The following is a 55,836-nucleotide window of genomic DNA, read 5'->3' as shown; positions in this document are numbered from 1 at the left end:
ATCAACATCAAAATACATCCCGACGTCGCCTTGATCACCCCAGATGTCCGTCGTCGTGTACCGCACATTGCCCAACTTCACGGGATTGTTATTGACAGTGGTGGGATAGCTTGCTATCCACTGGAGCGCGTCTCCATCAGGCTTGTACACGACGTAATGGCCAGCCGAGAAGAATGTCTGTACGTCACTAGTGAAGGTGAGCGCCTCTTCTCCATCGTCGTTCTCCTGCTGGTGAAAGGTCCCGAGAATCTTCGTTTGTACGCCGGAGTACTGCATCTCACGACGGGTGAGCACGTCAACGAAATCCTCCGGCGAAGGCGTTCCGCTCTCGTCACCAGTGATCGCCTCTCGCATCGCATCGAACCGGTTCGTTCGAAGACGTCCTTGCTCGGGGATGTCCGCAGGCTCTGTCACTCGCAGGAGGAGTGCGTGTGTGGACTCCGTCTCTGAAGGCTCCGGTTTACTGAACTCGGTCGGCTCTTCCGGCAGACGGTTCGTATTGTGAACGTCCTCTTCTGAGACGATCTCCTCGCCCTCTAGTAACGGGCGAGCAATTAGTAACGTATGCTTCGGAAGGCCACCGGCATCCTGAGTCCATTTATCGTTCGTCAATATATCGCATGTTTCGTACCCAGTTGAGAACACACCCCCGACGTGGTCGGCATCTTCTAGCAATTTATCGATAGACATCTCTGTCTGGGGGGGAAGGTCAACTCCGTCACCAGAGTTCATTAGTTTCGAGAAAACAGTCTGCCTACTAAATACTTCTTACTGAGTAATAGAAAAGGGTCCAGTAGGAATTATCCTTGGCCGAATCTTTCAGGTCCAAGGTAGTTCAACTTCTCCGGGAGATGGCAAGGGTTCCTCGTGGGGGGACAAGATGAGACAGCGATCCAGCTTACTCATAGCCTTCTCTTCCTTCGCGTCACTGCTGTATTCGTACTTGAGTTGGTTTGCCATCGCGTAGTTACGGGTGTCAAGATCGTACTCATCATTCAGAATCTGTCGAGGAATCAGATCCGTACAGTCCCTAGCCACTTTGGCGAACATTTTGGCGGTGTTAATGTACTCTACGTGGTTGGCCATCCGCTTCCGAACGTCGCCAACGACGATGACGGCGTATCCATTATCGGAAATCACCCGTTCAATCTCTCTAAGAGTGTCCTCAACGAAATCTTTGTACCTCGACTCACTCTCTGTGATAGTCAGCTCATCTCGTTCGGATTCGCGATCAGCATCCAACCACCACAGTCGAAGCCAATTGTTCCACGAATAATCAAGCACACGCATGTATGGAGGCGATGTCAGCAATAGATCAACACTATCGTCAGGGAACGGCACATTGCCCGAGTCAGCTTGCTCAATTCGTGCTAACGCATCATCAGGAAATGAATCAAGCTCTTCGCTGACAAGTTCTTGTTTCGACGTCGCGGACTCCCAAATGTGTTTTTCAGGAGTTTCGAGATTGTGTTCTTTTTTGTAATCTTTGACGTAATCAACAGAGCCAGAGAATGTGTCGCGAGTCGAAAGCGAGAGGAACATTTCTGAGGGCCCGTGTAACACACCGGCTATAATAGCTTTCAGGTATGTCGCCTCACGGGAATTGTCTCCTCGAAGAACCTCTCGGACAGCAAGAAGCTGCTTGAGTGTGTAGTCTGAGAAGAACGTTTTCGGGTCCTCATCATCAAGGAGTTGTATTGGGCCATCAATCTCTGAAGCCGCCTTTAGCACGTCGAGAAGGTACTTTTCAAATTCAGCAGTCTCCATTGGATGGCACTTAGCTTGTGAGAGAACCGTCGCGTACTCGAAGGCGTCACTTCCCCAGCCAACACGACCTTGGAGGACAGCCTCGAGTGGAGTTGTTCCGCCGCCAGCGAAAGGATCATAAACGGTGTCCCGCGGCTCCGAGAACCGTTCAATGAAGTAATGTGCTAACGACGGAGGGAAACCACCGATGTACGGCGCTATCGTGTGGAGGGGATTTCCCCATCCTCGGGGCGCGCTCCGCCATGAGGTCGGTAGATCTGAGACATTTCGAGATGGAACGTAGATACCGGCTTCCCACGTGTAGGGCCACTCGTCGTCGTGGCGATCGACAGCGCCAACATTTTTCAATTGTGTCAAGCGACGCCACGCTGTCGTTTTTGAACAGTCAACTTCCTCAGCCACTTCTTGAGTAGTGAGAAAGTCATCACCACTTCTGAGAGCATCCATGAATGCCTCGTTGTCGTACTGTAGGTTCCCATGATTGTCTGGCGTCGTTCGTTGTAGACTCATGATCGGCCGAAGGCGTCCATATTGTTGCTGATACTTCTCTGGACCAAAGAAAAAAACGTTCCTCTTGCTGGGCAGAAACACTCTTTCTGGTCCGACATAATTGAGTATCCGGCCGAAATTCTCGCGGAGAACCCCAACTTATCGACGATCCCTCGGTCAGAGAGTTCGGATAGCTGATTCGTGACCTGCTGTCGAGAACGAGCAATGTGTTCTCCGATCACCGCAGGCGTATTTCGCATCATACGTCGGCGTCTTCCAAGTCGTCGGCATCAATCTCCCCAGCGAGGTAGGCTCGACCGAGATTAGTCGTCTCATAGTAGCCATCGCTGTCTTTCTGTAAAAGTCCCTTCTCAGCTAGCTTTGGCAATCGCCCGCGGACAGTCGAATACCCGACATCGTGACCGTGTCGGTTCAGGTTTCGGTATAGCGGCTTTGGAGCGAGCTCTAGATCGTGGTCATTGAGGAATTCCAAGATGACCAGATCAGTCATCGTCATCCACTCCGGAGTCGGCCGCATTTGCCCGACATCGGGCAAGGCCGTTGTTAGTTTTGTAGGGTGTGATCCTTTTGTATCTTATATGGGCCATAAGTTAGCTCATATAGGCTAATCTTTAATACCCCCGAACCCACACCCTATGCTCACGGACCCACTCGGCCGTCGTCGACGACGCGCCGTGCCTGAAAAGGACGCGGGCCGCGCTGCTGGAACAGCCGGCCCGTGTGGGGTTCCGTGCCTCAGCACGAAACCCATGTACGCCGACACCACGCGGGGGCTTGAAACTCCCGTCCGAGACGCGGCACCGACTCTGACTGACGAGTACCCGGAAGCGCTCGCGACGCTGGTTCGCGCCGACCGCGCGAGCCACGACGTCGCGCAGACGACGCTCCACGAGTTCCGCGGCGAAGTCGATCTGTACCCCGACCGATGAGCCACGGGCTGACCGCCCCATCCCGAACACCATCCGGAACGAGCGAAACCCGGACACGGGAGCGGGGACGCGACCCACCGGAACCGTTCGGAACCGGCCGGGGCAGGCTAAACCGGGCGTCGGAGCGAGTCCGACGTATGCCGACGCACGACGCCGCGACGAGTACCGCGCGACGACCGACCGACGCGACTGACGACACCATCATGAGCGACGCATCCACGCGGCCGACGGACGAGGCGCACGACGACGTGACCACCTGGTACGACCTCCTCGGGTTCCAGCGCGACCTCCTCCTAGTCGCCGCCGAGGTCGAGGGCGACGAGCTCCCGAAGGGCCTCGCGCTGAAACGCCGGCTCGAAGCTCGGTACTCCGACCCGATCAACCACGGTCGCCTGTACACCAACCTGAGCGACCTCGAAGACGAGGGCTTGATCGAGTCGGAGGAGATCGACGGGCGCACCAACGCCTACCGAGTCACCGACCGCGCCCGCGAGCTGCTCGCCGAGCGCCGGGACGCGATCGACGACGCCCTCGCGGGAGGTGAGGACGCGTGAATCTCGACTGGCCGACCGGCTGGGATCGGACACCGCCCACTGACCGGACGAAGAACCGGAGCTTCGAGGCGACGCTCGGCGCGACGACGAAGGCCCTCGCGACCGAGCTCGACCGGATGGACGTCGACGGCTGGCGGGCGTCCATCGCGAACGCACACACGAAGTCGAACGGCCTCCCGCTCGCGAACGCGAACCCGGACGACCCGGGCTTCGTCCTCCGCTGGCGCGAAGACGACCAGGAGTACGCCGTAGCCTGCGACTCCTCCCCCCGACTCCGCGACAACGTCCGAACGGTATACAAGTGGATCCACGAGACCCGGATGCGGGGGAACCGCCCCGTCCGAACCGGGGACTCGGAGTTCGCCGCGGCCCGTCTCCCTCCGGGAGACGACGACGAGGACGCGGTCGTCGCCGGATCTGCCACGAGCAAGCCAGCCCACGAGGTCCTCGGGGTGGACGCGTACGCCTCCGAGGCCGAGGTGATCGGGGCCTACCACGAGCGCGTCAAGGAGGCGCACCCGGACCACGGCGGGTCGGAGGCGGAGCTGCTGCGCGTCCGCGACGCGAAAGAGGAGATGCTCGGAGGTGACCGATGAGTCCGACCGTCGAGGTCGAAGTCCGCCGGAACCGCCACGGCTCCGTGCTCGCGTACGCCGACCGCGACCGCGCGGCGCGCCTTCTCGACGACCACCGGGGCGTGATCCAGTCGCTCTACGACCTCGTCGATCGCCGGCACGGGGCGGACGGCGATGTCGTCGCCCGGCTCTCAGTCCGCGAGGACGCCCGCGTCGTCGAGGACCTCGACCTCCGGGATCGGTTCCGACGCGACCTCGACGCCGACCGCGCGATCTCACTCGTCGAGGACCTCCGGTACCACGCCGGCGAACACGAGCTCGTCACCGACGGCGGCGCTGATCGAGACGGTGGCGGTGAAGACGAGAACGGGGCAGATTGTCACGCCGACGAGGGGGAGGAGGGCATGGAGTTGCCTCTGACATGGTGTACTACGTACACCATATTGGATCAAGTGCCAGATCCGGAAAAATACTCCGGGAAATTCGGCCGGATCCTCGGCTATAATCATCGCAGTAGCACCGAAACTGACCTCGCTCGCGTCGCCGAGCCCCTCAAACTCCGGAACGCGCTCCTCGTCCAGTTGGTTCGGGACCGGCGGCGGGACGCGGCGCGAAACAATCTGAACCCGGACCGCAATGCCCTGTCGGACCGCGCGACGGCGACCGACGTCGTCGACGTCTACGGCGACCTCTACGGGGGCGACGTCACCGGATGGCCGTTCGATGCGGTGAGCGAGCGGACGGACGACATGGGGGACCAACTGTGAGCGAGGACCTCGACCCCATCACGCCGAGCGCGGCGCTCGACTACTACCTCGACGACCGTCGCGGCGAGCTCGCCGGCGCGACCCTCCGCGACCACGAGTACCGGATCGGGACGTTCGTCGACTGGCTGGAGGACCGGAAGAACGTCCGGAACATGAACGAGGTCGACGTCCGGATGGTCCACGAGTGGCGCGTCTGGAAGCGCGAGGACAACGGCGACCACGACCCCTGTAACATGATGACGATGCAGGGGCAGGTCTCGACCGTCAAGCAGTTCCTCTACCGGGTGGCCGACATCCGCGGCGTCCCGCAGACCCTCCCGGACCGCATCCGGGTGCCGTCGCCCTCGAAGGACCAGCAGTCGAACGACACGATCCTCTCTTCGGAGCGCACGAGGGCAATCCTCGACTACCTCTCGAAGTACGAGTACGCGAGCCGCCACCACGTCACGCTGCTGCTGATGTGGCGCGTCCCGGCGCGTCGCGGCGGGGTCCGTGCCCTCGACCTCGGCGACTGGGACTCAGAGGACCGCGCGCTTGAGTTCCGGCACCGCCCGCCGTTCACGCCGCTGAAGAACGGCGAAACGAGCGAGCGCGACGTCATCCTGAAGCCGCCGGTCGCGGAGGTCGTCGACGACTACGTGAACGGCCCACGGCTGGACAAGGTCGACCGGGTCGGCCGGAACCCGCTCGTGACGACGAATCAGGGCCGGCCGGGCGTCTCGACACTCCAGTCGTGGATCTACCGGGTGACGCGTCCCTGTGTGATCGACGAGGGATGCCCGCACGGCCGCGAGATAGACGATTGCGAGGCGACCGAGGGGAAGCTAGCCAGCAAGTGTCCGTCGTCGCGTGCGCCCCACCACGTCCGCACAGGGAGTGTCACGGCGCACCGGAACGCGGGCACGCCTCGCCCGGTGATCAGCGATCGCGGTGACGCCTCGGAGGACGTACTGGAGAAGCACTACGACAAGGCCGGTAACCGGGAGCGAGCCCGCCGCCGGCAGGAGCACATTCCGGAGGACATCTGATGTACGACAATACTCAAGTGACGGCAGAATCGGTAGACGGAACGGCCAAGCCCGTGTTGGCCCACCTACAACGCGCACGGTCTTTGGCCGTGTGGGATTGGTGGGCTGGGACTCCCCAGCCACCCAATTTCGGTCTTCTACTACCGGAGAGTTGATACTGCGTCGCCGTTCAGATTGCCTCGGTGTAAGACACGCGAACCGGTCCATGCCACGTCGTTTCGGCATAATTGAACAAATACTACCAAAGCAATTTACACCCAGTTCGCCGTCACCCGCGGTATGGATCCCTTCGACAACGGGGGTAGCTGTACGAACGGGCACTACTTCGCGTCGCCGAAGCAGGCCGGCGACGGGACCTATTATTGCCCCAAGTGCAACGTCAAGAGCGTCTCGCCGGGCACGGACGGGATTCAGGACGGCGGGCGCTGCCGGAAGGGCCACCACTTCGTCGAGCCGACACAGTTGGGCGGCGGCGCGTTCGCCTGCCCGGCCTGCGAGTCGACCGACATCGAACCGGCGGCGGACGCGTTCGACGACGGCGGCGGCTGCGAGAACGGCCACGAGTTCCGCGTCGCCGACCGAACCGACGCGGGCGTGTACCGCTGTCGGGAGTGCGGCACGCTCGACGTCGAGCCGAACTAACCGCCGAGGGGCGGGCGGCGACCCCGGCCCCCACTACGTTTAACCGGTCCGGGCGAGTCCGTTCGATCGTACATGAAGAAACTGATCAACGATCCGGACGACGTGGTCGACGAGATGCTCGACGGGATGACCGCGGCGCATCCCGACCGACTGCGCCGACTCCCGGACACCCAAGTACTGGTCCGCGACGACGGCCCGGTGGAGGGGAAGGTGGGGATCGTCACCGGCGGGGGGAGCGGTCACGAGCCGACCCACGCGGGGTACATCGGCGACGGGATGCTCGACGGGGCGGCCGCGGGCGACGTGTTCTCCTCGCCGACCGCCGACGAGTTCGAGGAACTGATCGGGGCCTGCGACGCGGGCGACGGCGTCCTCGCGGTGATCAAAAACTACGAGGGCGACGTGATGAACTTCGAGACCGCCATCGAACTCGCGGAGATGGAGGGCGTCGAGGTCGCAAGCGTCGTGGTGGACGACGACGTGGCCGTCGAGGACTCGCTGTACACCTCCGGCCGCCGGGGCGTCTGCGGGACGATCCTCGTCCACAAGGCCGCGGGCGCGAAGGCCGCGCAGGGGGCCGACCTCGACGAGGTCACACGCGTCGCCGAGAAGGTGGTCGACAACGTCGGCACGATGGGCACCGCGCTCACCTCCTGTGTCACCCCGGAGAAGGGCGAGCCGACCTTCGATCTGGGCGACGACGAGATCGAACTCGGCATCGGTATCCACGGCGAGCCGGGCACGGAGCGCACCGAGACGATGCCCGCCGACGCGATCACCGAGGAGTTGACCGACGCGGTCCTCGACGACCTCGACCTCGACGAGGGCCAAGAGGTGCTCACGATCGTCAACGGGATGGGCGGGACGCCGCAGATGGAGCTGTTCGTGGTCAACCGGCGGCTTCAGGAGCTGCTCGACGAGCGCGGTCTGGAGACCTACGACGCGTGGGTCGGCGACTACATGACCTCGCTGGACATGGCGGGCGCGTCGATCACGGTGTGCGCGGTCGACGACGAACTGAAGGAGCTGTTCGACGCGCCGGCGGACACACCGGCGCTGACGACGAGATGACCGACGACGGGGCAGCGGTCGTCGAGGCGGTCGAGGCGGTCGCGGAGCGCATCGAAGCGGAGCGCGACCACCTGACGCAGTTGGACTCCGCCATCGGCGACGCGGACCACGGCGGGAACATGGCGCGCGGCTGGGCCGAGGCGGCCGACGCCGCGCGCGACCTCGACGATCCGGACGCGGAGACCGTCGCGAGGACGGTCGGCAAGACGCTGATGGCCGAGGTCGGCGGGGCCTCGGGGCCGCTGTTCGGCGGGTCGCTCGTGTTCGCGGCGGGCGAGCTCGGCGGCGGGATCACCCCCGAGACCACGGTGGCGTTCGCGGAGACGTACCTCGAGAAGGTCGAGGACAGGGGCGACGCGCGCGTCGGCGACCAGACGATGGTGGACGCGCTGACGCCCGCGGTCCACACGTTCAAGAAGTCGATCGAGGTCGACGACCTCGATCCGATCGAGGCGCTCGCGAAGGCGGTCGACGCCGCCGAGCGCGGGGTCGCGTTCACCGTCCCGATCCGGGCGCGGAAGGGGCGGGCCTCCTACCTCGGCTGGCGGTCGGTCGGCCATCAGGACCCGGGGGCGACGAGTACGCTGATCATCCTCGAAGAGCTGCTCGCGGTCGCCGCTGAGCGGCTCGACGTCGACGTGCCGGAGACCGACGCCGGCTCGCCGACGATCCCGGACGACGACCCCGACGACGTCGACCCGGAGGACGACTGATGGTCGGGATCGTCGTCGTCTCCCACAGCGAGCGGGCCGCCGAGGGGATCGCGGAGATCGCCGCCGAGATGGCCGGCGACACCCGCATCGAACCGGTCGGCGGCGACGGGAAGGGCGGGATCGGCACTGTCCCAGACGCGATCGAAGCGGCGATCGACGCCGCAGCCGGGATAGACGCGGAAGACGGGAGCGACGCCGGCGACGAGAACGGGGGAGATCCCGACGGCTCTGACCCGGTCGTCGTCCTCGTCGACCTCGGCAGCGCGGTGATGAACGCGGACATCGCCGTCGAACTGAGCGACGCGGAGGCCGTGATCGCGGACGCGCCCGTCCTCGAAGGCGCGGTCAACGCGGCGGTCGCGGCCACCGACCCCTCGGCCACGGTCGAGTCCGTCCGCGAGCAGGCGGAGGCGGCCCGCGACATCGAGAAGCTGTAGGCCGGAATCGACGTTTTTCGTCTCAGTCTACACCGCCCGGTCGTCGAGTCCCAGCACGTCCAGCACCTCGCGGCGCGTCTCGCAGGCGAGCGCGTCGGACGCGAGCGACGCCGCGGCGTCGGCGTCGGTCTCGCGGACCCGCCGTTTCACGTCCGGGACCGTCACCGCGCTCATGCTGAGTTCGTCGAAGCCGAGCCCGACGAGCAGCTCCGTCAGCGCCGGGTCCCCGGCCATCTCGCCGCATATCCCCACCCACGGGTCGGTCTCTTCAACGGCCGCAGCCGAGGTCGCGGCCGCGAGCGCGCGCAACACCGCCGGGTGGAGCGGGTCGTGGTACTCCGCGACGGCGTCGTTCCCGCGGTCGGCCGCCATCACGTACTGCGCGAGGTCGTTGGTCCCGACGCTCAGGAAGTCGAGCCGCTCGGCCAGGGCGTCCGCGACGAACGCCGCGGCCGGCGTCTCGATCATCGCTCCCAACTCGGGGACCGCGTGGTCGACGCCCTCCTCGGCGAGGTCGGCCGCGATCGACTCGACCGTCGCGATCGCGCGCTCGACCTCCTCGACGCGCGTGACGAGGGGGAACATCACCGCCAGCCCGTCGCCGTGTTCGGTCGCGGCCGCGCGGAGCAGCGCCCGGAGCTGCGTCTCGAAGAGGTCCGCGTGCTCGCCGAGCGACAGCCGGATCCCGCGCCGCCCGAGGAACGGGTTCTCCTCGTCGGGGAGATCGAGGTACGGGACCGGCTTGTCGCCGCCCACGTCGAGGGTCCGCACGACGACGCGGTCGTCGGGGAACGCCGACAGCGCCGCCGTAATCGCCTCGTACTGCTCGTCCTCGGTCGGCGGGGCCTCGCGGTCGATGAAGAGGAACTCGGTCCGGAACAGTCCGATCCCGTCCGCGCCGCGCTCGGCGGCCGGGGCCAGTTCGGTCTCTCCGCCGACGTTGGCCGCGACCTCGACCGGCCGGCCGTCGGTCGTCTCGACGCGGTCGGCGATCACGTCCGGTCCCGACGCCCGCGCCGCGGCGCGGCGTTCCTCGTCGGGGTCGACGACGACCCGCCCGGCGTCGCCGTCGACGAGGACCGTCTCCCCGTCCGCGACCGACTCCAGTTCCGTGCCGACGCCGACGACGGCGGGGATCGCGAGCGACCGCGCGATGATCGCGGCGTGGGAGGTACGTCCCCCTTCGACCGTCGCGATCCCGGCGACTGCGTCGGGATCGAGCGCGGCGGTGTCGCTCGGTGTGAGCCGCTCCGCGAGCAGGATCGTTCCCGCCGGGAGCGCGGCGAGGTCGGCGACGGACCCTCCGTCCCCTTCGACGTCGAGAAGCGCGCGGAGCAGGCGGTCCCGCACGTCGCGGAGGTCGTCCGCGCGCTCGGCCATCCGGCCCTCCATGCCCTCGAACTGCTCGACCGCCTCGTCGAACCGGTCCGCGACGGCGTGGACCGCGGGCGTCCCGTCGCCGATCGCGGCCTCGACGTCCTCGATCATCGTCGGGTCGTCGAGGAAGCTCTCGTGGGCCTCGAACACCGCGGCCTCCTCCTCGCCGACGCGCTCGGCCGTCCGGTCGCGGGCGTCGCGCAGGGCCGACCGGACCGCGTCCCGGGCCGCGTCGTACCGATCCAGTTCCGCGTCGACGTCGACGGAGTCCGGATCGGGGCGCTCCGGGAGCGTCAGGTCGGCGTCCGGTCGGTACCAGCGCGCCGTACCGACGCCGGACCGCGGCGTGCTTCCGACGCCGTCGAGCCTCCTCACGGGGCGTCCTCCGCGTCGCCGTCGGTCGCAGTGCCCTCCCCGGCGTCCTCCTCCACCGGACTCGTGAGCAGGTCGCAGACCGCGTCCAGCGCCGCCCCGGCGTCCGGGCCCTCGGCGACCACGCGGACCGACTCGCCGTGTTCGACGTTCAGCCCGCTCACCGAGAGCATGCTGTCGGCGCGGACGAGTCCGCCGTCGCCGTCGGCGGCGCGTCCGATCGACACGTCGGCGTCGAATCGGTTCGCCGTCTGTACCAGCTTCGAGGCGGGTCGCGCGTGGAGTCCGGCCTCGGGTTCGACCGTCACGGTTCGTTCCATGGCGTGGCGTTGGATCCCGACCGGTAATAGCTGATCGGAGTCGCGGATCGCTCGCGTGGTCGGTACAGCGGAGAGATACGTGATCCGCCGTGCGGTGGCGCGTGCCTCCGAACGGTCGCCCGTGGCGACCGCGAGGAGCACCGCGCGAGGTCGACGGCGGCGAAGCCGCGAGCCGCGAGCGAGCAGGACCGTCTTCCGGTGGTGCGGGGCTGTGCGGGGCGGGATTCGAAGGGGCAGTCGGGAGGGCGAACCCCGGCGACGTAAGCACCGCAGTGAGTGAACGAAGTGAACGAACGAGGAGCGCAACGAGCCGCGGGAGCCCTCCCGGCTGGGGCTTCGGTGGACGTGTCCGAAGCAGCAACTGCGTCGTATCGAGTGGCTGGCGCTTCGACGGTCTCGGCCACAGCGCCGGCTTCGTCGTAGCGAGCGACGCGGGATCGTTGACATCCTCCAATTCAGCCGCCGAAATCGACGCCAACAGCAGCACTAAGGTGACTCCGGCGGAACGGCCGTATCGAATGGAGCTCTCGGAGTCCTCGGCGCGTCCCCGTGCGGCGGGATGACCGACTCGCCGAATCCGGCAATCCGAGCGGCCTTCGAGGCGTTTGTCACCGACCTTCACGACGAGGTCGGCCCGCAGGCGTTCGAAGCGATCCTCACCGGCGAACGATCCCTCGACGATTTTGATCTCGGATGCGAACCGGAGACGTTCACCGAGGAGACGCTCGTGCGCCCGATGCTCGAAGCGGCCGACCTCCGGTTCAGCGATCCGTCGAAGGACTGGGCGGGACCGAGCGTGACGGCTCCGGACTTCCGGATCACGAACACCGACGCGCCGGTTGTCGGTGAAACGAGACCGGTAGGCGAGATAGCCGAGGCGAGCGAGGACATCGAGGGGTCGATCGGCCCGTTCAGAGACGAAGACTACGGCGTCGCCACGGACGGGGTCATCTGGCGGCTACACAGGGCCGAAGCGCGGGGGGACACCACCCGGTTTCCGGTCGTCGCCGCGATAGACACCCGGCAAGCGCTACTGGCCGCGGCCGTCGGCTCGGGGTTCCTCGACGAGGTGGTTCTTCCCGCGGACGTCGACGCGAGCGGGGCGGAGGCCGACGGCGACGCCGTCCGCGACGCGCTGGAGGAGGTTAGGCTGGCGGCGTCCGGCTCCGGAGACGCGGCGGCCGCGCGCGACCGCCTCCCGAGCCCTCGACGCGAGCCGGACTGGACGGCCGCCGGATTCGGCGCGCAGTTCGGGCGCGCGAACCTCGACCGGCGTCTGCGGCAGGCTCGCCGAGAGCGACGGGAGCGGCGGCGACGAAACGTCGAGGAGTTCTACGACCGGTACGTCGAGGTGCTGTTCGGCGAGGGGACGGAACACTCGTTCGAGACGAACCTCCTCGCGTCGGTCTCGCCGCCGGACGAGTCGACCCCGGAGTCCGAACGGCGGCGGTTCGCGCTCGCGCTCGTCAATCGACTGCTCTTCCTCAGAGTCCTCGAAGAGCGGGAAGTCGACGGGATCGAACGCGGCTTTCTGGCCGCCCGAGTCGAGCGGTACGAGGCGTCGGACCCGCCGGGGAGCCTGTATGAGTCCGAGATCCGACCGCTGTTCGCCGACCTGTTGAACACGCCGAAACGGGAGCGACCACCGGACCTCCGAGATCCGGACTCGCGGCGCGATCGGGTCCCGTGTCTCAACGACGGGCTGTTCCGGTCCGCCGTTCCGAACGAGGCGGCGTACGACGTCGAAGACGGAATCTTGAAGCGGATCATCTCGGAGCTTATCGAGGGTATCGCAGAAGGAGGGAGCCCACAGACGACGAACGAGACCCTCGATCCGTCGGTCATCGGCACCGTCTTCGAGAAGGTGATCAACCACCTCGGCGCGAAGCCCGACGTGGGGCTACAGAAGAAGGAACTCGGAGCCATATACACGCCGCCGGACGTCACGGAACGGATAACGGAGCGCACCGTCGAACCGGCGATCGAGGCGGCCGTCGTCGACGCCCTCCTCGATCGGTTCGACGACGCGGACGAGCGGGCGGTCGTTCGGAGCCGCTTGGACCGTCTGAACCTGGGAGGGATACTCGACCACTTCGCGGCGCGGGAGCGACTCGTCCTTCGGCGGGACGAGGGGTCCGTAGAGGTCGCGGTCCCGTTCGACGAACCGAACGTGATCGCGGCGGCACTGAAGCGCGTCACGGACCTCCGGGTTGTCGACCCCGCCTGCGGCTCCGGCCACTTCCTCACGGCGGCCGTGGACCGGTTACACCGCGCACAGATCAAGCTGCTCACCGGCCTCAACGACGGTGACGAGCCGTCCGCAGGGCGACGGTACGAGGCGAAACGGGAACTCGCGCTGACCGGCGTCTTCGGCGTCGACGTTCACGAGGCCGCAACCGAGATCGCCCGCCTCCGCGTGTGGCTCAAAGTAATCGAGGACAACGGGTGGGAAGAGTCGTACGCGCAGCTCCCGAACGTCGACGCGAACGTCGTCCGCGGGAACGCGCTGGTCGGGTTCCCCGTCACCGGCGACACGAGCCGAACCGAGGTCTGGAACGACGACATCGCAGAACTCGAGGAACGGCGACTGGCGTACAAGTTCGACGCCGACGTCGACGCCGACACTCGCGACGAGATCAGCGACCTGTTAGCCGAGGAGATCCGGCCGGAACTCGACGAGAAGTACGTCTCGCTGCTGTCCGAGACGACGCTGGACGAAGACGTCGAGAGCCGCGAGGAGCTCCGTCGGCTCGTCGAGTCGATACCGGACTCCGAGAACGTGTCTCCGAGCGTTCAACACGTTAAGGCGAGACCGGCCGGGGGTGGTGAGTTCTCGGACAGGCAGCAGTCGACCCTCGAAGCCGCCGGCTTCGACGTATTCCACACCGGGACCACGGCGAACTTGGACGTGGGCGAGCGCGAGCGAGTACTCAAAACGCAGTCCGACGAGGCGTCGGAACGACTCGTTCGAGACCTCGAAGCCGTCCTCGAAGAGAGGATAGTCTTCACGCGGGTCGAGCGACAGCCGCTTCCGCTGGATTTACCCGAGATCAAAGGCCGACCGTTCCACTGGATCGCCGAGTTTCCGGAGGCAGTCGCGGAGACCGACTCGGGGTACGCGCTCGATTTCGATGTCGTCCTCGGGAACCCCCCATACGGGGACCTGCTGACCGACGGCGAGAAGCGCCTCCTGACGTCGATGGAGACGGGCGTCGGCTACGAGGAACTTCGGAGGGGCGAGATATCGGGGAACTTCATCGAACGCCAACTCCACCTCCTGTCCCCGGACGGCTTCTTCGGGAACGTCGTGACCGTCGGCGTGCTGTCGAGCAGCGAGCGAGGGGCCGAACACGACCTCATCGTGGGCGGGTTCGAATCCGCCGAGATATCCTCGTTCGCCCGACGCCCGTCACAGGTGTTCGACCGCTCGGGGAGCCGCGTCGAGATCAATCCGACGATCATCACCGGGCGGCCGGCCGGCGCGAGCGACCGGGACGCGGAGCGCTCGGAGGGGTCTCCCGGATCCATCCGGTCGAGCGACTTCCTCAGGTTCACCGACGAGTCGCGCGAGGCGACGATCGAGTCACACGATCTGAGCCCGGCGGCCGACTTGGTCCTCCGCGATCGGATCGGAGGCGATCCGGGGAGCGAGTTCGACGTGTTTCCGAAGGTGGGCGGCGAGACGAAACGCGGCGTCCTCGAAGCGCTCTCCGACGCGCCGAGGACGCTCGGCGACTGGGAGGTCGACGAGTCGCCGCACCGCGTCCGTCACCGCCGCTCGTTCAACTACTGGCTGGTGGCGACCAGGGGCGGCGACGACCTGAACAACATGAAAGAGTACTGCTTCCCGACCGAGACGGCGCGCGACTTCGCGTATCTGGCGGCGAACAGCTCGCTGCTGTACGGCTACCACATGACCTACGGGAACATGCAGGACTTCGGGAAGGGTCGGTTCCGGCGGTTCCCGGTCCCGGCGCGGTCAGCGGTCGCCCCTTGGCGGCCGCTGATTCGGCACTACGCCGACCTCCTCGAAGCGGGACTGAGCCGGCACGTCGAGTCGAGCGGAGACATCGACTATCGGGGAGAACGCGGCGTGAAAGCAGTCGTCGACGAGGTCGAGTTCCTTCTCGGCTCGATATACGGACTGAGTCCAGAACAGGTCCGGTACCTCCAGACGTACGACAGCGAGTTCGCCCGGCACGGTCCGGACGAGTACGAGCCAGTACCGGACGCGGTTGCGGAGGCCGGAGGGAACGATCCGGTTCCGACAGTCGGGTTCGATCCCGAGACGGAGCGCGACGGCGACGGGACCGCGCCGTTTTAGCCGGTCAGGGCGCGGCCTGGTTCGTCGAGACCAGTTCGATCACGTCGCGATGACTGAGTTCGCGGTCGGTCCCGACCTGTCGGCCGCTCCGGCAGTCGGTGCCGTGGAGGAGCCCCTCGCCGATGTCCGAGTGGATGTGGTACGCGAAGTCCTCGGTGGTCGACCCCTCGGGGAGGATGAAGCAGTCGCGGAAGACGCCCTTCTCGTCTTTACTCCCGTTCGCGGATCCGGGGAAGACGGCGATACAACCCAGCACGTCGAAGACGGCGGCTTCGAGCGCGCCCTGAACGCCCGTCCCCTCGTACTCGGAGACGAACTCGCCGATCCGGTCGAGCCCCGCCTCCTGCTCACCGGAGACGTCGCCGACGACCTCGAAGTCGCTCGCGCCGGGCGTGTAGTCGACGACGCCGGCGTCGTCGGCGTTCTTCAGGGCCTTCTCGGCGTGAGCGCTCGCGGGGACGAACGAGAGGTGGTCGTAGTCGGGGTCCGTCGTAATCGTCTCCCAGTTGGCCTGTGCCTCCGGCGTGTCCATCTTGTTGGCGGCGATCACCATCGGCTTTGTGCGCTTCCGGATCTCGCGGGCCAGTTCGATCCGGTCCGTCTCGTCCCACGTCTCCGGGTCGAGTTCGAGGTCCTGCGCGAGGATGGTGCGTTTCATCCGGTCTTTGTCGGTCCCGAACGCGGACATCTGGTCGGCAAGCTCCGCCTCGATGGCGGCGTCAGCGCCGTGATACCGCGTCTCGAACTTCTCTAAGCCCTTCTCCAACACGTCGAGGTACCACGCGTCGAGCTCCTCCTCCAAGAAGTCGATGTCCTCGCGCGGGTCGTGGCCCTCGGTCGCCTCGCCCTCGATGTCGGTCTTCCCGGAGAAGTCGACGACGTGGATCAACACGTCGGTCTCGTTGAGGTCGGTGAGGAACTGGTTACCGAGTCCGCGCCCCTCGTGCGCGCCCGGGACCAGCCCCGCCACGTCGACGAGTTTCACGGGCACGAAGCGGGTCCCCTCGCGGCAGACGCCGACGCTCGGCGTACAGGTCTCGTCGAACTCGGGAGCGGCGCAGTCGACGCGGACGTACGCCTCGCCGACGGTCGGGTCGATCGTAGTGAACGGGTACGCGCCCTCGGGTACGTCGTTCATGGTCGCGGCGTTGAAGAACGTCGACTTCCCCACGGAGGGCTTGCCGACGAGTCCGATCCGGTAACTCATTACCCGTACTGGGCGACGCGGCGGCAAAAGCGATGCGAGACGCGCCGTGGCGTGGGTGTCGGTGACGAACGGCGGCGCGTCGAGAACGATTCCCGGCTCGGTCAGGCGTCGCCGTCGGATTGGCCGGGCTCGCCGACCGCCTCGATCGGGAGGACGTTCTGGAGCGCCGCGAACGCGTCGGCCGCGCTCTCGAAGGTCTCTTGATCGACGTCCGCGAGCAGGTCACCCAAGTCGCCCTCGCCGTCGGCGAAAAGCACCGTCGTGCCCGCGAACGATTCGGCGAGGGGCTCGCGGTCGGCGGGGTACGCGTGGTCTTCGAGCGCCGATTCGACTCGGGACAGATGGATTTCCTCGGGCATACCTCCATCATCGGCGGGACGGATGATAAACGCGTGCCTTGGCGCGCCGGCTTGCGCGACGACGTTAGCGCCGCGCACGCAGTAGGAGCGGAAGCGTTCTCGGACGATCGCGAAGAACCGGCAAGAACCGCAAAGGGTTATCAGTCGTCGGATATATGGTACACGTGAACATGCCCCTATACAACCGAATTCTGGTTCCGACCGACGGCTCCTCGGAGGGAGAGCTGGCGGTGTGCCACGCGCTCGACCTCGCCGCGGTCCACGGGGCGACCGTCCGGGCGATATACGTGGTCGACACCGCGCGGTACGCCGGGATGCCGATGGAGACGACGTGGGAGGGCGTCGGCGACCTCCTGTACGACGACGGCGAGGCGGCGCTCTCGACGGTGCGAGAGCTGGCCGCCGACCGCGACGTCGACGTCGAGACAGCCGTCGTCGAGGGATCGCCCAGCCGCGAGATAATCACGCACGCCGAGGAGACGGGCTGCGATCTGGTCGTGATGGGGACCCACGGCCGCGGCGGCATCGACCGACTGCTCCTCGGTAGCGTCGCGGAGAAGGTCGTCCGCGGCTCGTCGGTCCCGGTGTTGACGGTCCGGATCGGCGACGACGACGCGGTCGCGGCCGAGTCGGCAGCGGAGTCGGAGGGGTCCAGAACCGAGACCGGCTCCGAAGCGGAACCGGAAGCGGGGCCGGGAACGGAGACGGGGACCCGATCGACGCTCGACGCGACCGAGACGGGCTGATCGCGTATCGTCCAACGGGAGCCGATCCGCGCGCCGCAGTCGACCCCCGCTCCGCCTCACTCCGCGTCGCGCAGGTGTTCGCAGTCGCCCGCGTGGACGCGTCGCCGGCCCTCGTCGGTCTCGACCACGAGCGCACCCGGCTCCGCGACGTCGACCGCGGTCCCCTCCACGGAGCCGTCCGCGGTGTCGACGCGGACGCGTCGGCCGAGCGTGCTCGCCCGCTCGCGCCACGCGGGAAGGATCCGGTCGAGCGCCTCGGGCGAGGCCGTCAGCTCCGCGAAGCGTTCGAGGAGCGTCGCGGCGAACCGGCGGCGGTCGACCGGACCGTCGCGCTCGGCCGACAGCGACGTCGCGCCCTCGGGCAGCGTCTCGGGGTCGATGTCGGCGTTGACGCCGACGCCGACGACGAGCCAGCCGACGCGGTCGGCCTCCCCTTCCATCTCCGTGAGGATTCCCGCCAGCTTGCGCCCGCCGCGGCCGGCGGCGTCGTCACGCTCCGAATCGTCCGCGTCGCCGCCGACGAGCACGTCGTTGGGCCACTTGATCGTCGCGTCCACGCCGGCCTCGCGGGCGGCGTCGGTCGTCGCCACCGCGGCCGCGAGAGTGAAAAGCGGCGCGCGCGCCGTCGGCACGTCGGGGCGCGTCAGGACCGACAGCCAGACGCCGCCGCTCGGTGCCACCCACTCGCGGTCGAGACGACCCCGACCTCCAGTCTGTTCGTCGGCCACTACGGCGACGTCGGTCGCGCCGTCCGCCGCCAGCTCGCGCGCCCGCTCGTTCGTCGACGCGATCCGGTCGTGGTACTCCACCGAGAATGGGGCGTCGAGGCCGAAGGCGACCCCCGGCCCGGAGTAGCCCGGATCGTCGGGGGGGACGTACCCGTTCGGCGTCGATTCGACCGCGAACCCCTCCTCGCGAAGCCCCTCGACGGCCTTCCAGACGGCCGCCCGCGAGACGCCGAGCGACTCCGCGAGGGCCGGCCCGGAGACGGGACCGTCGTCGGCCGCGAGGGCGTCGAGCAGCGCGCGCCGCGTGTCCATACCGTCCGTTGCGACGCCCGCGCCGAAAGCCGTTCCGGGTCCCGGACGCTTTGTGTCCGGCGCGCGAAGGGCCGGCGATGACCGAAGGCGACGCCACCGGTGGGAAGGACGACGGGCTGGTCCCCCTCGTCGTCGTCGTCGACGGCGACGACCGGGTCGAACTCGACGTCGAACCGGGGCGGAACCTCAGACGAGTCCTGCTCGACGCCGGGCTGTCGCCGTACGCGCCCGCGACACGCCGACTGAACTGCGGCGGGCGAGGGCTGTGTGCCACCTGCGGGGTCCGCGTCCGAGAGGGGCCGCCGACCGACCACTGGCACGACCGGCTCGCCGACCGGTTCGGCTATCCGCGGCTCTCCTGTCAGATCGCGGTCGACCGGCCGATGACGGTCGCGCTCGTCGCCAAGCGCGTGTGGGGCGGGCGGCGGTCGAGCTCGGAGGAGGATGCGGAGACGGCGGACACAGCGAACGCAAACGCGGAGTCGGCGAACCGCGAGTAAGCGCCGAGACGATCCGAATCGGACACCTCGTTTCCGGTGAAACGGCGACCGGTACCGCGTCACACGCCACCGCGCGACGACGGACGGCACAAAAGCCAAGTCCGCGGGGCCGAACGCTCCGGTATGCAACCCTCCAAGGAGCGCGAGTCGTCCGATGGCGACCCGATGGACGACCTCGACGACCTCCTCGACGACGATCTCGCGGACAGCGAGGGGGACTCAGCCGCCGAACCGGACGGCCCCGCGACCGCCGAACCGAGCGGGACGAACGCCGAGCGGAGCGCGGGGGCCGCCGGGGACACCGGCAGGGTCGGCGTCTCCGGCCGGTGGTTCTCCGGGAAGGCTTTCGCGCTCGCACTGCTTGCGGTCGCGGTCGGCGTCTTCGCCGGGAGCCTGATCCCGCTCATCGGCGGGACGATCGGGACCGCGGGCGGCGTGTTCGTCGCCGCGTTCCTGTTCGGCCTCGTCGCGTCGACGCGCCGGTACGCGGAGACCGGAGTCGCGGGGGCCGCGGCGGGGGCGGTGAGCGCGGTGACGAGCGTCCTCGGCGTCGGCTTCCTCCCGATCGGGATCGACTACCTCTCGCAGTGGGGGCTCCCGCTCGTCGCCGTCGGCGGGGGCGTCGGCCTGCTGTTGGCGCTGCTCGGACACTACTTCGGCCGCGACCTACGCGCGGGGCTGAGTCAGGACATCGAGGGCTAAGCGAAGCCTCGCGGACGGCGGCGCTGTCCTTCTGCGAATTGCTACCCCGACAGCCGATCGAGACCGACGTAGTCGGCGATCTCTCGCCGTTCCAAGACGAGGAAGCCGGCGAGGATCGCGACGAACCCGATCAGCGCTTCGGCGTCGACGAGGTGGCCCAACAGGACCCAGCTGCCGATCGCCGCGACGACCGGCTCCGCGTAGCCGACGAGGTGGAGCTGCGACGGGCCGACGGCGTCGAGCAGCGCGAAGTACAGGAGGAACGCGACGACGCCGGACAGCAGCGTCAGGTACGCGAGCGACGCGATCGATGTCTGGTTCCAGACGATCGCGGCCGGGGACTCGCCGATCGCGACGGCGACGACGAGCAGCTGGCCGGCCCCGATCACCATCGCCCACCCCTGAAGCGCGGCGATGGGGAGGTCGGTTCGAAGCGGGCGCAACAGCACCGCGCCGAGCGAGAAGGCGGTCGCTCCCGCGAACGCGAGCGCGACGCCGACGACGGCCGCGCTGCCGAGTCCGGCCGCGGCCGGGTCGGCGACGACGGCCACGCCGACGATCCCGAGCGCGAACCCGCCGATCTCGACGGGACCGAGCCGCTCGTTCGGGAGGAGCGCGGCCGCGAAGACCGCCGTCAACACCGGCGAGAGGCTCACGACGACCGCGGCGACCGCGCCGGAGATCCGGATCTCGCCGAGGTAGAGGAACCCGTGGTACGCCGCGATCACGAACGTGCCCGCGACGGCGACGCCAAGCCACTCGTCGCGGCCCCGCGGGAGCCACCGGTCCGCGGCGACCGCGGCGTAGCCCAACACGACCGCGCCGGCGACGACGTACCTGACGCCCGCGAAAAGCAGCGGCGGGAAGTAGTGGAGGCCGGCCTCGATTGCGACGAAGGACGTGCCCCACAGCGTCGCGAGGAGGAGGAACGCGCCGACGATCGATTCGGGAGTAGAGAGGAGCTTTCCGAGCTTCATTAGTTGTCCGTTCGAAATACACGGTGATAGTTAAACTATTCTCCCATATCTGCTAAATACTGAAATTAACAATCAGACATACGAATTAGATCCAAATTCGGTTCCGTGATGACGCCGGATCTTGGAGTCAAGTTCAACCCTGTCGGTCGACATATACAACCGATCGGGGTCCGATCGCGGGGTATGGACGAGCGCGACGTGCGACTGTTGAAGGCCATCGCCGATCTGGGGACGGGAAGCCCGGAACGGCTCCACGAGGAGACACAGATTCCGGTGTCGACGATCCACTACCGGCTGAACAACCTGCGGGAGGACGGCGTCATCCAGAACGACCTGTACGACTTCGACCACGAGGCGCTCGGGCTCGGCGTCACCGTCATCGTCGAGGTGCTCGCGAGCTACGAGGGCCCCTACGAGGAGTTCGCCGACGAACTGCTCGCGGTCGAGGGCGTCACGGAGGCGTTCTTCACGATGGGCGAGACGGACTTCGTCGTCCTCGCGCGGCTCTCCTCGTCGGACACCGTCGAGCGCCTCATCAGCGACTTCGAGGCGATCCCGGAGGTCGAGCGCACGAACTCGACGTTCACCATCGCCACGCTGCGCGACGAGTCTCGCGCGCCCGCCACCTACGACCTCGACACGCTGATCGAAGAACTGACGGACTGAGACCGATCGGCGACGGACCGGTCAGCGCGTCTCGTCTTCGAGACCGGTAATCCGTCGGGCCTCCCCGCGGTCGGGGTAGCCGACCGGCGGCTCGAAGCGTCGCCGGAGACGGTCGGTGACGGTGGCGCTGAGGTAGGCGAACACCGCCATCATCGGGAGATACCCGAGCATGTCGCCCATGGAGTAGACCGCGGTGGCGAACAGCAGGTCGGGGTCGGTGCCGGGCGTCGGGACGCCGCCGATCCGGTAGACGAACACGAACGCGTACAGCGGGACCGCCACGAGCGTCACGCCGAGGATGGCGTTGTTCGCGCTCGCGTCGTAGAACCCGCCGAGCGCCGTCGCGACCCCGCCGGCGACGATGGCGGCGGGGAGCATCCACGCGGGGCGGTCCACCACGAACAGCACGGTCGCACACAGGAGGATCGTCGTTGCGGTGACCGCCGCAACCGTTCCGCGGTCGAAGTCGAACCCCGGATCGAACGGCTCTCTCATGAGGACCAGTCCCGCGTCCGGAACCAAAAAATGTCTGGCGAAGAAGGTGTTTCGACGAGCGGGACCCGGGTCACTCGGCCAGCGGGTTCCCGACCGACCGCTCGACGTACAGAAGCGCCACGAGCCCGAGGATGATGATCGTGTACGACACCGCGGCGAACAGCGCGCCCTCGGCCGACGAGTACTCCGTCGTCCGATAGATGATCACCTTCCGGACCATCGCGATGACGCCGGTGTAGATCACCAGACGGACGATCCGCCGGGTGTCGCTCTGTTCGATGTAGGCGACGACTGTCTCGTACACCTCGACGATGATCAGGAGGAGGAGTCCGGTCTCGATGAACCCGATGACCGTGTTCGGGTCGGTGATCGCGCCGGTGGGAACGGACTCGGCGATCTGGATCGCGAGGTCGATGACGCCGATCCCGAACAGGAGCGCGAAAAGCGCCGCCGCGGCCAGCTCGACGCCGTGGATGAATCGGTTCGTCGCGTCGGAGACGCGGTCGCCGCGCGTCTTCGCGACTGACGGGTTGGGCGTCCGGTCCGGCGAGGACGGGTCGTCCGACGGGTCGGCCGGGGGCGAGTCTGCCATCTGGTGTCCCTCGGTGTGAAAGAGGATCTCCCGACACGTAAAAAGCGGGCCTGACCGACGCAGAACGCGCTACGACCGCTTGCCGATCTCCTCGCGTAACACGTCGGAAACGACCTCGCCGTCGGCCTTGCCACGAAGCGCTCCCATCGCCTCACCCATCAGTCCGGAGAAGGCAGCCATCCCCTCGGCGTTGATCTGGTCGGCGTTGCGCTCGACGACCTCCACGACCGCCTCGCGGACTTCCTCCTCGCTCACGCCCGAGAGGCCGGCCTCCTCGACGGCCTCGGCGGCGGACAGTGACGGGTTCTCGGCGAGCGTCGCGAGCACCTCGGGGACGCCCTCCTTCGCGAGGTCGCCGCCCTCGACGAGGTCGAAGAGGTCGAGGAAGTGCTCGTCGGTGAGGCGTTCGACGGCCGCACCGTCGCGGCGGATCTCCGTCGTCGTCGATTCGAGTGTCGACGCCGCGAAGGTCGGGTCGACGCCGCGCCCGACCGCCCGCTCGAACAGCGGGAACCGCTGGCCGAAGGCGACCTGCTCGGCGAGTCCGGCGTCGAGACCGAACTCGTCGCCGTACCGTTCGGTCTTCTCGTCGAGCAGTTCGGGCGTCTCGACGTCCGAGGGGTCAGGCTCGACCGGCGGCACGTCCGTCTCTGGGTACATCCGCGCGGCCCCCGGCAGCGGGCGGAGGTAGCGGGTGGTACCGTCGTCGTTCGCGCCGCGCGTCTCCTCGGGGATCCCCTCGATGGCGGTCTCGGCGCGCTCGGCGGCGGCCTCGATCGCGAGGTCGGCGGTCTCCGGGTCGGCCGCGACGATGGCGACCGCGTCTCCCTCGCCCGCGCCGACCGCGTCGCGGAGGGCGTCGACCTCCGCCTCGGTGACGCCGTACGCCGGCAGCTCGTCGGTGTGGAAGATGCCGCCCGCGCCGTGACGCTTCGCGTGGTCGGACAGCTCCGTGCCGAGCCGGCGGTCATCCTGGATCTCGCGGCCGACGAGACCGTCGAAGCCGAACAGGGGGACCGCGGTCACCTTTCCGCCCGAGTCGAGCGCGCCGCGGATCACTCCCGATTCGGTGTCGGCGAAGGTGTCGGTCACGTCCGAGACCTCGCCCACGCTCGCGTCGCGCTCGCGGAGCTCGTCGCGGATGTCGAGCAGTTCGGCCTGTCGGCCGACCTCGCCGCGGACGATGTCCTCGATTCCCTGAAGATCCTGAACGCCTTTCACCTCAACCCGCGCGCCGTCGGCGATGGAGACGTTCACGTCCTGCCGGATCGTGCCCAGCCCGCGCTTGACCGCGCCCGTCGAGCGGAGCAGCATCCCGATGCGCTCGGCCGCCTGCCGGGCCCCTTCGGGGCTGCGGATGTCCGGTCCCGTCCCGATCTCGACGAGGGGGACGCCGAGGCGATCCAGCGAGTAGACGACGCCGTCGTCGGTCTCCTCGACGCGCTTGGCCGACTCCTCTTCGAGCATGAGGTCGACGACCGACACCGAGCCCGACTCCGTCTCGATCGCGCCGTCCTGTCCGAGCAGGATCGAGCGCTGGAAGCCGGAGGTGTTCGAGCCGTCGATCACGAGCTTCCGCATGACGTGCGCCTGATCGACGACCGAGAGGTCGAGCAGGTCGGCGATCTGGAGCGCCACGGCGAGCGCCTCGTCGTCGACGCGCCGGGGCGGCTCGTCGTCCTCCTCGACGAGGCAGGTCGTGTCGTACGCGAGGTAGGTGAACTCGCGGTCGACGCGGCTCTCCTCCATCGCCGCGTCGTCGAGTTCGCCCAGCTCACTCTTCGTCGGGTGGAGCCGCCGGGTGATCGAACGGTCGGACTCCTCGGGGTCGCGCTCGACGGTCGGGGAGTCGCAGAACAGCTTCGTCTCCGTGTCGAGCTGCTGGTGGATCTCCAGACCGGCGACGAGCCCCAGTTCCTCGTAGTCGTACTCGGGGGTCGCGTCCGTACTCATTACGCCTCACTCCGACGCGGCGCGACTAAAAGGGTGGCAGTTCGCGCGAACGCTGATCGAGCGTGGAAACGAAAAGTAGAAACGGACACCGGCGGCGGAGCGCCTGTACGACCGAGGCGGTGGCGCGTGCCTGCGAGCGGCCGCCCTCGGCGGCCGCGAGTCAGCGCCGCGCGAGGGAGTCGCTGGCGGTTGGAGCGAAGCGAAAACCGCCAGCGACGAGGCTGGGGAGGCGTGAGGTGCGGTCGCTGTGCGGGGCGGGGCTCGAAGGGGCAGTCGCGAGGGCGAAGCCCGCCGCAGTAAGCACCGCAGCGAGTGAGCGAAAGCGAACGAGCGAGGAGCACAGCAAGGCGCGCGAGCCGTCGCGACTGGGGCTTCGGGGATCTCGGTCACGGAGCTACTCCCGTCGAAACCGATCGTGTACTACCGAGCGACTGGGGCTTCGGTAGTCGCAGTCGCGAAATCGCCGGTAGTGAAATTGATCGCGTACTACCGAGCGGCAGAGCTTTGAACGTACTCACCGCCTCAAAAATCGATACAGCGTAACCACTCGTCGCGTAGCGGTCGAAAGGAATTGTGTGTGGGTGCTGTCGTAGAGACAACACCGTGCATCGGTGGGGGTGTGCCCCGAGCGATGCGTGGGACCGGATTTGAACCGGCGGACCTCTACAGGACAGCGCCCTCAACGCTGCGCCGTTGGCCTGGCTTGGCTACCCACGCTCGCGGTCTTTTTCGCAACTCCACGTACCCTTCCCCCGATTAAAAGCCCTTCCATTCGAGAGTACCGTGGCGAGGTTTCGCAGGCCGGCGTGCGGCGCGCCGCCGCCGCGACTCGGCGACCACGACCGGCACGCGTCGGGCGCAACCGGCACGCGTTTGGGGGTCGCGTCCCACCGCACGGACATGTCCGATTGGGCCCGCGAGAACGTCACCGTCCTGACCGCCGCCGCCTCCGCCGTCGCGCTCGCGCTCGTCTTCGGCGCGGTCGGCGGGGTCGTCCCGAGTTCGACGCTACCGCGCGCGAGCGACGCCGTCCTCGCCGCGATCCCGCACTTCAACGCCGCCGTCTCCGCGACCGCCATCGCCACCATCCTGCTCGGCTGGCGGGCTATCTCCCGCGGGAACGTGAAGCGGCACCGGAACTTCATGGTGACCTCGTTCGCGCTCTTTACGGCCTTCCTCGGCGCGTACCTCTACCGGCTGATCCACGTCGGCACCACGGAGTTCCCCGGGCCGGAGGCGGTCTACACGTACCTCTATCTCCCGTTCCTCGCGATCCATATCCTGCTCGCGATCGTCTGTATCCCGTTCGTCTTCCACGCGCTCTTCCTCGCCGCGACCCGACCGTTCGAGGACCTCTACCACACGCGGCACTCGCAGGTCGGGTTCGTCGGCGCGGTCCTCTGGCTGGTCTCGTTCGCGATGGGAATCGGCGTGTACCTGCTGCTGTACCATCTCTACTGAGCGGCGCGACTCGGAACGGTCACCGCGAACGCGCGGACTACACACGAGCGAACCGACCGCACAGGTCGAAGAAGAGTCGCTCCGTCCGAACCGTCCGGACGACGGCCGACGGGCCTACGCGTTCCCTTCGGCCTTCCGGTGCGCGGCGTAGAACAGCGGGACGAGCAGCGCGCCGGCGAAGCCGAAGGCGAGCGCCAGACTCCCGATGTCGCTCGCGGAGAGACCGCTACCGCCGCCGGAACCGCCACCGTTTCCGCCGATGAGGTCGTCGTCGACCGCCCCGACCGCGACCGCGCCCTTCATGCCGACGGCCTGATGCGGCGAACACGCGTAACGGAACACGTCGCCCTCGCCCGCGTCCTCGAAGGTGTACTCGAAGGTCGTTCCCTCGTCCGGGACCGGCTCCCCGCTGGAGAAGACGTCGTTCTCTTCGACGACGTTGTGACCGCCGCCCTGTCCGGTCCACTCCCAGATCACGGTCGTCCCCGGGTCGACCAAGATCGCGGGCGGGTCGAACAGCAGGCCGTTCTCGCCCGCACCGACCGAGACGGTGACCTCGCTCTGTCCGCGGAGGTCGCGGGTCCCCTCGTAGTTGCCGACGTTCTCGAACCAGTCGCCGTACCCGGCTGCGCCGCTCCCCTCGCCGGACCCGCCGTCGCCGCCCGTCTGCGGGTCGACGAGGTCGTCGTCGACGGAGCCGACCGCGACGGACCCCTTCATGCCGGCCGCCTCGTGCGGCGTACAGGAGTAGTTGAACACGTCGCCATCCTCGGCGTCGTCGAACGTGTACTCGAAGGTGGTCCCCTCCTCGGCGACCGTCTCGCCGCTGTCGAACGTCCCGTCGGTGGCGACGACGTTGTGGGCCCCGCCCTGTCCGGTCCACTCCCACACGACCGTCGTCCCGGGGTCGACCAGGATCGCGGCCGGGCCGAACTTGAGGCCGTCCACCGCGCCGACCTCGACGGTGACCTCCTCCTGTCCGGTGTAGTCGTGCGTCCCGTCGTAGTTGCTGACACCCTCTAACCACCCGTCGTACTGGGCGGCCGCGCTCCCGCTTCCGGCCGCGACTCCCGCGGCGACCGCCGCCCCGGCGGCTCCGGCACGGAAGAACCCGCGACGGCTCATCGACCCGGCGTCGTCGCCCTCGGCGGCAGCGTCGGCGTTCGATCTCATACCCCCACGTCTGACCGTGAGCGTATTTAAGCCCCCGATACGTCCCGGGCGATCGGATCCCGACCGAATATGTTCGGGAGAGCGTCGGCCGCCGTGTTCGGTCGTCCGGTCAGTCGTCCGCCGGCGGCGCGTCCGGAGTCGGCGCGTCGACGTCGCGGTCGGTCGCCTCGCCCTCGACGTCGAACGGGTACTCGCCGGTGACGCAGCCGAGACAGAGGTCCGCGCGGCTCTCGCCGAGCGCCTCCGCGACCGCGTCGACGGAGAGGTACGACAGCGAGTCCGCGCCGACTTCCTCGCGGATCTCCTCGGTCGAGGCGTCGGCGGCGATCAGCTCGTCGCGCGTCGCCATGTCGATGCCGAAGTAGCAGGGCGCGAGGATGGGCGGCGCGCCGATCCGGAGGTGGACCTCCTCCGCACCCGCCTCGCGGACCAGCTCCACGAGCTGCGTCGAGGTCGTCCCGCGGACGATGGAGTCGTCGATGACCGTGACCGACTTCCCCTCGACCGTCGACCGGATCGGGTTGAGCTTCAGCCGGACCGCGCGCTCGCGCTCGTCTTGGGTCGGCATGATGAACGTCCGGCCGACGTACCGGTTTTTCATCAGCCCCTCCGCGAACTCCACGCCGTCGTCGTCCGACTCCCGCGGCTCGCCGTCGGGCGTCGTCTCGCCCGCGGCGTCGGCGTAGCCGGAGGCGAACGCCCGCCCGGAGTCGGGCACGGGCATCACCACGTCCGACTCGACGCCGGACTCCTCCCAGAGCTTCCGACCGAGGTTGCGGCGCACCTCGTACACGAGGCTCTCGTCGATGACGGAGTCGGGCCGGGCGAAGTAGACGTGTTCGAAGAAGCAGTGGGCGGTCGCGTCGCGCTCGACCAGCTGATACGTGTCGTAGCCGGTTCCGTCGGGGTCCAAGACGACGAGTTCGCCGGGTCGTACGTCGCGGATCAGCTCGCCGTCGAGCGTGTCGATGGCGGCCGACTCGCTGGCGAGGACGTAGCCGCCGTCGATCTTCCCGAGACACAGCGGGCGGTTGCCGAGCGGGTCGCGGACGCCCAACACGGTGTCGTCGTGGGTGATCGCGAGCGAGTAGGAGCCGTGGATGCGGTTCATCGTGTGTTTGACGGCGCGCACGAGGTCCTCTTCGAGGAGGTTGCGCGCGAGGTCGTGGGCGATCACCTCGGTGTCGCCGTCGGAGGTGAAGGCGTGGCCGGCCGCCGCCAGCTCCTCGCGCACCTCGTCGGCGTTGACGAGGTTCCCGTTGTGCGAGAGCCCGAGCGAGCCGGACTTAAACGAGACCGAGAACGGCTGCGCGCAGCTCTTGTCGAGGCTGCCGGCGGTCGGGTAGCGGACGTGACCGATGCCGGTGCCGCCCGACAGCGATTCGAGGTCCCCCTTCTCGAACGCGTCGCCGACGAGGCCCCGCTCGACGTGGCTGTGCTGTTGGAACCCGTCGTGCGTGACGATCCCCGCGGACTCCTGCCCGCGGTGTTGGAGCGCGTACAGCGCGTAGTACAGCGGGCGCGCGGCCTCCCGGTCTTCGAGCGAGACGCCGACGACGCCGCACTTCTCTCGCGGTTCGTCGCCGCCGTAGTCCCCACCGGCGTTCATGTACGCGTCGGGAAGACCGCTGTCGATAAAAATCCTCGTGTTCGTGGCGTATCCCTCTCCTTCTCGACGATAAATATGCGCGATTATGTATAATATTTCGGTCGAGCGCTGCGGTCGTCACTCCGCGGAATTGCCCCCGACGTACTCGTCGAGACGCGCGAAGTAGTCCTCGCGCGGCACCTGATACGCCGCCCGGTAGTCCACGTCGCCGGCGGCGAACCGCTCCGCGACGTCGACCGCTCCGCCCTCGCCCGCCTCGCGGCTCTCGTACGTCTCCGAGACGGCCTCGATCTCCGGCTCCAAGAAGAGGACGACGTGCCACTCCTCCGTCGCGTACTGGCCCGATCCGGGTCGGGCGTTGCGCGCGCCGTTCGTCAGGTAGACGGTCGGGAGACACTCGTCCGGGAGGTCGCCGCCGCCGAAGACGTCGGGCCGGTAGACGAGGATGGCGCGGCCGCTCGGCTCCTCGTTCCACACGCGCCAGCCCTCCGGCAGCGATTCGAAGGTCATGGACGCTCTCCGTCGCGGAGGCTTGAAAGGATCGCGCTCGGGGAGCGGCTGGTCGACGGCGACTCCTCAGTCGACGATGTCCGACCCGCCCGGCGGGAGGAACTCCTGTAGCTGGTCCGCGCTCGCCACCTTCCGCACGAACGACTGGTCGGCGAATCGCTCTTTCAGGTTCCGGTAGGCCATCATCGCGGCGTCGTTTTGCGCGTACATCCCCGGCTCGAAGGTGACGTGCGCGGCCGCGCGGTCGACGATGGCCGACGGCGGGCCGCCGATGGCCCTCGTGATCGGCTCGCACTGGACGCCGACGGCGATCCGGCAGGGCACGTCCTCGAAGTACGTGCGGTCGCCGCGGATCACGAAGCTCCCCTTCTCGATGTACTCGCCGCTCTCGGGCGTCTTCGACACCTGATCGGGTTCGACCATGTACGCGTCGCCCGCGCCGCGGCCGTCCTTCCAGTCCGACGAGTAGGAGACGGCGAACTGCGCGGCCTCCCGCAGCGTCTCCTCGGAGAAGTCGACCGGCTCGGCCGACTCGGAGGGACCGGAGGCCTTCAGGATCGTCACCGGTCCGCCGTGCGCCTGCGTGTGGAAGAACCGGTCGTGTTTGCTCATGTACTTTTTCACCAGCTCCTCGTTCTGGTCGGCGTTGCGGCCGCCGATGACGAGGTAGCCCGTCGAGGTGTGGAACCACCGGAAGCGGTCGTACCAGTCGTCGGGGCTCCGGATCGGGATCGAGGCGCGCGAGAGCCAGTCGGTCTCGTACTCCTCGTCGTCCTCGTCGCCCTCACTGTCATCTCCGCCGCTCCCGTCGTCGGCCGCCTCCTTGGCCTCCCACTCGGCCTTGCGCTCCTTGACCGCCTCCAGCTCCTCGCGGGTCGACTCGATCGCCGCCATCGCGCCCTCTTTCTTCTCCTCGACGCGTTTCGCCTCCCGATAGAGGCGGTCGGCGTTGACCTCTACGCCCTCGCTCGCGTCGAGTTCGACGCGGACGGAATCGCCGTCCTCGTCGGCGGTATCGTCGTCGACCTCTCGGGCGAGTTCGACCGTCACCGTCCCCTCGCCGCCGTCCACGTCGACGACCGCCTCCGCGGCCGGAATGCCGCGCTCCGCGCCGGCGTCGAGCGTCTCGGCGATTTCGTCCCACGGGACCTCGTTCTCGCGGGCCTCCCGCACCGTCGAGATCACCTCGTCGACGAGGTCGTAGTTCGCGTACAGCAGTTCCGCGCGCTCGCGCTCCGCCTGTGCCTGCTCTTCGAACCCCTCGATCGCCCCCTGTTGCTGTTCGATGATCCGCTCCTGTTTGGCGATCTCCTCTTCGAACTCCGGGCGGGAGGCGCTCGCGTCCGCGGGCGACTCGCCGTCGGCGGTGTCCTCGCTGCCGAGCCGGTGGAAGTACTCGTCGACCGCGGCGTTGAAGGAGTCGAACCCGACGCTCGGGAGGTCCTCGTGTTCCGCGAGCGGGAAGGGCGTCACGTCGACGACGCGGGGATCGGCGTCTCCGTCTCCGTTTCCGTCGCCGTCGGCGTTCCCGTCACCGTCGATCGATTCCTCGTACACCCGTGGGTCGATGTCTCCCGACCGGAGCCGTTCGCCGATCCGGGAGAGCGCCTCGTGGAGCGCGCCGAGTTGGTCGTCGGTCACCTCTTCGATGGGGGTCTCCTTCTCGACGCCAGCGCGGGTACACACCTCCTCGGCGTAGAGTCCGCCGAGGTTCAGCTGCGTGGCGAGCGTTCGCACCACGTCGCTGTCCGACTCTCGCATGTGCCGGTCGAACCCGCCGCGGCTCACGTCGAGGGGGTTCAGCCGTGAGGCCGGGTACTCGTACTGCGAGCCGGGCGCGACCGTGCGGGACTTGAGTCGGACGGTCTGGAGCGCACCGACGACCTCACCGGTCTCGTCGAGCGCGGCGACGTTCCCCTGTCCGAACAGCTCGGCGACGAGCGTCGTGTTCTGGTCCTCGCGCTCGAACTCGAAGGTGAGGATTCGGTCGAACTCGTACTGTTCGACGCCAGCGAAGTCCGCGCCCGACATGCGGTTCCGCAGCATCTTCGCGAAGTTCGGCGGGCGACCGGGGGCGTCGGCGACGCGGTCGGGGTCGGAGGCGTGGGCACGTTTCACGTCGCCAACCTCGATCATGAGTTCGACGCGGCCGCGGTCGAAGTCGCGGAGCTTCAGCCGGAGCAGGTCGTCGTCGTAGAGGTACGCCTTGTCGACCTTCGCGCCCTCGTACCGATTGAGTTCGGTGACGAGCGCGGCGAGGTCGATGCTCGACAGCTCCCGCTTCTGGTCCATACCTCAAAGAGAGGGTTGGCCCTGAAAAGGCGTGTCGTTGTGTGGCTCGCCGCGACGGCGTCTACGGCTCGGTCACTTCCCCTTACCGTTTCCTTTCGCCTTCCCGTTCGCCTTCCCGTTCGAGTTTCCGTTCCCCTTGCCGTCAGCGAGTCGTTCGACCGTGTTCAGCGCGTTGATCCGGCCGGCACCGAACTCCGGATCGCTCTTGCCGTTCGCGAGTTCGGCCCCCTTCTGGATCGCCTGCTCGACCTGACTCGCGTTCGCGTCCGGATCGAGTTCGCGCACGAGCGCCGCGAGCCCGGCGACCTGCGGCGCGGCCATCGAGGTGCCGGAGATGTAGTCGTATCCCGTGAGACCCACGCTCGACTCCTCGTCCGTCGGCCACGTCGAGAGGACGCCGTTCTGCGGGAAGGGGATCTCCCCGTCTTCGGCACTCGCGTTGAGCGTCCGATCGGTAGTCTCGTACCATCCGCCCGGCGCGGCGATGTCGATGTCGCTCGTGCCGAAGTTCGAGTAGAAGGATAGCGTGTCGGCCGGTGAGGTCGCGCTGACGGTGAACGCCGCCGGGACGCTGTTCGGGAGCGTGAACCCGCTTCCCTGGAGGCTCCCCGAGTCGTTGCCGGCGCTACCCGTGATCACGGTGCCGCGCCGAACCGCGCTCTGGAACACGGTCTGAACCTCCGCCTTGAGCTTGTTCAGCTCCGCCCCCGGCTGCTGGACCCCCGGGATCCCGAGGCTGAAGTTCGCCGCGTCAGCGCCGATCTCCGCCGCGTAGTCGATGCCGGCGAGGATGTCGCCGAACGCCGCGCCGCCGTCGGCCGGGAACACGCGGACCGGGATCAGCTCCGTGTCCGGCGCGGTGCCGACGACGCCGGCCTCGCCCGTGGCACCGACCGTCCCCGCGACGTGCGTCCCGTGGTAGCCCGAATCGTCCGGCCCGATCTCCGGGACGTCGTCGTCGACGACGAACGCCCGGCCGAGCTCCTCGTTGACGTTCCCGAGGTCCGGGTGGTTCAGGTCGATCCCGGTGTCGACGATCGCGACGCGCGTTCCTTCCCCGGTCGCGTACTCGTGGGCCCCGAAGGCGTCAGTGATCTCCTTGTCCCACTGGAGGTCGGTCAGCGCGGCACCGTCCTTCGGTGCGGTCCCGTCGTCGGCCTCAGCGTCGACCTCCGGCTCGTCGAGCTCGACCGTCACGTCGGGGTTCGCCGCCGAGACGCCGCCGACCGATTCGAGGTCCCCCGCCGCGCCTTCCGGTCCCGTAACCACGAGGACCGATCCCTCGGCGAGCTCGTGTCGCACAGAAAAGCCGGCGTCCACGACCGCGTCACGTGTGCCGTTCCCGTTTGTACGAACGATATACTGTACGTCTCCGTCGGCGGCAGACGCCGGTCCCGTGACCGTCGCCGTTACGCCGATGCCCGCAACGCCTTTTATGAACGTCCGTCGTCCGTAATTCATGACAATATTCCTCGTGAAACGAGGTATCAATCATCAGGACTAATCAATAATAAAAGTTGTATATGGCTGATTGATTATCCGGTTACTGCCTGAATAATCTCTATTTCCCCTCCGAAACAAACCGATTGTGGCCGTTAGTGCGCGAGTGGCCGATCAGATCCGCTTCGACACGTACGGCCCGTCCTGTCGGTAGCCGAGCTTCTCGCGGTAGTACTCCCGAGCGCCGATCCCGGAGATCACCGCTATCTTTCGGTAGCCCGCCTCGCGGGCCAGCTCCTCGGCGCGTTCGAGCAGTCGGGTGCCGTATCCCTGATGCTGCCAGTCGCCGTCGCCGCCGATGCCGACCTCGGTGCCGTACACGTGGAGTTCGCGCACGAGGGCGGCGTCTTCGAGTTCGGGGCGGATCGGGTCGCTCTCGGTGCCCGGTGCACCCGGCTGCTCCGGCGCGAACGAGGGGAACCGCAGCCGACAGAAGCCGACGAGCAGGTCGCGGACGGGGTCCTCGAAGGCGATGAAGTGTTCCGTCCCGCCGCCGGCCTCGTAGGTGGTGACCGAGAGCTCGACGTCGTCCGGGTCCGGGTCGGCGTCGTTGTGCCCCACCTCGCGGGCGCGGATGTCGCGCTGGACGATCCCCTTGTCCTCGGCGCGCTGGGCCGCCAGCTGGCGGAGGTTCGACTTCTGGACGCCGGCGTCGATGAAGTCCGCGGGGATGTCGCGCTGGACGCGCTGGAGACGGGTGTACTTCGGGATCAGGTCCATCACCTCGGCGACGACGTCGGCCGCCTCCTCGCTCGTGAGCGGGTCGAAGTCGTCGCGCCGCCAGCGGTCGTACACGCGCGTGCCCTCGACGACGAGCGTGGGGTAGATCTTCAGGTAGTCCGGCCGCCAGTCGGGGTTGTCGAACAGCTGCCGAAAGTCCTCGATACACATCTCGCGGGTCATCCCCGGCTGGCCCGGCATCATGTGGAAGCCGACCTTGAACGCGGCGTCGCGCAGCCGGCGGTTGGCGTTCCGACTCGCCTCGTTGCCGTGCCCGCGGTGCATCTCGCGGTTGATCCGCTCGTAGGTGGTCTGGACGCCGACCTCGACCTTGGTCCCGCCCAGATCGAGCATGCGGTCGATCTGCTCGGGGTCACACCAGTCAGGCTTCGTCTCGAAGGTGGTGCCGATGTTGCGGATTCCATTCGTCTCGTTTTCGGCGATCACGTCTTCGAGGTACTCGAACTCGGTCCCGTCGGGCTCGGGCGCAAACGACTCGCCCTCGGCCGGTTCGGGCTCTTTGTCGAGGTCGTAGTCGTTCATCGCCTGAAGCGCGCGCTTCACGAACCACTCCTGGTAGTCGTGCGAGCGCGCCGTCATCGTCCCGCCCATCAGAATCAGCTCCACCTTGTCGACCGGGTGGCCGATCTTCCGGAGCTGTTCGAGCCGGAGCGTCACCTGTCCGTACGGGTCGTAGTCGTTCTGCTCGCCGCGCGCCGCGGCCGGCTCGTGGCCCGTGTACGACTGCGCCGAGGAGAACTCCGAGGCCGGCCCGCCGGGACAGTAGAGGCACTTCCCGTGCGGACACAGCTTCGGCGAGGTCATGATCGCGACCGGCGAGACGCCCGAAGCGGTCCTGACGGGCTTGCGCTGGACCACCTCGATCACGTCGTCGCGGTGTTCCGCCGGGGCGTGGTCGAGGATCTCGGTGTTCTTCGGCACCTTCGGCGAGGAGAACTCCGAGCAGGCGTCGAGCTTGGCGCGTTCGAGGTCGTCGCGCTCGATCTCGCCCGCGAGGATGCGGTCGACGAGGTGTTCGCAGGTCCGGACGAACGCCTCGGGCTCGTCGCCACGGGAGTCGCCGTCGCCCGTCGCGGTTTCGGCGTCCGCGTCGTCCGCCGCGTCTGTACTCATTACCCTTCGATCGACGAGTTTCGGGGTTAAGCGTGTCGCACCCCGCCCCGATCGGACGGCGGAGGTACCACCGAAGAGTATATTAATTAGTGGTATAACCGAGTGATTGATGAACGCGACACAGATCGAACTGGCCCGAGACGGAGAGGTCACGCCGGCGATGGAGCGCGTCGCAGTGCGCGAGAACCGCGAACCGGAGTTCGTCCGACAACGGGTCGCGGAGGGGCGAGCGGTGATCCCGAACAACCACGGTCACGACTCGCTCGATCCGATGGTCATCGGCGACGACTTCTCGACGAAGGTCAACGCCAACATCGGCAACAGCGAGTCGACGAGCGACCTCGACGCGGAGCTGCGGAAGCTCCACGCCGCCGTCCACTACGGGGCCGACACCGTCATGGACCTCTCGACGGGCGATCGGTTGGACGAGACCCGCGAGGCGAACGTCGCGTATTCGCCGGTCCCGGTCGGAACGGTCCCGATATACGAGGCGGTGAAACGGGCGGAAAGTCCGGGCGACATCACTCGCGAGCTACTGCTCGACGTGATCGAGAAGCAGGCCGAACAGGGCGTCGATTACATGACGATTCACGCGGGCGTGTTGCTGGAACACCTCCCGCTGACCGACGGTCGAAAGACCGGGATCGTCTCGCGGGGCGGATCGATCCTCGCCCAGTGGATCGAGGAGAACGGGGCGCAAAATCCCCTGTACGCGAAGTTCGAGGAGATCTGTGAGATTTTCGCGGACCACGACGTGACGGTCTCGCTGGGGGACGGCCTCCGTCCCGGATGTCTGGCCGACGCGAGCGACGAGGCGCAGTTCGCCGAGCTCGAAACCCTCGGCGAACTCACTCGGGTCGCACGGGACCACGGCGTCCAGGTGATGGTGGAGGGTCCGGGCCACGTCCCGATGGACGAGATCGCCGACAACGTCGACCGGCAACGGGAGGTGTGCGACGGTGCGCCCTTCTACGTCCTCGGACCCCTCGTGACCGATATCGCCCCCGGCTACGACCACATCACGAGCGCGATCGGCGCGACCGAGGCGGCGCGTGCGGGCGCGGCGATGCTGTGTTACGTCACGCCGAAAGAGCACCTCGGTCTCCCCGACGCGGAGGACGTGCGAGACGGGCTCGCGGCGTATCGGATCGCAGCTCACGCCGCCGATGTCGCCGACGACCGCCCGGGTGCGCGCGACTGGGACGACGCCCTCTCCGAGGCGCGCTACGAGTTCGACTGGGCCCGGCAGTTCGATCTCGCGCTCGACCCAGAGCGCGCACGGGACTACCACGATCAGACGCTTCCCGGAGACAACTACAAGGAAGCCCGGTTCTGCTCGATGTGCGGCGCGGAGTTCTGCTCGATGCGCATCGACCAAGACGCGCGGGACGTGGACGGGGAGATGTCCGACATCAGCGGCGAGACCGACCTCGACGCGTCCGCCGCCGCGGCGGTGAACGTTCCCCCGGTCGGTGTCCACGATACCGACCGGGTCCCGGACGAGATCGAGATCGGAGGGGTCACGTTCACGCCGGACACGGGACGAGCGGACGATTGAAGCCGCCCGGCGGCCGGGAGGGGCCACCGTGCGGATCCGCTCGTTTTAGGTCGGTTGGACCGTACCGCGGGAACGTGTTACGCAAGGATCTCCTGCGCGTCTCCCGGGCGGGCGGCGGCTACCAGCCCCAGTTCACGACCCGGGAACATCGCCCGCTCGCGGCGCGGGTCCTCGGGACCTTCGAGTCGCACGTCGGCGAGCGCCGCGGCGACCTCGACGACGCGCTGGAGGCGCTGGAGGCCGACGCCGCCGCCCGCAACGGCGACTTCAAGCTGGTCCGCGGGCTGGCGGCGCTCGTCGAGCGCGAGTGCGAGTTCGAGACGCGCGCGGCGGTCCCGCCGCGTCGCGTCCGGCGGGCCGCGTTCGAGGCCGCGGCGGCGGTCGGCGTCGCGAGCGAGGCGGAACGCGAGACCGCTGTCGACCGCGCCGCCGACGCGCTCGGCGTCGAACCGACGGTCGTCGACGACGCGCTGTACGCCGACCGCGACGTGAACCGGGTCCTCGTCGACGCCGACGTGCGCTGGGACCCGGACTCGCTGTTGGAGCAGTACGACCTCTCCTTAGCCCAGACCGCGCTGTTCGACGCGACCGAGGTCCGGGTGCGCTCGAACGACCCGAAGCGGCTCGTCTCGGCCGTGAAGCGCCTCCGACTGATGTACGAGGTACGGAAGACCCCCGAGGGGCGCGAACTGGTCGTCACCGGGCCGGACGCGCTGTTCTCGCGAACTCGACGCTACGGCACCGCGTTCGCCCGGCTGCTCAGGACGGTCGCCGAGTCGGCGGAGTGGTCGCTCTCGGCGACGGTCGACGATCGCGGCCGCGAGCGCACAATGCGCCTCTCCGACGGCGACGTGACCGTGCCCGACGTGGAGCCGGTCGCGGAGCCCGACTTCGACAGCGGGGTCGAGGCCGATTTCGCCGCCCGGTTTCGCGGGCTCGACCTCGACTGGGCGCTCGTCCGCGAGCCGGAGCCGCTCGAAACCGGTTCGAGCGTCATGATACCGGACTTCGCGTTCGACTACGACCACGCCGACTTCCGGCTGTTCTTCGAGGTGATGGGCTTCTGGACCCCCGAGTACGTCGAAAAGAAGCTGGGTCAGCTGGCCGACGTGGAAGACGTCGACCTGCTCGTCGCCGTCGACGAGAGCCTCGGCGTCGGAGAAGAAATCGCCGCGCGCGACCACCGCGTCGTCACCTACTCCGGGACGGTTCGCGTGAAGGACGTGGTCGACGTACTCGACGAGTACGAGGCCGAGTTCGTCGCCGACGCGGCCGCCGCCCTCCCGGACGCCCTCTCGCCCGACGCCGACGCGATCTCGTTGGACGACCTCGCCGACGAGCGTGGCGTCGGCGTCGGGGCGATCGAGGGAGTATCGTTCCCCGACCACGAACGAGTCGGTCGCACCCTCGTGCGGCCCGCGGTGTTGGAGGCGCTCACCGACGAGATCGAGCCGGGGATGTCGCTTTCGGCGGCCGAGGCGGCCCTCGACGAGTACGGGATCGACGACGCCAGCGCCGCGCTCTCGCGGCTCGGGTTCCGGGTCGAGTGGGAGGGACTCGGGGGCGGGACGGTGCGGGAGAAGGGGGAGTAGCGAGAAAGTTGGACAGAACAGCGCGGTGGCGCGCCCCGGTGAGCGCCCGATAGGGCGCGAACCGACGGTGCGAGGGAGTCAGTCGCCGGAGCGAAGCGACGGCGACTGACGAGGCTGGGGAGGCTGAGGTGCGGGGTTGTGCGGGGCGGGACTCGAAGGGGCAGCCGGGAGGCGGACAGAGGCGTTCACGAGAGCAAACCTCTCGTGAGCCAATCAGAACGCGAAGCGTTCTGATGACGACGTAAGCACCGCAGGAGCGAACGAAGTGAGCGACGAGGAGCGTGGTTCGAGACGCCTTCGGCGTCTCGTCATCACGAAAGGCGCGAAGCGCCTTTCGAACGACAGCGAGCGTCTGCCCGCCTCTCGGCTGGGGCTTCGGCGGTGTTCTCGGTCGTGTGATCGACGGATCCGCCGCTGTCGCGTCGACAGAGACCTCCGACCGAACGGTAGATGACGGTTCTCCGAGGCCAGTCCAGTTCTCAGTATTACTCCACGACCGGCAGGTCCGCTCGACTCCCCTTCGGGACCACCGACCGCAGTTCGTCGTAGAGGTACAGCCCGACGCCGATCGGGACCGACTCGCCGGCGACCTCGTGGGTCGCGATCAGGTACCCCCAGTCGCCGTCCCACTCGGGGAGGTCTTGGTCCTCGCCGGCCGCGAACCGGGACGCCCGCTCGGGACCGAGCTCGACGACGTTCTTCGTCGCGTGACGTCCGAACCGGGAGACGGCTCGCCCGGTCGGCTTCCAGTGCTCCTGTCGCGTGCGGAGGAACGTCATCCCGATCGCCTCGACCCCGCTCGGGTCGGTCGCCTCGCCGTTGAATATCCAGACCTTTCCCGCGCCCTTCTCCCAGAAGCTGTACCCCTCGAAGACCGCCGGCTCGATCCCGAACCGCTCGTGCCACCAGTCGAGGACCTCGGCGCGGCTCGCGCGTCCCTCGACCTCGCGGTCCGCGGGCGTCGCCGGCAACCGGTCGAACTGCTGGCCGTCGTTAGTCGGCGCGTCGTCGCTCATGCGGCCACCTCGCCGTCGTCGGCTGCCCCACCGTCGCTCGCGCTGTCCTCGCTCTCGCCGCCGACCCGCAACTTCGCGCAGAAGAACCCGCCCGTGTCGTTGCGGTGCGGGTAGATGCGCTTCGCGCGCGTCACCGACTCGTCGTACGTCTCGCCGTCCCACTCGGTGACGCCGGGGTCCGTCTCGACCGGGAGGTCGAAGTCGACGAGCTCGCAGTCCTCCTCCGCGAGGACGTGGTCGAGGACGGCCTCGTTCTCCTCCGGGGCGAACGTACACGTGGAGTAGACGACAACCCCACCCGGACGGGTCGCCTGAACGGCGCGGGCCAAGACGCCCTTCTGGATCCCCGCGACCGCGTGGACGTGGTCGAGCGTCCACTCGTCGAGGACATCGGGGTTCTTCCGGCAGGTTCCCTCACACGAGCAGGGGGCGTCGACCAAGGCGCGGTCGAACTCGTCGAACGCCAGCGGCTTCATAGAGAAGTTGCGGGCGTCCTGATTGGTGACGACCGCGTTCGTGATCCCGAGCCGCTCCGCGTTGTGGCGGAGCGCGGAGAGGCGACCGAGGTTGTTGTCGTTGGCAACGACGGTCCCCTCGTCGGCCATCGCATCCGCGATCTGTGTGGTCTTGCTGCCGGGCGCTGCGCAGGCGTCCCAGACGCGCTCGCCCTGCTGCGGGTCGAGCGCGAGCCCGGGCAGCACGGACACCTCCTCCTGTCCGTGCGTCCAGCCGTGGACGTACGGCCAGTTGCCGCCGGGGTTCCCGTCCGGGAGCCGGAAGAGCCCGTCGTGCCAGTCGACCGCCTCGTAGGCGACGCCCGCCTCGTCGAACGCCTCGCGGACGCGGGCCGGCGTCGCCGCGATCTCGTTCGTGCGCACGACCGAGGGGAGGGGACGGTCGCACGCCGCCCGGAACGCGTCGACGTTGTCGACGAGCGACTCGTATCGGTCGAGCGGATTCATGGCCTCCCTTTCGGGTCGGGCCGTTAGACGGTTTCGGGACGGGGGCGGGCGGACGCCGGCCGCGCGCCCCACCTTTACGTCCGTGCCAATCGTACCCACGCACATGACGCGAATCTCCGTCGTCGACGACGTCTCGCTGGAGGATCCGACGCTGATCGAGGGGTTCCCCGGCGTCGGCCTGGTGGGCAAGATCGCGACTGACCACATAATCGACGCCCACGGGATGAGCCACTACGCGAACGTCCACTGCGACGGGCTCCCGCCGGTGACGGTCTACCGCGAGTCCGAGACGGCCGCGACGACGCCGGTGCGGCTGTACGCGGACTCCGAGAACGACCTCGTCGCGCTCCGCAGCGACGTGCCCGTGAAGCCGGGCGCGGCGACGGAGGTCGCGGCGTGTCTCGGAGCGTGGTTCGACGAGGTCGACCTGTTCCCGGTGTTCCTGTCGGGACTCGGCCGCGAGAAGGGCGAGGAGCCGCCCGAGCTGTACGGGATCGCGACCGGCGACGGCGGCGAGGCGCTCGCGCGCGCGGAAGTGTCGGAGCCGCCCGAGTCCGGCCTCGTCTCCGGGCCGACGGGCGCGATGCTGGCGGCCGCGCTGGAGGACGGTCGCGACGCGGTCGGGCTGGTCGTCGAGTCCGACCCGCAGTTCCCCGACCCCGAGGCGGCGCGGACGCTCATCCGCGACGGCATCGACCCCGTCGCCGGGATCGAGACGCCGACCGACGGGCTCGTGGAGCAGGCGACCGAAATCCGGAACGCGAAACAGCAGCTCGCGGAGCGGATGCAGGCGGCAAACGAAGAAAGCACGCAGGCCGAGCCGCTGAAGATGTTCCAGTGAGCGGACGCTACCGATCGGGCGAATCGTCCGCTCCGTCGGCGTCCGCCTCCAGCTCGTCGAGGATCGGTCGGTACTTGAGCTGAACTTCGTCCCACTCGCGGTCGGGGTCGGAGTCGGAGACGATGCCGACGCCCGCGAACAGCGTGGCGCGTCGCCGGCTCGCGACGGCGGAGCGGATCGCGACCGCGAACGCGCCGTTGCCCGCGGCGTCGATCCAGCCGACCGGGGCGGCGTACCAGCCGCGGTCGAACGGCTCCGTCTCGCGGATCGTCTCCAGCGCGCGGTCCGGCGGGAGCCCCCCGACCGCGGGCGTCGGGTGAAGCGCCTCGACGAGGTCGAGCACGTGGCGGTCCGCGTCGAGTTCGGCGGTGATCGGCGTGTGGAGGTGCTGGACGGTCGCGAGCCGGCGGACGCGCCGCTCGCCCGCGGAGACGGAGGCCGCGAACGGCTCCAGCTGGTCGCGGACGGTCTCCGCGACCAGCTCGTGTTCGTGGACGTTCTTCTCGTCGTCGAGCAGCTCCTGTGCGAGCCACTCGTCTTCGGCCGGCGTCTCGCCGCGCCCGGTCGTCCCGGCGAGGGCGTCGGTCTCGACGGTCCGACCGCGCAGCGAGACCAGCCGCTCGGGGGTGGCACCGAAGAAGGCGCGCTCGCCGCCGGCGGGTTCGAACCAGTAGCGGTGGCAGTCGGGGTACTTCTCCGCGAGCCGTTCGAGCGTGGCCGCCCGCGGGAAGTCGGCGGCGAGGTCGGCCTCCAGCGCCTGCGCCAACACCACCTTCCGCAGCTCGCCGTCGCGGATCCGATCGACCGCGGCGGCGACGCTCTCGCGCCACGCCGCGCGGCTCGTCGTCCGACGGCTCTCGCGGATCCCCGGTCGGGGCCGGCGAGCGGCGCGGTCGGCGGGCGAATCCCCGGTGTCCGCCCCGTCGAGCGCCGCGAAGCGGTCGACCTCCCGCGCTAACCGGTCCTCGACGGCGGAGACGTCGGCGTCGTCGCCGACCGCGTTGACCGTCAGCCACGCGCCGTTATCGGCGATCGTCAGCTGGACCCGCGGCAGCACGAACCGCGCCTCGGAGAACGACCGCCACGGGTCGCCGTCGCAGGCCCCCTCGTGGAAGGCGAACCCGCCGAAGACGCGGGGACGGGCGGCCTCGGTTCCGGCGTGAACGTCGCCGGCCTCGAACAGCTTCGTCGTCGCCTCGCGGATCGCGGCGAACCGGTCGCTTCCGGACGCGGTCAGCGTCGCGGCCGCGCCGCCGCCGAGCACCAACGCGTCGTCGGGCGCGCTCCAAGTCGTGCGCGGGGAGGGGAGCGCGTCGAACGCCGCCGTGAACGCCGGTTCGTCGATCTCCGTGGTCCGGCTGACCAGCGGCGGCGACGACCGCGAGCGCGCCTGTTCCATGCGATACGTGTCGGGGACGGGGACCCTTTATCTTGACTATCGGGGCGGAGAAAGCGGGGAAAATCGAACGGCGAGCGGACGGGAATTCCGGGCGTCGAAGCGGCGGCCGTCAGCTGTAGCGCTCCTCGTTCCAGGGGTTCGCCGTGTCGCTGTACCCGCGCTTCTCCCAGTAGCCCAGCTCCTTCTCCGTGAGGAACTCGACGCCGGAGACCCACTTCGCGCCCTTGTACGCGTACTTATGCGGCGTGACGACGCGGATCGGGCCGCCGTGGTCGGCCGGGAGGTCGTCGCCGTCGAAGCCGTAGGCGAGCTGGACGCCCGGCTTCGTACACTCGTCGAGCGGGAGGTCGGTCGTGTACCCGTCGAGCGAGTGGAACATGACGTGTTCGGCGTCGTCGCTCACGCCGGCGCGCTCGGCGAGATCCGCGAACGCGACGCCCGTGAACTCGCAGTCGAACTTGCTCCAGCCCGTCACGCAGTGGAAATCCTGTCGCTGGGTGACGGCCGGGAGGTCGCGGAACTCGTCGAGCGAGACGGAGAGCGGCTCCTCGACTGCGCCCCACACCTCGAGTTCGAACGTCTCCGGGTCCCACGAGGGAGTCCCGCTCTTCGAGAGGACGGGGAACCCGTCGGTCTCGCGCTGCCCCGGCGGGAGCCGGTCGTCGCCGTACTCGCGGTAGAGCTCCGTGAGGTCCTCGACGGAGTCGGTACGGGATGCGGTCATGAACCACGGTACGGCCCGGATCGACGTATGAATGTCGCTCCCGAGAGCGGAGTCGCGCGCGAGCAACCGTCTCGGGCGATCGGTGACGGCGACGTTCGAGATAGTGAAGTTCAAATTTTGGTAACTGAAAGGAGATTTTTTGAGATTAGTTCTGAATTTTCAGATACGCGGATCTGCGACGCCACTTTTATATGCGCTATCCCACAAGACCCGGACAGCAAATGCCACGAGTGAAGATAACGGTGCCGGAGCATCTGGAGATGCAGATCGCCCAGATGGTCGAGGAAGGCGAGTTCCTCAACCGGGAGGAGGCGGTCGAGGAACTGCTATCGACGGGCATCAAGGCGTACAAGACGAGCGGCCCCAGAGACGACGACGACTCCAGCGGGTTCGAGGACGAGGGGATGATGGGCCACGAAGACGAGTACGTCTTCTGACCGCGCGCTGCGCTCGTTGACCCCCGCGAACGCGCGGAACCGTGCGTCCCGGCCTCAACAACGCTTAAAGGGCCTACAGGCCGTATCCAAGGGCATGCACAAAGACGAGCTGCTCGAACTCCACGAACAGATGGTGACGATCATGGAGCACTTCCGCGCGCAGGAGACGGTGGACGGGTCGCTGTTCGACCCGTACGACGAGCTCGACGTCGAGCCCTCTCACGTTCACAAATCGAAGAGCGAGCACAAACACGCCGTGTTCGTGCTCGGCAACGCCTTGGCGAACGCGATGAGCGAAGACGAGTTCTCGCCCGCCGGCCGCGTCGGCAAGCGGATGGAGGAGCTCGCCGACGACGCCGAAAACAAGATCTGAGACGGGCGGTCGCGCCGGATTGCCTCGACAGTCCGTCGGTTCCGTCCCCGGAACGCCGTCGACCCCCGAATTGATGTGCGCGCGGCCCCCTCCGTCGTGACATGGTCGCGGAGGCGCTGACGTCGGACGCCGTTCACCTCGCCGCGGGGGCCGCGGGCGTCGTCGTCGCGCTCGCCGCGGTGTTCCTCGTCGACCGCCCGGCCGGCGACTGGACGCGGGCACTCCGCTCGCGGCTCCTCCTCGGCGTCCCGTGGGGAACGCTCGCCGTGATCGCGGGCGTGGTCGCGGTGTACCTGTTCGTCCAGTCGGGGATCGACGATCCGAACCGGCCGGTCGTGATCCCGTTCCGGTCGTGGTCGTACTTCTACCCGGAGGGCCTCCTCTGGTCCAGCTTCGCGCACTCGAGCCGCGGACATATCACCGGGAACCTCCTGTCCGCGCTCGTCGCCGGCGGCCTCGGCGAGTACGCGTACGGTCACTTCCCCGGCGGACGCGAGGTCGACGACGCAGACCCCCTCGCAGTCCGGCTCCGGCGGCTGCCGAGTCGAGCGCGGGGCCTCCCGGATCGAACGCGGACGCTCCCGCGTCGCCTGCGGACGCTCCCGCGGCGACTCCGACGCCTGCCGACCCGGATCGCGGCCGCCGAGTCCCTCGCGTCGAACCCCTACGTTCGCGCGTTCCTGATCGTTCCGGGGGCCGCGGTCGCCTTCGGGCTCGCCTCCGCGCTGTTCGCGCTGGGACCGGTGATCGGCTTCTCGATCGTCGTGTTCGCGTACTGGGGCTTCGCGCTGGTCGCACGCCCCGTCGCCGCGATCATCGCGATGGCGGGAACGACGCTCGTCGGCGTCCTCTACGACGCCCTCCGGGTCCCCGTGGCGTTCGCCGAGGCGTCCCCTTCCTACGGCGCACCGAGCTGGGCGAACATCGCGATACAGGGGCACGCGCTCGGGCTCATCGGCGGCGCGCTGATCGCGGTCGTCCTCGTTCGACGCCGGAGCCGGGACCGGAGCGACGGACGCCGAGAATCGAGCGACCCCGGTAGCGCGGACGCGGACGCGACCGCGAGCAGATGGAGCCGCCATCCGACCGCGACCGCGGCGGACCGCGGGTCGGACGCGGATCCGACCGAGCGCTCTGCGCTCGTCGTGTTCGGCGCGCTGCTGCTGTTCGGTGCCTCGCGTCGACTGTGGGCGGTGTACTGGTACCTCGGGAACGAGCAGTACGAACTGTACCGCGCGGTCGGGATCGGACTGCTCGCCGTGCTGGGGGCGATCGTCGCGGTCGCCGCCGTCTCGCGCGACGACCCGCTGTGGCCGGATCGGGCGGTCCCGAACCCGGAGACGCTCCGGTCGGGGATCCGCTCCGCGACGCCCGCCGCGATCGGTCTCCTCCTGCTCGTCGCGGCGCTGGCGGTCGTCGCGGGACCGGGCGTCGTCCCGAACCTCGTCGCCGTCGACGAAGGCGACCTCCCCGGCGACCCGATCGAGGTCGAGGGGTATCAGGTGACCTACGCCGAGAACGTCGAGAACCGGCTCGTGGGGGTCGTCAACGTGGAGGCGTTCGGCCGTTCGACGTCGGTCAACACGTCGGGGGTGATCGTCAGCGACCCGGACCGCGAGATATGGACGACGGCCGTCTCGAAGGGGAACCTCGCGTTCTGGGGGTACCGCGCGGTCGACGTGGGCGGGACGGGGTGGCGCGAGACCGTCTGGGTCCAGCGGGTCGGCTGGGTCGCGACCGGCGGCGGCCCGACCTACCGGGTGGACGCGGTCCGCAACGAGACCAGACGGACGCTGTTCACGAGCGATCCGGCGCGGGCCGAACCCCGGATCGACGGCCGCAACGTCACCGTCGCGGCGACGCGGGGGGGGTTCGAACTGCGGGTCGATGGTCCCGGCGGAAACGCGAGCGCCCCGCTCCCGGCGACGAACGAGTCGGTGACGCTCCGAGGCGTCGAACTGCGCAGGGAGAACGAGGCCGTGTTCGCGCAGCGCGGCGAGACGCGCGTGCGGATCGCGCAGCGGGAGCGGTACGAGGGGCGGCAATAGTTCGCGCTGGGCGGTCGGCGGTGGGGCGGCCGGGCCGCGACTGGGGGTCGCGGACCCGTCAGGTCCACTCGATCCGGTACACTTCGGTGTCGACGTCGCGCGCGTCCTCGGTGTGGTGGTCGAACTGCGCCTCGATCCGGAACTCGGCCGCGAACGCGTGAGTCACCTCGCCGCCCTCGTCGGCGGCGAACGCCTCGATGAACTCCCGGCTGCCGCCGTTGTGGACCGAGTAGGAGACGTCCGCGATGTCGCTTGCAGTCGCGAGGAACGCGCGGTCCGCGTTGCGGTTCCCGTCCTGCGCACCGAACGGGGGATTCATGACGACGGTCGCCGGCTCGGTGACGGCGAGCGGGGGTCGGGTGGCGTCGCCGCGGACCCAGTGGACCGGGGCGCTGGCCGCGACGCGGCGCTCGTTGGCCCGGGCGACCCCCAGCGCGTCGCCGTCGAGTTCGAGACCGACGACGCGGGCCGGACCGCGCAGCGCCGCGGCGAGCGAGAGCATCCCGGTGCCAGCGCCCAGATCGATCACTGTACGCCCCTCGACGTCGCCGTGGAGGTCGGCGAGGTGGACCACGTGGGCGGCCAGTTCGGGGGGCGTCGGGTACTGTTCGAGGGCGGCGTCGGGACGCTCGAAGCCGGCGACGACGCCGAGTTTCGTGGCGAGCGACCGCTTCGTCGCCATCGGTCAGGCGGCGTCGTCGGCTCGCACGCGGACGAGTTCGACGCCCTCGCGGTCCGCTCGCTCGGAGAGCGCCGCGAGCGCGGTGCGGACCTCGTCGCACGCCGCGTCGCCGACGCTGACCTCGATCCGGCCGGCACCGAGGAACGACGCGGCGCGGACGAGCCCGCGGAGCCGGTCGGCCTCGCGCTGGCGTTCGAGCGTGCTCTCGGCGTCCAAGTCGGCCTCCGTCGCGACCGCGGCGGGCTGGTAGCCGCGGGCGGCGAGCCCCTGCTTGAGGTCGCGCAGGTGGTCGGGTGCGGTGCTGTCGAGGTCCGACGCGTCGATGACGACGGGGTCGACGTCGGCCGGGCGACAGCCGCGAAGCGTGCGTTCGATGCCGGGGGACGAGATGGTGCTCATACACACCTATTGGTATAGGTTATACAAAAATCTTTATAGATGTTCTATAGTAATATATCAGGGTATCGAGCGCGACGAATTCCGACCGAATTTTGCGGTCACGTTTTGTGTGTCCCCGCGGGAGCGTCCGGGACGTGTCGAACCGTCTCGGAGACGCGGTATCTCTTGTACTTCCGCGCTACACGCCTGCTACTGGGCGAAGAACGCGGATCGGGTCGGCGTCATATCTGTCAGGGTCGATGATATTTCTGGACAAGAGTTAAATACGCGAATGACCAGAAACCTTTTAATGGAACGTCCGAGTCGCCAGCGGCAACAGGAGCAGGACACGGAGCGAGAAACGGACGAATCGACGGTTGCCTGTCCGGAGTGTGACTCGGAGAACATCGTCACGGACGCCGACCAGGAGTTGGTCTGTGAGGACTGCGGGCTCGTCTTGGACGAACGGAACATCGACCGCGGGCCGGAGTGGCGCGCGTTCAATCACAACGAGCGGCAGTCGAAGTCGCGCGTCGGCGCGCCGATCACGGAGACGATGCACGACAAGGGGCTGACGACGACGATCGACTGGAAGGACAAGGACGCGTACGGCCGCTCGCTTTCCTCCGAGAAGCGGTCGCAGATGCACCGTCTACGGAAGTGGCAGGAGCGGATTCGGACGAAGGACGCGGGCGAGCGCAACCTCCAGTTCGCGCTCTCCGAGATCGACCGGATGGCGAGCGCGCTCGGCGTTCCGCGGTCGGTACGCGAGGTCGCGTCCGTCATCTATCGACGGGCGCTCAACGAGGATCTGATCCGCGGCCGCTCCATCGAGGGCGTCTCCACCGCCGCGCTGTACGCCGCCTGCCGGCAGGAGGGGATCCCCCGCAGCCTCGACGAGGTCGCGGACGTCTCTCGGGTCCCGCAGAAGGAGATCGGACGCACGTATCGATACATCTCGCAGGAACTCGGGTTGGAGCTGAAGCCGGTCGACCCCAAGCAGTTCGTCCCGCGGTTCGCCTCCGCGCTCGAACTGAGCGAGGAAGTCCAGTCGAAGGCGACCGAGATAATCGATGTCTCCGCCGAGCAGGGGCTGCTCTCCGGGAAGTCGCCGACGGGTTTCGCGGCGGCCGCCATCTACGCGGCCTCGCTTTTGTGTAACGAGAAGAAGACCCAACGCGAGGTCGCCGACGTGGCCCAAGTCACCGAGGTCACCATCCGAAACCGCTATCAGGAGCAGATCGAAGCGATGGGCTTCCGCTAGACGGGTCGGCGGGCGGGTCGGCCGCTTCGTTTCGGTCCTCGAACGCCGAGTAGTTCGATCGGGTTTTTAATCGCACCCGCTGTACGCCACACCGAGATGTACTCGGAGATTCTCGTTCCGACCGACGGCAGTCCGGCGTCGGACGCCGCGATCGAACACGCGATCGACCTCGCCGACCGCTACGACGCCCGACTCCACGCGCTGTACGTCGTCGACGGCGGGGCCTACTCCAGCCTAGAGGCCGGAGCGGAGGTCGTCGTGGACGCGCTCGAATCCGAGGGCGAAGAGGCGACGCGGCGGGTGGCGGACGCCGCCGCCGACGCCGGGGTCGACTGCGTCACGACCGTCACGTCCGGGACCGCGTACCAGTCGATCCACGACTACGTCGACGAACACGGCATCGACGTCGTCGTGATGGGGACCCACGGTCGGAAGGGACTCGACCGCTACCTGCTGGGAAGCGTCACCGAACGCGTCGTCCGCACCTCGGACGTACCGGTGTTGACCGTGCGACAGCCGACGGATGAGTAGCCCCGATTCTCCCGGCAGACGCGGGTGACAACGATGCGGGACTGGCTGTCACACCGCGTCGTCTCGTCGCCGGACGACACGGCCCTCGTCCGCGCCGAAGACGGCGAGGCGTGGAGCTACACCGACCTCGACCGCCTCGTCTCCGAGACTGCGGGCCGGCTCGTCGCCCACGGGCTGGGCGAGGGCGACCGGATCGGCGTGCTCACGCCGCCGTACGTGGGAACCGTCGGTCTCGTCCACGCGACGATGCGGATCGGGGCGACGTTCGTCCCGCTCGGCGAGGAGCTGACGCCCCGCGAGATCGCGGCCCGGATCGACCGGACGGACCTCGACGCCGTCGTCTGCGCGGAGCCGACGGAGCCGGCCGCGACCGACGCGGCGTCCCGGATCGACGGGGTCCCCGTGTACTCCGTCGACGACCCCGCGGGCGCGGACGTGACCGGGATCCACGAGGTCGACCCGGCGTCGCTCGATCCCCCGGAGTGGTCGTTCGAGGACCCGCTCTGCGTGCTGTTCACCTCCGGGACCACCGGCGAGCCGAAGCCCGTACCGCTGACCGCGGGCAACGTGTACAGCTCCGCGGTCGCCTCCGGGTTCCGGCTGGGCGTCGAATCCGGCGACCGGTGGCTGGTGTCGCTGTCGCTCCACCACATGGGCGGGCTGGCACCGGTGTACCGGTCGGTGCTGTACGGGACCACGCTCGTGTTACGCGAGGGGTTCGACGCGGCCGGCACCGCGGACGACATCGACGCGTACGACGTGACCGGCGTCTCGCTCGTCCCGACGATGCTCCGGCGGATGCTCGACCGCCGCGGGACGCTGTCGGACTCGCTCCGCGTCGTCCTGCTGGGCGGCGCGCCCGCGCCCGCGGAGCTGCTGGAGCGGTGCCGGGACTACTCGATCCCCGTGTACCCGACCTACGGGATGACCGAGGCCGCCTCGCAGATCACGACCGCGACGCCCCGACAGACTAGAGATCGGATCGGGACGGTCGGCCGGCCCCTCTTCGGCACCGACGTGACCGTCGTCGACGACGACGGCGACCCGGCCGATCCGGGCGAGACCGGTGAGATCGTCGTCAGCGGACCGACGATCACGCCGGGGTATCTGGCCAAGGGCGGAGGAGAGGCCGACGACGAGGTCGACCTGAACGGGATCGACCCCGCGAACCTCGATCGGAGCGAGTTCGGGGCGTACGGACTCCACACCGGCGACGTCGGACGGTTCGACGAGTCGGGCTACCTCCACGTGCTCAACCGCGTCGACGACCGGATCATCACCGGCGGCGAGAACGTCGAGCCCGGCGAGGTCGCGGACGTGATCCGCGAGTACGACGAGGTCGACGACGCCGCGGTGGTCGGACTCGACGACGACGTGTGGGGCGAACGGGTCGCCGCGCTCCTCGCCGTCGGCGACCGGCTCCCGTCGGTCGCGGACGACGCCGCGTCGACCGAGGGGGAAGCATCCCCCGAGGGCGGAGTCACCGAACCGGTCGCCGGAACGGGGGCGATCGGTCCCGCGTCCGTCGACGAGGCGGCGTTCCTCGCCTTCGCCCGCGAGCGGTTGGCCGGGTTCAAGATCCCGAAGACCGTCGCGTACGTCGACGAACTCCCCCGGACCGTCTCCGGGACGGTCGACAGGGAGGCGACGCGGACCGCACTCCGCGAGCGCGGCGCGGACCTCCGCGAGCGCGTCGACGCCGACCTCGAAACGGCGGGGTTCGAGCCCGCCGACCCGGCCGAGCCGCCGGACGATCCGGCGTCGCAGGCCGACGAATCCGGCGAGACGAGCGACGACGGCAGCGACTCGGCAGGTGACGGTCCCACCGGCGATGAAGCCGCGGACACCCCCGAAGCCGCTGAGGTCGACGACATCATCGAGAACGCGGAGGGGGGCGAAAGCGACGGGGGCGACGGCAGCGGAGACAGCGAGGGCGACGGGACCAACGAGAGCGACGGAATCGACGAACGGGACGAAGACGACGGAACCGATGAGAACGACGAAGCCGACGGCCGGGCATAAACTCACCCGTCGTTTGTCGTTGTTCCACGAACGTTTTGACCGCGGGGCCGTTACGGTGCGTATGGAGTTGCTCGACGACAGCATCGTGCCGGAGCGCGCGCGAGACGTCAAACAGGAGGCCCGCGAGTTCGCCGACGAGTACATCGCCCCGAACGCCGAGGCGTACTACGAGTCGGGCGAGTACCCGTGGGAGGTGCTCGAAGCGGGGATGGACGCCGGACTCGTCGCGCAGGACATCGGCGAGGAGTACGGCGGGAAGGGGTTCGACCTCGCGCAGGTGCTCGCCATCGCCGAGGAGTTCTACCGCGCGGACGCCGGCATCGCGCTCACGCTCCAGCTCGCCAGCTTCGGGGCGGAGATGGTCGAGGACTACGGGACCGAAGAACAGAAGGAGAAGTACCTCCGCCCGGTCGCGGAGAACGACCAGATCTCCGGGCTGGCGGTCTCCGAGCCGCAGACTGGCTCCGACCTCGCGGGCATGACGACGAAGGCCGAGAAGGTCGAGGGCGGCTACGAGCTCACCGGCGAGAAGTACTGGGTCGGCAACGCGGTCGAGGCCGACTGGCTCACCGTCTACGCGAAGACCGGCGAGAGCGACGACCGCTACTCGAATTACACGCTGTTCATCGTCGAGACCGACTCGGACGGCTACGAGGCCGAGCACATCCCCGAGAAGATGGGGATGCGCGCCTCCAAGCAGGGCCACATCGTCTTCGAGGACTGCTTCGTCCCCGAGGAGAACGTCGTCGGCAGCGAGGGCGGCGGCTTCTACGCGCTCGCGGACTTCTTCAACCACGGGCGCGTCATCGTCGGGGGCCACGGGCTGGGGCTCGCCGCGGCCGCCATCGAGGAGGCGGAGGCGTTCATCGACGAGCGCGAGGCGTTCGGCCGGACGATCGACGAGTTCCAGGCCGTCCAGCACACGATTTCGGATATGCGGATCGGGTTCGAGTCGGCCCGCGCGCTCAACTGGCGCGCCTGCGAGAAGGTCGCGGACAACGACGACGCCGGATACTGGGCCGCCTTAGCGAAGACCAAATCGACCGAGGTCGCCACCGACTGCGCCGAGAAGGGCATGAAGCTCCACGGCGGCCGCTCGATCCTCACCGACCGCCGGATCGCCCGCGTCTACCGCGACGTGCGGATCCCGGTGATCTACGAGGGCGCGAACGACATCCAGCGCAACCTGATCTACCGCCAGTCGCGCTAAGACCCGCTGAGACCACCGAGAGCCGCGACCGGGTGATACCGGTCACAGCGTCGCCGCCAGCCGCCGCAACGCGTCCCCGCCGCCCGACGCGAGCGGGTCGCCGTGGCCGACGCACGCGACCTCGAACGGCGGCGCGCGGTCGGCGAGGTCGCGCACGCTCGCCGTCACCGCGTCCGTGTCGTAGCTGATCGGCCAGCCGGACGGCGAGAGTTCGCCGTCGGACTCGGAGACGAGGTCGCCCAACAGTCCGACGCCCAGCCCCTCGCTGACGTACGCGACGTGACCCGGCGTGTGGCCGGGCGTGCGGTACGCGGTGAACGAACCGAGCGTCTCGCCGTCCGCGACCGGTTCGACATCGACGTCGAGCGCGTCGGTGAGGAGTCTGCCGAGCCGCTGGATCAGCCCCTTGTGATTGCGGAGCGGCGGCGTCCGCGCTCCTCGAAGCACCTGCGCGTCGAAGCCGTGCGCGCGGACGGGCACGTCGAGGCCGAGAGCCAGCGCCGCCAGCGTCCCGACGTGGTCGAGGTCGTAGTGGGTGAGCAGGACGCGACCGATCTCCGAGACCGCGACGCCCGCCTCGTCGAGACCGCGCCGGATCGCCTCCTCGTCCCACGGCGTGCCGGCGTCGACGAGCGTCGGCACGTCGTCGAAGACCAGATAGGCGTTGACCCCGCGACACTCGAACCGCCAGACGCCGTCCGCGATCTCGGTCGCCATGCCGGTCGAGTACGGGCCGGAGCGGAAAGAACGCTGTCGTGGCGACGGAGCGCGGGTCGAACTGCGAAGACGGTCCCCTGCCGACGAAAGCGCCAAGACGCCGGGGCGACACCACGACGTATGCGACTCCAGGACTACTGGGGGATCGGCCCGAAGACGAGCGAGCGGCTGACGGAGGCGCTCGGGACCGAGCGGGCCGTCGCGGCGATCGAGTCGGCCGACGTCCGCGCGCTCGTCGACGCCGGACTCCACCGCGGCCGCGCGACCCGCATCCTCCGCCGGGCGAACGGCGAGGCGGGGATGGACGTGCTCGCGACGGGCGACGCGCGCTCCGTGTACGACGACCTCCTGACCCTCGCGGCCGACGCGGCCCTGACCGCGCACGCGGCCGACCGGATCCGCGTGATGACGCCGCTTTTGGACCGCGATGCCGTCGAAGACCGGCTCGATCGGGTCGTCGCCGCCCGCGACGCGTGGGCCGATCTCGACGAGGCGGACCGGGAGGTCGTCGAGGCGGCGTTCGACGCGTACGACGAGGCCGACGGCTCGGACCTCGCCGCGGTCGAGACCGCCGTCGCGCTCCGCGAGGCGGGCCTGACGGCGGGCCCGTTCGCCGACGTCGGCGCGCTCGACGGCGATCGCCTCCGGGACGCGGCCGACGCGCTCGCCGACGTGCGCGGGTCGGTCGACCCGGCCGGCGGGCTCGACGGCGACGACATCGCGATCGCGGCGGGCGCGGACGCCGAGTTGGACCGGCTGCGCGACCAGTTGGCGGCCGCGCGCGATCTCGCGGACTCCGCGTTCGACGTGCTCGAATCGGTGCGCGACGGGAGCCTCCGCGACTTCGAGGCGCTGGAGGCGGCGACGATCGACCACGTCGCGCGCGAGACCGGCGTCGAGCCGGCGACGGTGCGGGCCACCGCACCCGACGAGGCGCTCGACGCGGCCGACTTCGTGTCCGCGACGCTGCGGGACCTCGTGGTCGAACTGGAGGAGGCGGTCGACGAGCGCGAGGCCGCGGTCGCGGCCGACGTCCGCGAGCGGCTCGGCGACGACGACGGAGGGGCGGATGACGGCGGCGACACGACCGTCGCCCGCGCCGCCGCGGCGGTCTCGGAGGCCGCGTTCCTGCTGTCGCTCGGGCGGTTCGCGGCCGAGAACGGGCACGTCCGACCGACGCTCGTCGACGACGGGATCGCGGTCCGGGGCGCGCGTAACCCCTTCCTCGCCGGCGAGGTTCAGCCGGTGTCGTACGGCGTCGGCTCGCACTCGCTCGCGGACGCGTCCGGGGTCGCGAGCGCGGACGCGCCGCCGACGGGCGACCGCGTGAGCGTCCTCACCGGGGCGAACTCGGGCGGGAAGACGACGCTCTTGGAGACCCTGTGTGCGGTCGCACTGCTCGCGTCGATGGGACTGCCCGTGCCCGCGGACGCGGCCGAGGTCGGGACGTTCGACCGGATCGTCTTCCACCGCCGGCACGCCTCCTTCAACGCCGGCGTGCTGGAGTCGACGCTGAAGTCGGTCGTCCCGCCGCTCGTCGCGGAGGGCCGGACGCTCATGCTCGTCGACGAGTTCGAGGCGATCACGGAGCCGGGCCGGGCCGCCGACCTGCTGAACGGGCTGGTGACGCTCACCGTCGACCGCGGCGCGCTCGGCGTCTACGTCACGCACCTCGCGGAGGACCTCAGTCCGCTGCCCGACGCCGCGCGCGTCGACGGCATCTTCGCGGAGGGGCTGACGAACGACCTCGACCTCCACGTCGACTACCAGCCGCGGTTCGAGACGGTCGGGAAGTCCACGCCGGAGTTCATCGTCTCCCGGCTCGTCGCGAACGCGGGCGACCGCGGCGTCCGCGCCGGCTTCGAACACCTCGCGGGCGCGGTCGGCGAGGAGGCGGTCCAGCGAACGCTCTCGGACGCCGAGTGGACGGCGAACGATGACTGAAGAGCCGACGAGCGGCGAGCGCGAGTCCGGGAACGCGGAGCCGGGACCAGACCGGATCCGGTCGATCGCGGTCCACCGCGAGGACGTGGCGAACGCCCTCGAAGCGACTCTCCGGAGCGACCGCGAGGTCGTCCTCCGCGCCACGCCACCGTTCTCGGGCCGGATGCGGGCGCGCCTCCACGCGCTCGACGCGGACGCGACGGGCGAGGGCGGATCGGCCGGGAGCGGATCGGCCGGGAGCGGATCGGGCGAGAGCGACGCCGCCGCGGACGCCACGGAGCCGCTCCACGTCGATCCCCGCGCGCTCGTCGCCGAGGTGCCGCCGTATCCCGAGGTCGACGACACGGCCGCCGAGCACCCCGACGCCGACCTCGAAACCCGCCGGAAGCGACACGCGGCGGCCGTCGAGACGTGGCGGGAGACGGTCCGCGAGCGCGTCGTCTCGACGGTCGAGATCGACGTCGACGGCGAGTCCCGCGCGGTCAACGTGACCGCGCTGGGCTAGCGCGAAAAAAGGCGACCGCCTACAGCCGGATCCGCTCGACGGCTGTCCCGGCGGTCTCGAAGTCCGCGTCGGAGGCGGCCGCGACGACGACCGTGTCCGCGTCGGTCGCGGCGTCGAGGTCGACCTCGAAGTCGCCGCCAGCGTCCGGCGTCACGAGCGTCGAGGTCGATCGCGTGTGGACCGCCACGCGTTCGGCGTCCGTCTCGCCGGCCACGACGACCGCGTCCTCGACGAACTCGGCGGTCGCGGTCAGCTCCGGCCCGGCCGGGCGGTCGCGCTCGACGTAGCGGTCTCGGACGACGGTCGGCGTCTCGACCGGCTCGCCCGCGTCGACGCCGTGCGCCAGCCGGACGAAGCCGGCCATCGACCACGCGAGCGGGGTCGCCCCCCCGGTGCCCTCGCCGAACTCCCAGCCGTACTTCGTCGGGTGTTCGCGGTCCCACACCTGTTCGGGGAGCATGAGCCCGGAGTTGCCGAAGCCGGCCATCGTCTCCAAGAGCGTCTCGGGTTCGAGCTTCTCGTCGTCGGTGCCGCCGAAGGCGTCAGGGCCGTCGGCGCGGGCGCGGAGCTCGTACTCGCCGCGCTCGCCCGTGAATATCGGCCAGAGCCGC

53 protein-coding genes and 1 tRNA gene (2 of these 54 cut by a window edge) are annotated in these 55,836 nt (G+C 68.6%); 27 read left to right on the top strand and 27 right to left on the bottom strand.

Annotated features, from left to right (window positions below; genetic code table 11):
* From QOL69_RS05065 to QOL69_RS05055, 3 genes are all read right to left on the bottom strand, one after another.
* Window positions 1–732: the beginning of a helicase HerA domain-containing protein gene (locus QOL69_RS05065; RefSeq protein ID WP_283402271.1), read on the bottom strand. 1,380 nt of this gene lie to the left of the window's left edge; only the first 732 of its 2,112 coding nucleotides appear in the window; it begins with the start codon at window positions 730–732; its stop codon lies off the left edge, out of view.
* An 87-nt stretch (window positions 733–819) separates the two neighbouring features.
* Window positions 820–2,277 carry a DNA methyltransferase gene (locus QOL69_RS05060; RefSeq protein WP_283402270.1) on the bottom strand — a complete coding sequence of 486 codons (1,458 nt, stop codon included), beginning with the start codon at window positions 2,275–2,277 and terminating at the stop codon, window positions 820–822.
* Between the two features lie 238 nt (window positions 2,278–2,515).
* A complete protein-coding gene (locus QOL69_RS05055) occupies window positions 2,516–2,773 on the bottom strand; it encodes a winged helix-turn-helix domain-containing protein (RefSeq protein WP_283402269.1) in 258 nt (85 codons plus the stop codon).
* 253 nt (window positions 2,774–3,026) lie between these two features.
* On the opposite strand from QOL69_RS05055, the gene QOL69_RS05050 reads away from it, so the two are divergent.
* The 9 genes from QOL69_RS05050 to QOL69_RS05010 all read left to right on the top strand — a co-directional run bounded on the left by QOL69_RS05050 (window position 3,027) and on the right by QOL69_RS05010 (window position 8,993).
* Complete coding sequence (locus QOL69_RS05050; protein ID WP_283402268.1) at window positions 3,027–3,206, top strand: hypothetical protein; 180 nt, start codon at window positions 3,027–3,029, stop codon at window positions 3,204–3,206.
* 137 nt (window positions 3,207–3,343) lie between these two features.
* Entirely contained in the window at window positions 3,344–3,760 is a 417-nt protein-coding gene (locus QOL69_RS05045) for a PadR family transcriptional regulator (RefSeq protein ID WP_283402267.1), read from the top strand.
* Window positions 3,757–4,356, top strand: a complete 600-nt coding sequence (locus tag QOL69_RS05040) for a J domain-containing protein (protein ID WP_283402266.1) — start codon at window positions 3,757–3,759, stop codon at window positions 4,354–4,356. Before QOL69_RS05045 ends, QOL69_RS05040 begins: the two co-directional genes overlap by 4 nt.
* Window positions 4,353–5,102: a hypothetical protein gene (locus QOL69_RS05035; RefSeq protein WP_283402265.1), complete on the top strand. Its 750-nt coding sequence runs from the start codon at window positions 4,353–4,355 to the stop codon at window positions 5,100–5,102. The genes QOL69_RS05040 and QOL69_RS05035 overlap by 4 nt, the downstream gene beginning before the upstream one ends.
* Window positions 5,099–6,130 carry a tyrosine-type recombinase/integrase gene (locus QOL69_RS05030; protein WP_283402264.1) on the top strand — a complete coding sequence of 344 codons (1,032 nt, stop codon included), beginning with the start codon at window positions 5,099–5,101 and terminating at the stop codon, window positions 6,128–6,130. Before QOL69_RS05035 ends, QOL69_RS05030 begins: the two co-directional genes overlap by 4 nt.
* Before the next feature lie 279 nt (window positions 6,131–6,409).
* The gene (locus QOL69_RS05025) at window positions 6,410–6,772 is read left to right on the top strand and encodes a hypothetical protein (RefSeq protein ID WP_048076521.1); all 363 of its coding nucleotides are present in this window, start codon (window positions 6,410–6,412) and stop codon (window positions 6,770–6,772) included.
* A 72-nt stretch (window positions 6,773–6,844) separates the two neighbouring features.
* Window positions 6,845–7,843, top strand: a complete 999-nt coding sequence (gene dhaK, locus QOL69_RS05020; RefSeq protein ID WP_283402263.1) for a dihydroxyacetone kinase subunit DhaK — start codon at window positions 6,845–6,847, stop codon at window positions 7,841–7,843.
* Entirely contained in the window at window positions 7,840–8,556 is a 717-nt protein-coding gene (gene dhaL / locus QOL69_RS05015) for a dihydroxyacetone kinase subunit DhaL (protein ID WP_283402262.1), read from the top strand. The genes dhaK and dhaL overlap by 4 nt, the downstream gene beginning before the upstream one ends.
* A complete protein-coding gene (locus QOL69_RS05010) occupies window positions 8,556–8,993 on the top strand; it encodes a PTS sugar transporter subunit IIA domain-containing protein (protein WP_283402261.1) in 438 nt (145 codons plus the stop codon). The genes dhaL and QOL69_RS05010 overlap by 1 nt, the downstream gene beginning before the upstream one ends.
* A gap of 27 nt (window positions 8,994–9,020) precedes the next feature.
* Here QOL69_RS05010 and ptsP read toward each other — a convergent pair whose 3' ends face one another.
* Entirely contained in the window at window positions 9,021–10,745 is a 1,725-nt protein-coding gene (gene ptsP / locus QOL69_RS05005) for a phosphoenolpyruvate--protein phosphotransferase (protein WP_283402260.1), read from the bottom strand.
* A complete protein-coding gene (locus QOL69_RS05000) occupies window positions 10,742–11,062 on the bottom strand; it encodes an HPr family phosphocarrier protein (RefSeq protein WP_283402259.1) in 321 nt (106 codons plus the stop codon). The genes ptsP and QOL69_RS05000 overlap by 4 nt, the downstream gene beginning before the upstream one ends.
* A gap of 559 nt (window positions 11,063–11,621) precedes the next feature.
* Between QOL69_RS05000 and QOL69_RS04995 the strand changes: the two genes are divergently transcribed.
* Entirely contained in the window at window positions 11,622–15,386 is a 3,765-nt protein-coding gene (locus QOL69_RS04995) for an Eco57I restriction-modification methylase domain-containing protein (RefSeq protein WP_283402258.1), read from the top strand.
* 4 nt (window positions 15,387–15,390) lie between these two features.
* Here QOL69_RS04995 and QOL69_RS04990 read toward each other — a convergent pair whose 3' ends face one another.
* The gene (locus QOL69_RS04990) at window positions 15,391–16,593 is read right to left on the bottom strand and encodes a redox-regulated ATPase YchF (protein WP_048076515.1); all 1,203 of its coding nucleotides are present in this window, start codon (window positions 16,591–16,593) and stop codon (window positions 15,391–15,393) included.
* A gap of 101 nt (window positions 16,594–16,694) precedes the next feature.
* Window positions 16,695–16,952, bottom strand: coding sequence for a DUF5789 family protein (locus QOL69_RS04985; protein WP_283402257.1), 258 nt, complete (start codon window positions 16,950–16,952; stop codon window positions 16,695–16,697).
* A gap of 170 nt (window positions 16,953–17,122) precedes the next feature.
* Between QOL69_RS04985 and QOL69_RS04980 the strand changes: the two genes are divergently transcribed.
* Window positions 17,123–17,698: a universal stress protein gene (locus tag QOL69_RS04980; protein ID WP_283402256.1), complete on the top strand. Its 576-nt coding sequence runs from the start codon at window positions 17,123–17,125 to the stop codon at window positions 17,696–17,698.
* A 56-nt stretch (window positions 17,699–17,754) separates the two neighbouring features.
* Here QOL69_RS04980 and QOL69_RS04975 read toward each other — a convergent pair whose 3' ends face one another.
* Complete coding sequence (locus QOL69_RS04975) at window positions 17,755–18,738, bottom strand: biotin--[acetyl-CoA-carboxylase] ligase (protein WP_283402255.1); 984 nt, start codon at window positions 18,736–18,738, stop codon at window positions 17,755–17,757.
* A 77-nt stretch (window positions 18,739–18,815) separates the two neighbouring features.
* Between QOL69_RS04975 and QOL69_RS04970 the strand changes: the two genes are divergently transcribed.
* Window positions 18,816–19,238: a 2Fe-2S iron-sulfur cluster-binding protein gene (locus QOL69_RS04970; protein ID WP_283402254.1), complete on the top strand. Its 423-nt coding sequence runs from the start codon at window positions 18,816–18,818 to the stop codon at window positions 19,236–19,238.
* Window positions 19,239–19,361: 123 nt separating this feature from the next.
* Window positions 19,362–19,940 carry a DUF8526 domain-containing protein gene (locus QOL69_RS04965; protein WP_283402253.1) on the top strand — a complete coding sequence of 193 codons (579 nt, stop codon included), beginning with the start codon at window positions 19,362–19,364 and terminating at the stop codon, window positions 19,938–19,940.
* A 41-nt stretch (window positions 19,941–19,981) separates the two neighbouring features.
* On the opposite strand, the gene QOL69_RS04960 is transcribed toward QOL69_RS04965, so the two are convergent.
* Window positions 19,982–20,917, bottom strand: a complete 936-nt coding sequence (locus QOL69_RS04960) for a DMT family transporter (protein ID WP_283402252.1) — start codon at window positions 20,915–20,917, stop codon at window positions 19,982–19,984.
* 183 nt (window positions 20,918–21,100) lie between these two features.
* Here QOL69_RS04960 and QOL69_RS04955 point away from each other — a divergent pair, with 183 nt between their 5' ends.
* Window positions 21,101–21,583 carry an Lrp/AsnC family transcriptional regulator gene (locus QOL69_RS04955; protein WP_048076513.1) on the top strand — a complete coding sequence of 161 codons (483 nt, stop codon included), beginning with the start codon at window positions 21,101–21,103 and terminating at the stop codon, window positions 21,581–21,583.
* Window positions 21,584–21,604: 21 nt separating this feature from the next.
* Here QOL69_RS04955 and QOL69_RS04950 read toward each other — a convergent pair whose 3' ends face one another.
* From QOL69_RS04950 to QOL69_RS04935, 4 genes are all read right to left on the bottom strand, one after another.
* Window positions 21,605–22,078 carry a hypothetical protein gene (locus QOL69_RS04950; protein ID WP_048076512.1) on the bottom strand — a complete coding sequence of 158 codons (474 nt, stop codon included), beginning with the start codon at window positions 22,076–22,078 and terminating at the stop codon, window positions 21,605–21,607.
* A gap of 70 nt (window positions 22,079–22,148) precedes the next feature.
* A complete protein-coding gene (locus QOL69_RS04945; protein ID WP_048076511.1) occupies window positions 22,149–22,670 on the bottom strand; it encodes a phosphate-starvation-inducible PsiE family protein in 522 nt (173 codons plus the stop codon).
* A 69-nt stretch (window positions 22,671–22,739) separates the two neighbouring features.
* Window positions 22,740–24,623, bottom strand: coding sequence for a Glu-tRNA(Gln) amidotransferase subunit GatE (gatE, locus tag QOL69_RS04940; RefSeq protein ID WP_283402251.1), 1,884 nt, complete (start codon window positions 24,621–24,623; stop codon window positions 22,740–22,742).
* Window positions 24,624–25,255: 632 nt separating this feature from the next.
* Window positions 25,256–25,340, bottom strand: a tRNA-Leu gene (locus QOL69_RS04935).
* Between the two features lie 183 nt (window positions 25,341–25,523).
* On the opposite strand from QOL69_RS04935, the gene QOL69_RS04930 reads away from it, so the two are divergent.
* Window positions 25,524–26,084: a DUF420 domain-containing protein gene (locus tag QOL69_RS04930; RefSeq protein WP_283402250.1), complete on the top strand. Its 561-nt coding sequence runs from the start codon at window positions 25,524–25,526 to the stop codon at window positions 26,082–26,084.
* Between the two features lie 114 nt (window positions 26,085–26,198).
* Here the strand turns inward: QOL69_RS04930 and QOL69_RS04925 are convergent, their stop codons facing one another.
* The 6 genes from QOL69_RS04925 to QOL69_RS04900 form a co-directional block, all read right to left on the bottom strand.
* Window positions 26,199–27,257: a halocyanin domain-containing protein gene (locus tag QOL69_RS04925; protein WP_283402249.1), complete on the bottom strand. Its 1,059-nt coding sequence runs from the start codon at window positions 27,255–27,257 to the stop codon at window positions 26,199–26,201.
* Between the two features lie 109 nt (window positions 27,258–27,366).
* A complete protein-coding gene (gene purF / locus QOL69_RS04920; protein ID WP_048076509.1) occupies window positions 27,367–28,866 on the bottom strand; it encodes an amidophosphoribosyltransferase in 1,500 nt (499 codons plus the stop codon).
* A 117-nt stretch (window positions 28,867–28,983) separates the two neighbouring features.
* On the bottom strand, window positions 28,984–29,376 hold the full coding sequence (locus tag QOL69_RS04915) for a DUF5820 family protein (protein ID WP_048076508.1): 393 nt from the start codon (window positions 29,374–29,376) through the stop codon (window positions 28,984–28,986).
* A gap of 66 nt (window positions 29,377–29,442) precedes the next feature.
* On the bottom strand, window positions 29,443–31,668 hold the full coding sequence (gene rqcH / locus QOL69_RS04910) for a ribosome rescue protein RqcH (RefSeq protein ID WP_283402248.1): 2,226 nt from the start codon (window positions 31,666–31,668) through the stop codon (window positions 29,443–29,445).
* Window positions 31,669–31,740: 72 nt separating this feature from the next.
* Window positions 31,741–33,129, bottom strand: coding sequence for a S8 family serine peptidase (locus QOL69_RS04905; RefSeq protein ID WP_345782474.1), 1,389 nt, complete (start codon window positions 33,127–33,129; stop codon window positions 31,741–31,743).
* A gap of 153 nt (window positions 33,130–33,282) precedes the next feature.
* A complete protein-coding gene (locus tag QOL69_RS04900) occupies window positions 33,283–35,022 on the bottom strand; it encodes a tRNA uridine(34) 5-carboxymethylaminomethyl modification radical SAM/GNAT enzyme Elp3 (RefSeq protein WP_283402246.1) in 1,740 nt (579 codons plus the stop codon).
* Between the two features lie 109 nt (window positions 35,023–35,131).
* Between QOL69_RS04900 and thiC the strand changes: the two genes are divergently transcribed.
* Window positions 35,132–36,580 carry a phosphomethylpyrimidine synthase ThiC gene (thiC, locus tag QOL69_RS04895; RefSeq protein ID WP_283402245.1) on the top strand — a complete coding sequence of 483 codons (1,449 nt, stop codon included), beginning with the start codon at window positions 35,132–35,134 and terminating at the stop codon, window positions 36,578–36,580.
* A gap of 74 nt (window positions 36,581–36,654) precedes the next feature.
* A complete protein-coding gene (locus QOL69_RS04890; RefSeq protein ID WP_283402244.1) occupies window positions 36,655–38,172 on the top strand; it encodes a DUF790 family protein in 1,518 nt (505 codons plus the stop codon).
* Between the two features lie 485 nt (window positions 38,173–38,657).
* On the opposite strand, the gene QOL69_RS04885 is transcribed toward QOL69_RS04890, so the two are convergent.
* A complete protein-coding gene (locus tag QOL69_RS04885; protein WP_283402243.1) occupies window positions 38,658–39,188 on the bottom strand; it encodes a DUF7122 family protein in 531 nt (176 codons plus the stop codon).
* Window positions 39,185–40,150, bottom strand: coding sequence for an RsmB/NOP family class I SAM-dependent RNA methyltransferase (locus QOL69_RS04880; RefSeq protein WP_283402242.1), 966 nt, complete (start codon window positions 40,148–40,150; stop codon window positions 39,185–39,187). Before QOL69_RS04880 ends, QOL69_RS04885 begins: the two co-directional genes overlap by 4 nt.
* Window positions 40,151–40,253: 103 nt before the next feature.
* On the opposite strand from QOL69_RS04880, the gene QOL69_RS04875 reads away from it, so the two are divergent.
* The gene (locus QOL69_RS04875; protein WP_283402241.1) at window positions 40,254–40,991 is read left to right on the top strand and encodes a proteasome assembly chaperone family protein; all 738 of its coding nucleotides are present in this window, start codon (window positions 40,254–40,256) and stop codon (window positions 40,989–40,991) included.
* A 7-nt stretch (window positions 40,992–40,998) separates the two neighbouring features.
* Here the strand turns inward: QOL69_RS04875 and QOL69_RS04870 are convergent, their stop codons facing one another.
* Both QOL69_RS04870 and QOL69_RS04865 read right to left on the bottom strand, forming a co-directional pair.
* Complete coding sequence (locus QOL69_RS04870) at window positions 40,999–42,390, bottom strand: isochorismate synthase (protein ID WP_283402240.1); 1,392 nt, start codon at window positions 42,388–42,390, stop codon at window positions 40,999–41,001.
* Between the two features lie 109 nt (window positions 42,391–42,499).
* Entirely contained in the window at window positions 42,500–43,114 is a 615-nt protein-coding gene (locus QOL69_RS04865) for a sulfite oxidase-like oxidoreductase (protein WP_283402239.1), read from the bottom strand.
* 221 nt (window positions 43,115–43,335) lie between these two features.
* Here QOL69_RS04865 and QOL69_RS04860 point away from each other — a divergent pair, with 221 nt between their 5' ends.
* The 3 genes from QOL69_RS04860 (at window position 43,336) to QOL69_RS04850 (ending at window position 45,972) form a co-directional block, all read left to right on the top strand.
* Entirely contained in the window at window positions 43,336–43,551 is a 216-nt protein-coding gene (locus tag QOL69_RS04860; RefSeq protein ID WP_006630092.1) for a ribbon-helix-helix domain-containing protein, read from the top strand.
* A gap of 94 nt (window positions 43,552–43,645) precedes the next feature.
* The gene (locus tag QOL69_RS04855) at window positions 43,646–43,924 is read left to right on the top strand and encodes a UPF0058 family protein (RefSeq protein ID WP_048076500.1); all 279 of its coding nucleotides are present in this window, start codon (window positions 43,646–43,648) and stop codon (window positions 43,922–43,924) included.
* Between the two features lie 101 nt (window positions 43,925–44,025).
* On the top strand, window positions 44,026–45,972 hold the full coding sequence (locus tag QOL69_RS04850; protein WP_283402238.1) for a rhomboid family protein: 1,947 nt from the start codon (window positions 44,026–44,028) through the stop codon (window positions 45,970–45,972).
* Between the two features lie 58 nt (window positions 45,973–46,030).
* On the opposite strand, the gene QOL69_RS04845 is transcribed toward QOL69_RS04850, so the two are convergent.
* Both QOL69_RS04845 and QOL69_RS04840 read right to left on the bottom strand, forming a co-directional pair.
* Entirely contained in the window at window positions 46,031–46,654 is a 624-nt protein-coding gene (locus tag QOL69_RS04845; RefSeq protein ID WP_283402237.1) for an METTL5 family protein, read from the bottom strand.
* A 3-nt stretch (window positions 46,655–46,657) separates the two neighbouring features.
* Window positions 46,658–47,053, bottom strand: a complete 396-nt coding sequence (locus QOL69_RS04840; RefSeq protein WP_283402236.1) for a DUF7961 family protein — start codon at window positions 47,051–47,053, stop codon at window positions 46,658–46,660.
* Between the two features lie 289 nt (window positions 47,054–47,342).
* On the opposite strand from QOL69_RS04840, the gene QOL69_RS04835 reads away from it, so the two are divergent.
* From QOL69_RS04835 to QOL69_RS04820, 4 genes are all read left to right on the top strand, one after another.
* Window positions 47,343–48,296 carry a transcription initiation factor IIB gene (locus QOL69_RS04835; protein WP_048076499.1) on the top strand — a complete coding sequence of 318 codons (954 nt, stop codon included), beginning with the start codon at window positions 47,343–47,345 and terminating at the stop codon, window positions 48,294–48,296.
* A 96-nt stretch (window positions 48,297–48,392) separates the two neighbouring features.
* Window positions 48,393–48,827 (top strand): universal stress protein, encoded by a 435-nt coding sequence (locus tag QOL69_RS04830; protein WP_283402235.1) that lies wholly within the window; start codon window positions 48,393–48,395, stop codon window positions 48,825–48,827.
* A gap of 33 nt (window positions 48,828–48,860) precedes the next feature.
* Window positions 48,861–50,849 carry an AMP-binding protein gene (locus QOL69_RS04825; RefSeq protein ID WP_283402234.1) on the top strand — a complete coding sequence of 663 codons (1,989 nt, stop codon included), beginning with the start codon at window positions 48,861–48,863 and terminating at the stop codon, window positions 50,847–50,849.
* 61 nt (window positions 50,850–50,910) lie between these two features.
* Complete coding sequence (locus tag QOL69_RS04820; RefSeq protein ID WP_283402233.1) at window positions 50,911–52,059, top strand: acyl-CoA dehydrogenase family protein; 1,149 nt, start codon at window positions 50,911–50,913, stop codon at window positions 52,057–52,059.
* A 42-nt stretch (window positions 52,060–52,101) separates the two neighbouring features.
* Here QOL69_RS04820 and QOL69_RS04815 read toward each other — a convergent pair whose 3' ends face one another.
* Entirely contained in the window at window positions 52,102–52,776 is a 675-nt protein-coding gene (locus QOL69_RS04815) for an MBL fold metallo-hydrolase (protein WP_283402232.1), read from the bottom strand.
* 120 nt (window positions 52,777–52,896) lie between these two features.
* On the opposite strand from QOL69_RS04815, the gene QOL69_RS04810 reads away from it, so the two are divergent.
* Both QOL69_RS04810 and QOL69_RS04805 read left to right on the top strand, forming a co-directional pair.
* Window positions 52,897–54,720: a MutS-related protein gene (locus tag QOL69_RS04810; protein ID WP_283402231.1), complete on the top strand. Its 1,824-nt coding sequence runs from the start codon at window positions 52,897–52,899 to the stop codon at window positions 54,718–54,720.
* Window positions 54,713–55,225, top strand: coding sequence for a DUF8009 family protein (locus QOL69_RS04805; protein ID WP_283402230.1), 513 nt, complete (start codon window positions 54,713–54,715; stop codon window positions 55,223–55,225). The genes QOL69_RS04810 and QOL69_RS04805 overlap by 8 nt, the downstream gene beginning before the upstream one ends.
* Window positions 55,226–55,244: 19 nt before the next feature.
* Here QOL69_RS04805 and QOL69_RS04800 read toward each other — a convergent pair whose 3' ends face one another.
* On the bottom strand, window positions 55,245–55,836 hold the 3' end of the coding sequence (locus QOL69_RS04800) for a DUF7997 domain-containing protein (protein ID WP_283402229.1). Its footprint extends 4,163 nt past the window's final position; 592 of the gene's 4,755 nt are visible here — the last part of the coding sequence; its start codon lies beyond the right edge, outside the window; it ends in the stop codon at window positions 55,245–55,247.

The organism is Halorubrum sp. DM2 (assembly GCF_901686465.1).
In the GTDB taxonomy this organism is placed as follows: Archaea; Halobacteriota; Halobacteria; order Halobacteriales; family Haloferacaceae; genus Halorubrum.
This window is presented reverse-complemented; position numbering and strand designations above follow the sequence as displayed.

Bases quoted from the DNA above. Each gene is read 5' to 3' on its own strand.
- QOL69_RS04930 (WP_283402250.1), top strand. From the start codon at position 25,524: ATGTCCGATTGGGCCCGCGAGAACGTCACCGTCCTGACCGCCGCCGCC.
- QOL69_RS04860 (WP_006630092.1), top strand. From the start codon at position 43,336: ATGCCACGAGTGAAGATAACGGTGCCGGAGCATCTGGAGATGCAGATC.
- QOL69_RS05055 (WP_283402269.1), bottom strand. From the start codon at position 2,773: ATGACGATGACTGATCTGGTCATCTTGGAATTCCTCAATGACCACGAT.
- QOL69_RS04995 (WP_283402258.1), top strand. From the start codon at position 11,622: ATGACCGACTCGCCGAATCCGGCAATCCGAGCGGCCTTCGAGGCGTTT.
- QOL69_RS04870 (WP_283402240.1), bottom strand. From the start codon at position 42,390: ATGGAACAGGCGCGCTCGCGGTCGTCGCCGCCGCTGGTCAGCCGGACC.
- QOL69_RS04900 (WP_283402246.1), bottom strand. From the start codon at position 35,022: ATGAGTACAGACGCGGCGGACGACGCGGACGCCGAAACCGCGACGGGC.
- gatE (WP_283402251.1), bottom strand. From the start codon at position 24,623: ATGAGTACGGACGCGACCCCCGAGTACGACTACGAGGAACTGGGGCTC.
- QOL69_RS04980 (WP_283402256.1), top strand. From the start codon at position 17,123: ATGCCCCTATACAACCGAATTCTGGTTCCGACCGACGGCTCCTCGGAG.
- QOL69_RS04905 (WP_345782474.1), bottom strand. From the start codon at position 33,129: ATGAATTACGGACGACGGACGTTCATAAAAGGCGTTGCGGGCATCGGC.
- QOL69_RS04815 (WP_283402232.1), bottom strand. From the start codon at position 52,776: ATGGCGACCGAGATCGCGGACGGCGTCTGGCGGTTCGAGTGTCGCGGG.
- QOL69_RS04925 (WP_283402249.1), bottom strand. From the start codon at position 27,257: ATGAGATCGAACGCCGACGCTGCCGCCGAGGGCGACGACGCCGGGTCG.
- purF (WP_048076509.1), bottom strand. From the start codon at position 28,866: ATGAACGCCGGTGGGGACTACGGCGGCGACGAACCGCGAGAGAAGTGC.
- QOL69_RS04875 (WP_283402241.1), top strand. From the start codon at position 40,254: ATGACGCGAATCTCCGTCGTCGACGACGTCTCGCTGGAGGATCCGACG.
- QOL69_RS04880 (WP_283402242.1), bottom strand. From the start codon at position 40,150: ATGAATCCGCTCGACCGATACGAGTCGCTCGTCGACAACGTCGACGCG.
- rqcH (WP_283402248.1), bottom strand. From the start codon at position 31,668: ATGGACCAGAAGCGGGAGCTGTCGAGCATCGACCTCGCCGCGCTCGTC.
- QOL69_RS05060 (WP_283402270.1), bottom strand. From the start codon at position 2,277: ATGAGTCTACAACGAACGACGCCAGACAATCATGGGAACCTACAGTAC.
- QOL69_RS04915 (WP_048076508.1), bottom strand. From the start codon at position 29,376: ATGACCTTCGAATCGCTGCCGGAGGGCTGGCGCGTGTGGAACGAGGAG.
- QOL69_RS04820 (WP_283402233.1), top strand. From the start codon at position 50,911: ATGGAGTTGCTCGACGACAGCATCGTGCCGGAGCGCGCGCGAGACGTC.
- QOL69_RS04810 (WP_283402231.1), top strand. From the start codon at position 52,897: ATGCGACTCCAGGACTACTGGGGGATCGGCCCGAAGACGAGCGAGCGG.
- QOL69_RS05025 (WP_048076521.1), top strand. From the start codon at position 6,410: ATGGATCCCTTCGACAACGGGGGTAGCTGTACGAACGGGCACTACTTC.
- QOL69_RS04960 (WP_283402252.1), bottom strand. From the start codon at position 20,917: ATGAAGCTCGGAAAGCTCCTCTCTACTCCCGAATCGATCGTCGGCGCG.
- QOL69_RS04945 (WP_048076511.1), bottom strand. From the start codon at position 22,670: ATGGCAGACTCGCCCCCGGCCGACCCGTCGGACGACCCGTCCTCGCCG.
- QOL69_RS04850 (WP_283402238.1), top strand. From the start codon at position 44,026: ATGGTCGCGGAGGCGCTGACGTCGGACGCCGTTCACCTCGCCGCGGGG.
- QOL69_RS04855 (WP_048076500.1), top strand. From the start codon at position 43,646: ATGCACAAAGACGAGCTGCTCGAACTCCACGAACAGATGGTGACGATC.
- QOL69_RS04965 (WP_283402253.1), top strand. From the start codon at position 19,362: ATGCAACCCTCCAAGGAGCGCGAGTCGTCCGATGGCGACCCGATGGAC.
- dhaL (WP_283402262.1), top strand. From the start codon at position 7,840: ATGACCGACGACGGGGCAGCGGTCGTCGAGGCGGTCGAGGCGGTCGCG.
- dhaK (WP_283402263.1), top strand. From the start codon at position 6,845: ATGAAGAAACTGATCAACGATCCGGACGACGTGGTCGACGAGATGCTC.
- QOL69_RS05010 (WP_283402261.1), top strand. From the start codon at position 8,556: ATGGTCGGGATCGTCGTCGTCTCCCACAGCGAGCGGGCCGCCGAGGGG.
- QOL69_RS04840 (WP_283402236.1), bottom strand. From the start codon at position 47,053: ATGAGCACCATCTCGTCCCCCGGCATCGAACGCACGCTTCGCGGCTGT.
- QOL69_RS05050 (WP_283402268.1), top strand. From the start codon at position 3,027: ATGTACGCCGACACCACGCGGGGGCTTGAAACTCCCGTCCGAGACGCG.
- QOL69_RS04805 (WP_283402230.1), top strand. From the start codon at position 54,713: ATGACTGAAGAGCCGACGAGCGGCGAGCGCGAGTCCGGGAACGCGGAG.
- QOL69_RS04975 (WP_283402255.1), bottom strand. From the start codon at position 18,738: ATGGACACGCGGCGCGCGCTGCTCGACGCCCTCGCGGCCGACGACGGT.
- QOL69_RS05000 (WP_283402259.1), bottom strand. From the start codon at position 11,062: ATGGAACGAACCGTGACGGTCGAACCCGAGGCCGGACTCCACGCGCGA.
- thiC (WP_283402245.1), top strand. From the start codon at position 35,132: ATGAACGCGACACAGATCGAACTGGCCCGAGACGGAGAGGTCACGCCG.
- QOL69_RS04835 (WP_048076499.1), top strand. From the start codon at position 47,343: ATGGAACGTCCGAGTCGCCAGCGGCAACAGGAGCAGGACACGGAGCGA.
- QOL69_RS04950 (WP_048076512.1), bottom strand. From the start codon at position 22,078: ATGAGAGAGCCGTTCGATCCGGGGTTCGACTTCGACCGCGGAACGGTT.
- QOL69_RS04885 (WP_283402243.1), bottom strand. From the start codon at position 39,188: ATGAGCGACGACGCGCCGACTAACGACGGCCAGCAGTTCGACCGGTTG.
- QOL69_RS04970 (WP_283402254.1), top strand. From the start codon at position 18,816: ATGACCGAAGGCGACGCCACCGGTGGGAAGGACGACGGGCTGGTCCCC.
- QOL69_RS04865 (WP_283402239.1), bottom strand. From the start codon at position 43,114: ATGACCGCATCCCGTACCGACTCCGTCGAGGACCTCACGGAGCTCTAC.
- QOL69_RS04955 (WP_048076513.1), top strand. From the start codon at position 21,101: ATGGACGAGCGCGACGTGCGACTGTTGAAGGCCATCGCCGATCTGGGG.
- QOL69_RS04845 (WP_283402237.1), bottom strand. From the start codon at position 46,654: ATGGCGACGAAGCGGTCGCTCGCCACGAAACTCGGCGTCGTCGCCGGC.
- QOL69_RS05035 (WP_283402265.1), top strand. From the start codon at position 4,353: ATGAGTCCGACCGTCGAGGTCGAAGTCCGCCGGAACCGCCACGGCTCC.
- QOL69_RS05045 (WP_283402267.1), top strand. From the start codon at position 3,344: ATGCCGACGCACGACGCCGCGACGAGTACCGCGCGACGACCGACCGAC.
- QOL69_RS04830 (WP_283402235.1), top strand. From the start codon at position 48,393: ATGTACTCGGAGATTCTCGTTCCGACCGACGGCAGTCCGGCGTCGGAC.
- QOL69_RS04825 (WP_283402234.1), top strand. From the start codon at position 48,861: ATGCGGGACTGGCTGTCACACCGCGTCGTCTCGTCGCCGGACGACACG.
- QOL69_RS04990 (WP_048076515.1), bottom strand. From the start codon at position 16,593: ATGAGTTACCGGATCGGACTCGTCGGCAAGCCCTCCGTGGGGAAGTCG.
- QOL69_RS04985 (WP_283402257.1), bottom strand. From the start codon at position 16,952: ATGCCCGAGGAAATCCATCTGTCCCGAGTCGAATCGGCGCTCGAAGAC.